This window comes from Amycolatopsis azurea DSM 43854, assembly GCF_001995215.1.
In the GTDB taxonomy this organism is placed as follows: domain Bacteria; phylum Actinomycetota; class Actinomycetes; order Mycobacteriales; family Pseudonocardiaceae; genus Amycolatopsis; species Amycolatopsis azurea.
Genome location: NZ_MUXN01000037.1, coordinates 1 through 55,551, shown reverse-complemented (window position 1 = coordinate 55,551; position 55,551 = coordinate 1). Strand labels below are relative to the sequence as shown.

Here is a 55,551-nt window from a genome sequence, read left to right as displayed (position 1 = left end):
TCCGCGTGTCGGCCTCGGGCAGGGTCACGGCCTGCATGATCGCCTGTTTGACCTCTTCGACGTGGTACGGATTGACCAGGAACGAATCCGTGAGTTCCCCGGCGGCGCCGGCGAATTCGCTCAGCACCAGCGCGCCGGTCAGGTCGTGGCGGCTGGCGACGTACTCCTTGCACACCAGGTTCATGCCGTCCCGGAGCGGAGTCACCACGGCCACGTCGGCGGCGCGGTAGAACGCCGCCAGCTCGCGCTGGTCGATCGAGGAATGCAGGTAGTGCACGGCCGGATGGCCCACCGCGCCGAATTCGCCGTTGAGCCTGCCCACCTCGCGCTCCACCGCGCGGCGCATCAGGCGGTAGTGCTCGACCCGCTCGCGGCTGGGAATGGCGATCTGCACCATCACGGTGTCCCGGGCGTTGAGCCGCCCTTCCCGGAGCAACTCCCCCAGCGCGTGGAGACGGACGTCGATGCCCTTGGTGTAGTCGAGGCGATCCACTCCCAGCAGCACCCGCCGCGGATTCCCGAGCGTGGCGCGGATCTGCTCCGCACGGTCTCGCACTCGCGGATCCCTGGACAGGGTGTCCCAGGTGCCCGCGTCGACGGAGATCGGGAACGAGCCGACCGACACCGACCGGTGGCCGAGGTCGATCGCGCCGCCCAACGGTCCCGCGCCGACCTGTTTCGGCACCTGCGCCGCCCCGGTCAGCGTGCGGCTGAGCCAGAGGAAGTTCTGGGCCCCGCCCGGACGCTGGAAACCGATCAGGTCGGCCCCCAGCAGCCCGCGCACGATCTCGGTCCGCCAGGGCAGACGCATGAACAACTCGACCGGCGGAAACGGGATGTGCAGGAAGAAGCCGATGCGGACGTCGGGGCGCAGTTCGCGCACCATCGCCGGGGCCAGCTGCAGCTGGTAGTCGTGGATCCACACGGTGGCACCGGGCGCGCTGACCTCCGCGGCGGCTTCGGCGAAGCGCCGGTTGACCTCTACGTAGCTGTCCCACCAGCTTCGCCGATAAGCGGGCGGCATCACGACGTCGTGGTACAGCGGCCACAACGTGGAATTGGAGAATCCTTCGTAGAACGAGGCGACAGCGTGTTCGTCGAGTGAGACGGGCGAGAACCGGATCCTGCCGAGGGATTCGGGCGGGGTCACCGTGCCCGAGGTCCCCGGCCAGCCGACCCAGGTGCCACTCCGCTTGCGCAGCAACGGCTCCAGCGCGTTGACCAGACCTCTGGGGCTGCGGCGCCAGACCTCGGCCCCGGTCCCGGTGCGGTGCACGCTCGCCGGCAAACGGTTGGCGACGACCACGAATTCCGAACGATCGGTCATGAACCTCTCCAGGTGAGAGCGACCAAGGAAGCAGAACCGCCGGGAGGGGGACGCCGCTGTCCCCCACCCGGGGAGATCACCCCCTGAAGTCCACGATGGTCTTCAGGTCGGTGGTGCTGCGGTAGTTCTCGAAAATGGACACCAGCCGGTCGTAGTCGTCGAACATGCAGACCGACGACAGCAGGCTCGAACCGTCGACGACACCGCTCATCAGGATCTGCATCGCGGAGTAGATGACGTTGGCGCTGTGGTGCATGGGGAAACTGGACACGTCGAACGGCGCCGACATGATGTTGATGCCCTTGGCGAGCATCAGCCACGTGTCGAACTTCTGCATCTCCTGCGACGCGCCGTAGAGCACGTAGCGACCGCGCGGCTTGAGCTTGCGCATCGCCATCCGGCGCGGGTCACGCTCTTCGTCGACGTTCTTGATGGTGGGCAGCGTGTCGAAGACGTAGTCGAAAGTGCCCTCGTTGACCGCCGCGTTCAGCTCGTCCGGCAGGTACGCGTGGTCGGAGAAGTTCTGCGCGGCGTACTCGTTCCGGTTCGGGTTGAGGTCCACCGACACCACCGAATTGGGGGCGAAGAGCCGCTTGATGATCCGGCCGGCGATGACCCCGATCGGCCCGGTGCCGAGGATCAGCACCTTGTCCCCGATGTGGGGCGGGTTGCTCAGGATGGACCGCAGCGCACCCGTGGTCGGCTCGATGAAAGAGCACTCCAGATCGCTCATCTCGGCCGGGATCTTCACCGCTGCCGCACGGCGGTCGTCGAGGAAGTTCCGGTCGGTCCAGAAGACGTCGCGTTTGACCTGCCCGGAGAAGATCGGCCGGACCGACCGGTACTCGGCCAGCCCCTCGAAGTCCGTCTGTCCCCAGTAGACGACCCGGTCGCCGACCTCCAGGCCGGCGCTGTCGTTGTCGAAGTCCGAGCCGATCTCGACGACCTCGCCGAGGTACTCGTGGCCGAGGACGACGGGGTACTGCGGCGGGAACAGGTGTCCCTCGAACACCGAAATGTCCGTCGAGCAGATCGAGACGCAGCGCGTCTTGAGCAGCAGGCCGTCCTCGGGAGTCGCCGGAACGGGCACCGTCGCCAATTCCGTCTTCCTCGGCGCGGTCAGGTGGAATGCCTTCATGGTGGCCGGAAGCGGAATGCCCGGACGGCCCGTGGTCGTGGACACGGAGGTAGTCATCATCAATCCCCTCAGAAAAGTAAAAGAAAAAACGAGCGAGCGCGGAAAAAGGCACCTCAGCGGCGCATGAGCAATTTCCCGGTCAGCAGGTACTGGCCCACCATCTCGAAATGCGAATGCGACAGCGTGATGTGTTTGACCGCGGAACGCACGTCCCGGAGATTCCGCTCGAGCCTGCTCGTCGTGTACAGCGAGCTCGTGCCCGCGTACTGATGGGCGGTGTCGACGACCTGGCACGCGTTCTCGGCGACCGTCGCCACCGTCAGCCGGATCAGCGAGGTCAGCTCGTCACCGCCGTCCGCGCCGTGTTCGGTCGCCTGCTGGGCCGCGTGCGCCAGGACGAGGCGACTGCTGTGCACGGCCATTTCCATCCTGGCCAGCTTGTCCTGGACCACGTGACTGCCCGCCAGGGTGCCCGATCCGCCCGTCGGCGTCTTGCGGAGCGCGATGTCCTTGAACGTGTGCAACGCGTCCTGGGCGATTCCCAACGCGGTGGACGAGGACGTGAACGGCCCGAAGTCGTAGTAGCTGATCCCGTAGGCGCGGGAACCACGCGGAAGCGGCGGCGCGTGCATCGCGGCTCCGTCCACCGTGTGGTCCTCGCCGACGAAGACGTTGTCGACCAGGTAACTGACACTTCCGGTGCCCCGCAGGCCGAGCGTGTGCCAGTCGTCGACGAACGTGACACTGGAGCGCGGCAGGAACAGCATCCGGATGACCGGACCGGCTTCGCCACGCCGCGGCTCCCCGTCGTCGGTGACGCGGGCCGCGCACACCAGCCAGTCGGCGTGCGCCGAACCGCTGGCGAAAGACCATTTCCCGTTGAGCCGGAAACCGCCTTCGACGGCTTCGGCGGTCCCGGAGGGGTTGACCCCTCCGACGACCAGCTTGTCGCTCTCGGCGAAGAGCTTGCGAGAGGTCTCCTCGGGAAGGTAGTCGGAGAGCCTGCCGATCGCGCCCTGAACGCCGACCTGCCAGGCCACCGACGCGTCGAGACGCGCCAGCGCCTGGATGACGGCCGAGCCGGTGGCGATGCTCACCTGCCCGCCACCGAATTCACGGGAGACCCACATCCTGTGCAGACCTACTTCGCGAACGGCGTCGAGCGTGTCGGCCGAGGTCACCCGGCGATCTTCGTTGTCATTTCTGTACTGCTCGATAATGGGTGCGATCTTGTCGACCTTCGCCGACCATTCCTGAATTTCACCGGTCGGCGGCACGCGGTCCAGCAGGCGCGGCACAGCTTCATCCAATGACAATTTTCCCCCATCCCCAAATGGAAGTCTCGCCCCAAACGAGGCTTCGATAGTCTTAGGTTCCTCGAACTATCGAAGCAATGATTACCTGGGCACCACCAAGCGAGCAAGAGGCATGTTCACATCTGGGAGTGATCTAGACCACAGGGAAGACATATTGGCCCGAACGGCGGTACTGGATCGGCCCAACGACGCAGTGGTCCGACCGTCACAACTTCCCTTTCGGGCGTAATATCGGTCAGCCGATCAGGAATTCGTACCGCGGTGCGGCAAAATTACCCACATCGGCAGTGGCCGACTTGTCCGTCCACAATGGACCTTCCACGGTGATCGTTTTCCTTTTCTGACTCAAAGTCAGCGCACCATCACGTTCGGTGGAGCGTAGAAATGGTCCACTGTGGAAAACCTGCGTTTCCGTCAGGTTAACCGGCCCGGGACACCTTGGCTAACGCCGTTAACCGCGGCGATGGTCCGAAGTGGACAGACGAGGCCGTCGACCCTCGCACCCTGGCCGCATGAGGCACTACGGCGAACGTCGCCTCGTCGAACGACATGACACCGGCGACGTCGAGATCGTCCAGGGCGACGCGTTCGAGTGAATAGAGCCCCTCCGTGGCGAACGGCGGGTTGCTCGACGGCTTTGACACAAAGGTCGGTGAGCCGTTCGGCGTTGTCGTACTCGGCGGACCACTGCCGTCGCGCGGTGAACACCAACGCGACCACACCACCCCACGACTCCGCGGGACCGCCACCGTCGCCCAGCGCGACCTTGGCCGCGTACCGTCATTCGATTTCACACCCCGGAGTCGGCGACCGCTCACACCTCGGCGCGAACACGAAGAAATTGCATGTTCATTGCGGAAGCGGATCACTTTTGACACCGTGCCAACATCGCGAACATCTGCGACGACTTCCCATCGAAGCGCCACCGGATACGAAATCCGAAAAATGAACACCTCGGTACAGCCCTTTATGTATCGCCGCCGCCTCCAGATCCCCGGACTTCGGCGACGAACAAAGCGGGCGACCGGGGAACGAATTCCACCCGGCCGCCCGCCTGGGTCAAGCCTGCCCGCCGAACGTCAGCCCTACTCCGACGGGGGCTGGTAGTTCGGGTTCTCCCACACGAAGTTGATCTTGTTGCCCTCCGGGTCCGCGACGTCCGACAACTTGATGAAAAGGAGGCCTTCACGGACGATCCCGGGACACGACCGGGTCAGCGCAATGCCGTCAGGACGAAGTCGTCGCCGAACTGCCACACCGGGGCCACCTCCGCGAAGCCCGCCTCCCGGAGCAATCGGGTGTGTTCCTGCGGGCTGAGCCTGTTGCCGTAACCGGTCGAGACGCCGCTCAGCTCGTCGGCCGTGAACTCCGCCCGCAGCGCGGGATCGGCCGCGACCGCGGCCCACCAGCCCTTCCAGTCTTCGTTCGCCTCGACTCCGGCCCGGGCGGCACGGCGGCCCTTGACGGCCTCGGCCAGGTCGCGGATGCCCGGCTGCTCGTCGTAGAAGTGGTCGCCGTTGACGAGCGCCCCACCCTCGCGCAGCACGTCCGCGAGGCGACGGTAGACGTCGGCGAGCCGATCCGGCTTCAGCCAGTGCAAGGCGGTCGTCGAGACGGCGGCGTCGATCGTCCGCCACGTCAGCCAGCCGTCTCCGGCGAGATCTGCCTGGACGTACTCGATGTTCGCGTCGTCCGGACGGCTCGCCCTGGCGAGCGCGAGCAGGAACGGGTCGGTGTCGACGCCGACGACCCGCGCGTGCGGCAGGCGCCGGGCGAGCCTGGTGGACAGTGAGCCCGGGCCGCAGCCGAGGTCGAGCACCAGCGGCTCGGCGATATCGCGGCAGACGTGCTCGACGACGTCGATCAGGACGTCGAACCGTTCTTCACGGTCGGCTATGTAGCGTTCCTGCTGGACATCCCATCGTCGCACCCAGCCCGCCGCGAGCTTTTCGTCCACCGCACTCCCCTTTCGTGATCTTGATCCTGTGTAGCACAAGGCGCCCATGGGTTACCGTGTGCGCCACAACGTAAGAAGGTGCCCGTCGGGGGAAGCCGGTGTGAATCCGGCGCTGACCCGCAACCGTGAACGGCCTGACCGAACGTCTTCGCGCCGTGAGCCGGACTGCCCGCCGGGTACTGCCAGCCCCAACTGTCGTGGAGTGCGGAGCGGGGTCCCGTTTCAGCGCGTCCGCGCGCCCGGGACAGTGCTCGATGTCCCGGAGGTTACTGTGACGCGTCATCCGATCGGCCGTCGGCGAGTGCTCGCCTTGGCCGCCCTCGCGCCTTTGGCGGCCTGCGGGGGCGCTCCCGCGGACACGGGCCGGTTGCGAGTCGCGTTCGCCGCGGGCGGTTCGAAGGAGACACTGGATCCCTCTCAGGTGTCGCTCTTCGTCGACCAAGCGCGGGCGAAGGCGCTCTTCGACACGCTGGTCGCCTACGACGCCGACACCTCGTTGCGGCCGCGGCTGGCCGAATCCTGGGATAGCGACGACTCCGGTACGCGCTGGCGTATCCGGCTGCGGCAGGCGGCCTTCCACGACGGTCGCCCGGTCACCGCGGACGATGTCCTGTACAGCTTCCGGCGGGTCGCCGACCCCGCCCTGGCCTCCTCGTCCCGGCAGTACTTCGCGAAAGTGGACTTCACCCGCAGCAAAGCGGTGTCACCTGGCGAACTCGAACTGGTGCTGGGCGCGCCCGACTTCGAATTCCCGTCGGGCTGGGGCGCACCGGGCGCGGAGATCGTGCCCGCCGGGACGACGGCTTTCGGCGCGCCGGTCGGCTCTGGTCCCTTCCGTTTCGTCTCGTTCACGCCCGGCGGCGCCGCGGTGTTCCGCAAGAACGAGTCCTATTGGGACGGTGCGCCGACCATCGACGAGCTCGAATTCGTCCCGGTCAACGACGAAACGGCCCGGGTCAACGCGCTGCTGTCCGGTCAGGTCGACTACGCCCACGACCTCGCGGCCGGCACCGCGGCACGGCTGACGGGCGACGGACGGGTCTCACTGCTCGAAGCCCGGGGAACGACGATGCAGGGGTTGATCCTTCGCCTGACCCAGCCGCCGTTCGCCGATCCGCGGCTGGTGCGCGCCGTACTGTCCGGAGTGGACCGCGAAGCCTTGAACCGCGTCGCGCTGGCCGGCCGCGGTGAGATCGGCAACGACCTGTTCGGCAAGGGGCTTCGCGGTTACGCCACCGGCATTCCCCAACGCCCACGCGACGTGGACCTGGCCCGTTCTCTCGTCCGTGAAGCGGGCGCCGAGGGCCTGAACTTCGCCGTCGAGACCAGTGACGTCGATCCTGGATTCCCCACGGCGGCGACGCTGATTTCCCAGCAGTTGAACGAGATCGGGTTGAAGGTCACGCCGAACACGCGCGCGTCGAGCACCTACTTCGGCGAAACGAAGACCAAGGGTGTCGCCGCGCTCACCCGCACGGCGACCCTGCCGGTGCCGACGTTCCTCAACCAGCGCTTCCGCACCGGCGGTTCGAACAACGTCAACGGCTTCGCCTCGCCGGAGTTCGACGCCCTCATGGACCGTGCCGCGGCCAGTTCGGACGAGGGTGCCCGGCTGGCGCTGTTCGGGGACGCCCAGCGGATCGTGCACGAGTCCGGCGGCCTGCTCGCCTGGGGGTTCAGCACCTGGACGATCGCGGCGTCGAAACGGGTGGCCGGGCTGGTCACCGCGCCGCCGAACACCTTCGACTGGGCGAGGTTCGACCGCGCCCGCCTGTCCTGACGTGCGGGGATACGCCCTGCGCCGGCTGGGATTCGCCGCGGTGCAGGCGATGTTCGTCCTGGTCGCCACGTTCGCCGTGACCTCGCTGCTCCCCGGCGACGCGGCCTCGGTGGTGCTCGGCGAGCAGGCCACCGACGAGCAGGTGGCGACGGTGCGCCACCAGCTCGCCCTCGACCAGCCGCTCCTCGACCGGTTCGGGCGCTGGCTTTCAGGTCTGGCCGGCGGCGACCTCGGCCGCTCGCTCGTCACGGGCGCTCCGGTGACGGACGAGATCACGCGCCGCTTCGCCGCCACCGCGGTCCTCGCCGGGGTGACCTTGCTCGTACTCGTCCCGCTCGCGCTGGGCGTCGGAGTGGTCTGCGGTGTCCGCGAGGGTTCCCGGACCGACCGGGTGCTCACGGCCGTCACGGTGTTCCTGCATTCGATCCCCGAGTTCGTCCTCGGTCTGCTGCTGGTCGCGGGATTCGCCGTCTACACCGGACTGTTGCCCGCCACCGCGGCCGGAACGGACCTGGCCGTACGGCCGGAAGTCCTGGTGCTGCCCGTGATCGTGCTCGTCGCCCGGCAGCTGTGCGACGTGGCCCGGCAGATCCGGGTCGGCGTCGCGGAACAGACCCGGGGACAGGTGGCGGACCATCTGCGCCTGCTCGGCCTGCCCGAACGCACCGTCGTGCTGACACATCTCCTGCCCGCCGCCGCGGCCCCCGCCGTGCAGCAGCTCGCCCGCGTGGTCGAGGGACTGCTGACCGGCACGGTGATCGTCGAGTCCCTCTTCGCGATCACCGGTATGGGCACGGGTTTAGTCGAGGCCGTGCAGAACCGGGACATCCCGCAGGTGCAGGGATACGTACTCGTGTTCGCCGGTGTCGTCGTGCTCGGGAACCTGGCCGCCGATCTGGTCGCGCACCGGCTGACGCCGCGCCGGGAGCTGGTCACGTGGTGAGCCGGACGTTCGGGTGGTTCCTGCTCGCCGTCCCGGTGCTGCTCGCGGTGGCCGGACCGCTGATCGCGGGTCCCGCGGTGTCCGTGGGGGTGCCGTGGCAGCCACCGGACGCCGCCCATCCGCTCGGTACCGACGTCCTCGGCCGTGACGCGCTCACGGTGATCCTCACCGGCGGCCTTCCCATGATCGGCATGACGGGCGCCGCGCTCGGGCTCGCGTACCTGGTCGGCGTACCGCTGGGTCTCTTCGCGGCCGGGCGCGGACGGTGGGCCGATGAAGCCGTCATGCGATCGCTCGACCTCGTGCTGGCGTTCCCGTCGCTGCTGGTGCTCATGGTGCTCGCCGCGACCGGGCACCGCGGGCCCGGCGTGCTCGTCCCCGCCGTCGCCGCCCTCCAGCTGACGGCGATCACCCGCGTCGTCCGGGCCGCGGCGCTGGCGCCCGGCTGCCGCACCGCCGTGGAAGCCCTCACCCTGCAAGGACGACCGTGGTGGCGCATTCAGCTCGGGTACGTGGCCCGGTACGTCACCGGCCCGGTCGCCACCGACGCCGGAACCCGGCTCGGTGTGGTGCTCTACCTGCTGGCGTCGGCGAACTTCCTCGGTCTCGGCCTGCCCGCGGACTCTCCGGACTGGGCCGTGGTCATCGAACGCAACAGCGAGGCCCTCTACACCGCGCCCGCGGTGGTGCTGGTGCCCGCGGCGCTGCTGATGGCGTTGTGCGTCGGCACCAATCTGGTGACCGACCGGCTGCTCGCCGCCCGGTGGGTGAGCCTGTGACGGTCCTGGAGATCAGCGGCCTCTCCGCCCGCGCCGGGGACACCGTCCTGCTCGACGACGTCTCGCTGGCCCTCGAACCCGGCCGGGTGCTCGTCGTGCTCGGCGCGTCCGGGACGGGGAAGACCACGCTGGGCCTGGCCGCGACCGGGCGCGCCCGGCCCGGTATCGCACTGTCCGGCTCGATCCGGCTGGCGGGATCCGCGCTGCTGGGCCGCACCGGCGCCGACCTCAGGCGGATCCGGGCCGGGGTCGTCGGTCACCTGCCGCAGCAGCCGTCGGCGGTGCTGGACCCGGTCCGCCGCTGCGGACCGGTGCTGGCCGAACTCGCCGCGATCCGCCATCGCGGCCGGGCGGCAAGGCTGACGGCGGCTCGCACCGCGCTGACGGAAGCGGGACTCGAGCCGGACTTGTGGCGCCGGTTCCCGCATCAGCTCTCGGGTGGGCAGCAGCAGCGCATGGCGCTCGCCACCACGCTGGTGACCCGGCCGGAGGTGCTCGTCCTCGACGAACCCACGAGTGGTCTGGACCCGGAGAGCAGGGCGGTGCTCACTGCCCGCCTCGTCGAGCTTTCCCTTTCCGGAACGGCGTTGCTGATCCTGACCCACGACCTCGCTCTCGCCCGCGCCATGCCCGGTGACGTCGCCGAACTCCGCGACCGCCGCCTGGTTCCGGGTGAAATCGCGCCCAGGCGAGAGTCCTTTGTGGAATCGCCTGCGTCTTCGCCGTCTTCTCCGGTACTCGTCGTTCGGGGACTCACCGTGCGCGCCGGGCGGACGACGCTCATCGAGGACATCGATCTGGAGCTGGCGGCGGGCAGCCGTACCGCGCTCATCGGCGTCTCGGGTGCGGGCAAGACGACGCTCGCCCGCGCGCTCGCCGGGCTGACCCCGCCGAGCGCCGGCACGATCGAAGTCGACGGAGTCCGCCTTTCCCGGCCGGCCCGCCGTCGCGGGCGCGCGCAGTTGCGGGCGATCCAGTACGTCCACCAAGACAGCCGCGCGTCCTTCGACGAGTTCCGCGGAGTGCTCGACCAGGTCGCCGACAGCGCCTGTCTCCTTCGCGGTTCCAGTCGTCAGGCCGCCCGGCTCGAAGCGTCGGAAGTCCTGCGTTCTCTCGGTGTCGATCCGGCCGACCATCGCCCGGACCGGCTGTCCGGCGGGCAACTGCAACGCTGCGCCGTCGCCCGCGCTCTTCTGGCCCATCCCCGGGTGCTGATCTGCGACGAGGTGACGTCGGCGCTCGACGCGGTCAACCGCGCGCGGCTGCTGGACATCCTCACCGCCGCGATGAACCGGCATGGCACCGCGCTGCTGATGATCAGCCACGACGACGTCTTCGCCGCGGATCGCACCCTCGCTCTCACCGAGGGGCGACTGATTTCTCCCTTAAATCCCTTGTGAAAAGAAATGGCTCGATGTCCACAATGGACGTCGATCGCCTGCGCGAAGCGCGAGCGGACGAGCCCGCCCGCGTCCGATCAGCGGTTCCCGCCGACGCCCGGGCTTCGCCATACTCCGGTGGACACCGCACTCGGGCGCATCGGGAGGGATTCGCGTGGCGCGGGAAAAGTTCTTGCTGTGCAAGCTCTTCTCGGTCTTGCTGCTCGGCGGCACCATCGCCGTGGGCGGCGCGCAGGAGGCGGCGGGAGCGGCGGCGCAGGTCGTCGACCTCGGCGCGATGCACGGCGACAGTGACAGCCGTGTCACCGGGATCAACGCCGACGGTGTCATGGTCGGCGCCTACTACACCCCGGTCGACGGGTCGATCGCCGTACGCTGGAACGCCGACGGCACGGTGGCCCCGCTCACGGCGCCCGGGCACCACATGACCGAGGCCTTGGCGATCAACGCCAAGGGTTTCATCGCCGGTTCGGCCTACGACGACATCTCCGTCCGGCGGCCCGTGCTGTGGCGTAAAGACGGCTCGTTCACCGAACTGAGTTCACCCGAGCGCTACGGGTACTCGGAAGCCACCGCGATCAACTCCGGCGGCGTCGTGGCGGGCACGGTCACGAGCGGCTCCCCCGCGATCCTGCGCGCGGCGCGGTGGGACGCGAGCGGCGTGCTGACGTTGCTTCCCTTGGCACCGGGCGATTCCCGATCGGCCGCCACGGCGATCAACGACGCGGGCGTGATCGTCGGGACCTCCGGGGACCAGGCCGTGCGCTGGGAGCCCGACGGCACGGTCGTCCGGCTGGCCCCGCTTCCCGGCGGCAACCGCAGCGCGGCCGAAGGCGTCAACAACGCCGGAATCGTCGTGGGTGGTTCCGGTGCCCATCCGGTGCGCTGGGACGCGGACGGTACCGCCACCGCCCTGCCCCCTCTTCGCCCCGAGGACCCGGTGGGCGGTGCCAAGGCGATCAACGACTCCGGTGTCATCACCGGCAGCTCCGGCATCGGAGGCGGCCATCACTCCGCGGTGGCGTGGGACGCCCGGGACGTGGTCACCGACCTCGGCGCACTGCCGCGACACGACCAGAGCACGGGTACGGCGATCAACTCTCGCGGCGTCGTGGCGGGTTACTCCGAACAGACCTCCGTACACGGGCGGCACGCCGCGCGGTGGACGGCACCGAACAAGGCCACCGATCTGAGCCGCTCGTTCCCCGGGCACGAGTACGCCGAGGCCTCAGCGATCAACGCGCGCGGACAGGTCATCGGCGAATCGCTCATGCCCGATGCCACACTGCATCCCGTCACCTGGACACGCTCCGGCACGATCACCGACCTCTCCCCGGACAGCAACACCCGGTACGCCAACGCCATCAACGCTCGCGGCGTCATCGTGGGTACCGACACCGCGAAGCATCGCGCGATCCGCTGGGAACCGGACGGGACCATCACGATGCTCAAGGAACCCGAGCACCACAACCATCACTCCCGGGCCGCGGGGATCAACGACAGCGGGGTCATCGTCGGCAGCGCGAGCGCCCTGCGGGGCAGCACACAGCCGACGCGTTGGGACCCGGACGGCACACCGGGTCTCTTACCCCTCCTGCCCGGCGACGCCGGCGGCTCCGCGGCGGCGATCGACAGCCACGGGGTGATCGTCGGAAGTTCCGGCCCCCGCAACGACATCAGCCAGCACGCGGTCCGCTGGGACCTGGACGGGAAAGTGACCGAGCTGCCAGGGCTGCCCGGCGAGAAGAACACCACCGCGGTCGCTCTCAACGAGCGTGGCGAGGTCGTCGGCTACTCCGGGCTCCACCCCGTCCGATGGAGCCCCGACGGCCGGGTCACCGCGCTGTCCCTCCCCGAGGGCGCCCACCACGGCGAGGCGAGCGGGATCAGCGCGACCGGGGTCGTGTCCGGCTGGTCCGAATCCGGCGTCGTGGGGCAGGCGCTGCGCTGGGACCCGGACGGCACCCTGACCGTGCTCCCCGCGCTGCCCGGCGGACGCCGGACCAAGGCCAACGGCACCAACGCCCGCGGCGACATCGTGGGCTCGTCCGAGAACGGCGGCGGCCAGCTGCACGCGGTGCGCTGGCCAGCCACCGGGAGCGCGGAGGCTCAGCCGGTCATCCGGTAGCCGTTTCGGCGAGCAGCGCGGCGAGTTCGGCGGGCATCGTGATCATGCAGTCGTGACCGGTCGGCAACTCCCGCGTCCGCTCACCCGCCGGAACGGGGCGCCGCGTGATGCCCTCCGGTTTCCCCACGACACAGTGGATGTGCGTGCGCGGGATCATGCGCGCGGCCGGGTCGTCCAGCCGGACCGGTTCCTGGAGGCACCCCACGGGCTGGTCCGACAGCATCGAGCGCAACCAGGCGACGTCGTCCGGGTCGGTGACTCCGAACAGACCGAATGGCGGCGGCTGCTCCGGCATCGGCGGAACCCGCCAGCCGTCCACGACGAGGTCGATGAGCTGCTTAGTGACCGGCAGGACGTCGACAGCGCTTTCGCCGTCTTCCGGGACCATCGCGTCGAGGAACACCAGATGCGCGATCCGCCCGGGGACGCGGTTCGAGACTCCCGAAATGACCATGCCGGCATAGCTGTGCCCGACGAGGACGACGTCGTCGAGACGCTCGGCTTCGATCAGGGCGACGATGTCGTCGACATGGGTGCCGAGGCCGATCTCGGGGCTCAGCAGGTGCGCCTTGTCGCCGTGGCCGGTCAGCGAAGGCGCGAACACCCGATGCCCCGCCGACTCCAGTTCCGGGACCACGCGATCCCAGCTCCGCCCGTTGTGCCAGGCGCCGTGTACCAGCAGAAATGTGGCCATGTCCGGCAGTTCCTCCTCGTGCCTCGGTACTCTTCGGTAACCGTGATCATCGTGTCCGCGCGGTGGCCACCCGGGCAATACGGCACTTTCAGGTGCCCCGGTTCTCAGGAGGTAACCGTGCAGGATCCGTGCCAGGCGCGTGAGGTTCTCGGGATCGTCGGGGACAAATGGGCCCTGCTGATCGTGCGCATGCTCAAGGACGGGCCGCGGCGGTTCACCGAGCTCAAACGAGCCGTCGACGGCATCAGCCAGCGCATGCTGACCGTGACGCTGCGGGACCTCGAACGCGACGGGATCCTGACGCGCACTGTCCTCAACGCCATGCCGCCGCACGTCAGCTACGAACTCACCACGATGGGCCGGACCCTGCGTGAGGCCACCGCGCCGCTGCTCGAATGGAGCATCACGCACCTGCCGCGGATCGATGCCGCCCGCGAGGCCTACGACGAACGCTCTATCAACTGATTGAATCAAGTGATAGCCTGCCGCGGTGACCAGCACCGAGCAACGGCTCGTCGCGGCCGCCGAACGCCTTTTCGCCGAACAGGGCGTCGGGGCGGTTTCCCTACGCACCGTGATGCAGGCGGCGGAGACGAATGTGGCGGCGATCCACTATCACTTCGGGTCCAAGGAAGGATTGCTCGACGCGGTCCTGCGCAGCCGCCTCGACCAGGTGACCGGCGAGCGGAACGCGGCGCTGGCGGAACTCTCCGGGGACGAAGTCACCGCGCGCGAACTGGCCGTCGCGTTCGTGCGGCCCGTGGTCACGGTGCTCGGCTCCGGCGGCGAGCACTGGATTCGCCTGGTCGGGCATCTGCTCGCCACCGACGAGAACGGGCTCGGCGTTCTTTCCGGCTCGTTCCTCCAGCGGAACGCGAGGTTCGTCGAACTGCTGGAGCGCAAGTTCCCTGGCGTCCCGAGAAGAACACTCGACTTCCGGTTGACCCAGGCCATGCACGTGACACTGAACGTGCTGGGCGACGTCGAGCGGGTGCGTCGGCTTCTCGGCCCGGATTCCACGCCCCGCGCCTGGCCGCTCGACGACGTCGTCGCCGACCTCGTCGAGGTCGTGACGTCCGTGCTCGCCGGACCATCCGGAGAGCGTCAGTGAGTGGCTTCGCCGGAAAGCGTTGCGAAAGCCACTTTCGCAACCTTGAAGGTTGCGGAAGTGGCTTTCGCAACACCAGTTTCCCGCCAGACCACACCAGACCGCAGGGGGTCGTGAGTGGCGATTCGTGTTCTAACGCGACTTACCACTCACGACCACCTCGACCCGGTGCGTTCCCGCAGCGCCGGACGTCGCGAAAGTGGCTTTCGCGACTCGCGAAGCCGGTAGACGTACGAGAAGCGAGCACGACACGTTTGCTTTGCCCTCAAGAGATCCCACCCAGCCCCAGGAGTTCACGATGGGACGTTTCAGTCTGCCCGAGAAGACCCCCAAAGGCCTGGACTCGCCCGTGACCGCCGCGGCCATGAAGTACATGGCCAAGGCGCAGGTGAAGATCTTCGAACTGACCAACGGCCGCGTCGGCGCCAAATGGCGTGTCGGGGCGGCCTTTCGCAAACCGGCCCCGACCTTGCTGCTGGAACACCGGGGACGGAAGTCCGGCCGCCTGTTCACCACTCCCCTGTTGTTCTTGCGCCATCACGAAGATCTCGTCATCGTGGCCTCCCAGGGCGGGCTGCCCCGGAACCCGCAGTGGTACTTCAATCTGATCGCGCATCCCGAAACTCGCGTCCATCTCAAGGGGCGGCGCGACGTTCCCGTCACGGCACGAGTGGCCACAGCGGAGGAGCGCCGCGATCTCTGGCCGCTGCTGGTCGACCTGTACGCCGATTTCGCGAAGTACCAGGCGTGGACCGAAAGGGAGATCCCGGTCGTGGTGCTCAGCCCGCGGTGACGGCAGCGATCACCCGGCGGTCAGATACTCGTCCTCGGCGGCATAGTTCAGCATCGGGGCGAAGTAGTCATGGTCGAACTCGGGCGGCTGGTCGGCGGCGACCAGCCAGTCCAGTGCGGTGGTCACGGTGCCGCGGTAGTCACCGGCCGGCCGGTACCCCAGTCGCCCGGCCGCGGTCATGTCCAGCCTGATCCCCGGCAGGCGGTCCCACGGATGCAGGCCGAGCCCGGTGGGGGCTCGGTCGTCGAGGAGCACTTCCTCCCACCGATGCCCGAGGTGCCGCGCCACGATCCGCGAGATGTCCAGAGCGCTGGGCGCGTCAGGATCCGCGCTGTTGAGGACTCGCCTGCCCGGGTTGTTCGCGGCGGTCTCGATCAGGGCGGCGACGTTGGCGGCGGCACTCGGATGGTCGACGCCGCTGCCGCCGCGGGACAGGAAGACGACTTCACGCCGGTCGAGCACGCGTTTGACGAACACCCATTCGCAGGGCTTGGCCGCCCCGTCCCCGTGGACCTTGGACGGTCGCAGGACGGTGACCGGGTGTCCGCTGTCCAGCAGGACATGTTCCGCGGCGACCTTGTTGGCGCCGTAGCCGTCGCGCGTCCGGTAGTCGATGTCCTCGCGTGGGGCCATGGTCGGCTGGGATTCGCGGACCGGACCGCCGAAGTCGGGTGCGACGGCCGAGTTCACGTGGTTGCCCGCCCCATCGACGTACACCGCTTTGCTGGAGATCATCACCGCGGACCCCACGTCGCTCAGCAGCGGCAGCAGGTCACGGGCGTGCGCGGCGGTGAAGCACAGGCAGTCGACCACCAGGTCGGCGCCGGCCCCCAGCGCCGCCACGAGTCGATCGGGATCGGCGCGGTCCGCGGCGACGAACCGGCCACCCGCGGCCGCGACGTCCTCGGGCATCCGCGACCGGTCCCGGCCGACGGTGGTCACCTCCCAGCCGATGGCCAGTAACCGGCGGGCGGCGGCCCGGCCGATCAGCCCGGTCCCACCGAAGATCACCGCGCGCGACATCCGACGACGATAACGCCCGTGCGCCGCCGAGCCGTCAGAACGCGCTGCGAACGGTGCCGCCGTCGACGCGGATCGTCGCGCCGCTGATGTATTCGGCGTGCGGGCCGCACAGGTACGCGACCGCGCCGGCGATCTCGTCGGGCCTGCCGTAGCGGGTCCGGTCGTTGGGCACGATCTCGCGCACCGAGTTGTGCTCGATCTCCTCCCAGCTCCCACCCCAGCCACGTTCCGGGGCCAGCGCGGTCAGGAAGTCCTGGACCGCGGGGACGAGGATCGCTCCGGGCGCGACGACGTTGGAGGTCACGCGCGTGCCCGCCAGGTCGCGGGCGAGTGAGACCGCGAGATTGTGCCTGGCGGCCAGTGACGCGTTGTAGTGCGGATGACTGTCGAACGGCTGCGTGCCCAGGCCGCCTCCGATGGTGACGACCCGTCCGTAGTCGCGCTCGCGCATGGCGGGGACGAGCCGTTGGATCATCCGCACACCGGAGACGACGTTGACGTTGTAGGTGTGCAGCCAGATGTCCGAGGTGGCCTCGGCCCAGTCCAGATGCTCGTAGGCACCGGCGTTGTTGACCAGGATGTCGAGGGCGCCACCGTCGAGCGCGCGCTCGGCGACCGCGTCCGCTCCGGCGTCGGTGCCGAGATCACCCACCGCGACGAACACCTTTCCGCCGTTTTCGATGATCGAGTCGGCGATCGCCTGTGCGCGCTGGGCGCTGCGACCGTGGATCACGACCTCGGCACCTTCGGCGGCCAGCAGCCGGGCGGTCGCTTCACCCAGCCCGGAGGTCGAGCCGGTGATGAGCGCTCGACGTCCCGTGAGCTGCAGATCCATGAGATTTCCTTTCGGGTCAGCGCTATGTCTACAGTTGTATACTACGCTCAGTTATGTATCCACCTGTAGACTTGCTCGCATGAGCCGCACCACACCCCGCGCCCGCAACGCCGCCGCGACCCGGCAGGCCATCCTCGAAGCGGCGATCACGGCCTTCACCCGCCACGGATACGACGGTGTCGGGCTCCGCGAGATCGCGGCCGCCGCGGGCGTGACGGCGATCCTGATCAACCGATACTTCGGCTCCAAGGAAGCCTTGTTCACCGAGGTCGTCGACATCTCCTTCGCGCAGCCCACGATGGTCCCGGCGGAACCGGACGACCTCGCTGTCCGGACCGCCCGCGCCCTTGTCGAGCGCACCGCCCCGGAAGCCGACCATCTCGGCCCGTTCGAACTGCTGCTCAAATCGGCGGCCAACCCGAGGGCGGCGGAGATCATGCGGGAAGGCATCCGCAAGCACGTCGGCGCGCGGTTCACCGACGCTCTGCCCGGCGCTCACGCCGAGGAGCGCGCAGAGCTGGGGTTGGCGCTACTGGCGGGCACCTGGCTGATGCGCCGGATCATCGGCACTCCCGCACTGCGTGAGGCCGATCCCGAACAGCTGACGGCTCGGGTCACCCGCGTCCTCTCCACGATTACCGATCCGCCCTCGGAGGAGAGCGAGGCCGCGCGGGCCTAGAGGAGACGCTGGCTCTGCCGCAGCGTGACCCCTGAACGAGCTTTCAGCACCCGCCTTTGCGGGAAGGCTGTGCTCTTTTTCCACTCGGCCGGAATCACTCCCCGGAATCAGATGAAGCAAGCGCGCTGTCCGGGCTCTCGGACAAGCATGCCGGTCGGCGCCGATGACCAGGAATTACCGGGCAAAGGCTGTCCGGGACAGCGGATTCGTCTTGCACGGGAGGCAGCTCGGCGAAAAGCTTCGGCTGTCGGGTCACACCGCCCGGAATCTCGAAGAGGGCGCTTCTGTGACAGAACATTTGCGAGAGGGGAAACAATGCGTTTGTTGTCCAAGGAGTTCGGGATGGCCGCTGCCGGGGTCGCGGCGGCACTGGCACTGGCGACGCCGGCATCGGCGGCGAGTGCCCCGTCGGCCCCCACCGCCGTCGGGCTCGGGGCGTCGAGCGCGGGGATCGCCAGTCCCGCCGAGTACGACTGCCCGCGGATTCACACGACCGGTCAGTACGCCTACACGTGGTGTCGCGTGTACAGGGGCAAAGTGCGGTTGATCGCCGACTGCAACGGCCCGGACAAATACTCCAACTGGATCTACCCGAAGGCGGGCAACCCGACCCAGCGGCTTCAGGCCGGTCCCTGCCCGCTCGGCCTCGGCCCCAATAGCGGGGTTCAGGGAGCTTCCTGATGGCCACCCGCCGAAACGTCCTGCGCGCGGCCATCGCGGCCGCGGTGGCCGCCGCGGGAATCGGATTCGCACCGATCGCCCAGCCGGCGATCGCCAGTGAACCGACGATCACCAAGGTCTACCACGTCACCGTGAAATGCCAGCTCGTCCGGATCGACCCGTACGGCACCGTGGGCTGGGTGTACGGGAGTGGTAGTGGAACCACCCGCAATAGCGCGGTTACGAACGCGAAGAAGAATGCCGACAACAGCGTGCCGTTGGGACATTACAAACGGCATTGCAAGGAGATCTAGGGGCGCCGGAGGGTGAGAGGTGTGGGGATGGGGATCGTTGACAACCCCCATCTCCGCACGATCGGGCCGATACCGCTCCTCACGGCGAGACGGACTGCACCGTCCTCTGCCACGGCGCGGCTTCCTCGATCTGAGCGGCCAGCCCGAGCAGCAGCGGCTCCGCACCGAGGTCGCCGGCGAACTGCACCCCCAGCGGCAGTCCGTCCGAAGTGGACCCGAACGGCACGGACATCGCGGGCATCCCGGTGAGGTTGAAGACCGAGGTGTAGGTCGCGTAGACCGCCGCGTGCCGGTAGATCGTTTCGGGCCGGGAGGTGTCGAGTTCACCGAGCCGCGGTGTCGGCCGCGCCAGCGTCGGGGTCAGCAGCAGGTCGACCTCGCCGAACGTCCGCCCGACCTCCCAGCCGATCCCCTGCGCGCGCCGCAGCGTGCGATTCAGGTCGGCGGCGGAGAGACCCCGATAGTGCTGGTAGAGCACCTGGGTGAGCGGTTCGAGATCGTCGTCGCGCAGGTCCCGGGCCAGCTCCGCCAGGCGGTCTTCGACGGTGACGACGAGGTCGGCTCCCATCACGTCGCCTGCCACGCGGGCGACCTCGGCGGGGTCGTAGCCCGCCGCGACGGGAACGACCGTGTGACCGAGCGACTCGCACAGCGCGGCGGCGCGTTCGGTCGCGGCGACGCACGAGGAGTCCGCGGCGAGCCCGGTGACGAGCCCGATCCTGAGCCGTCGGCGAGATTTCACCTCGTCGAGGAAGCTCGATTCCGGTGCGGGGGCGGAAAACGCGTCCCCGGCGAGCGGGCCCGCGGCGATGTCGAGCAGCAGAGCGCTGTCGCGCACCGTGGTGGTCAGCGCGTGATGGACCGAAACCAGGTTGGCGAACGACGCGGGAGCCGGTGCCGGCGAAACGCGGCCGCGGCTGGGTTTGAGGCCGAAGAGCCCGCACATCGCGGCCGGGATCCGGATCGACCCGCCGCCGTCGCTGCCGTGCGCCACCGGGACCAGTCCGGCGGCCACGGCGGCCGCCGATCCGCCGCTCGATCCCCCGGCCGAATGTGTGGCGCGCCAAGGATTACGGGTGGGGCCGAACAGCGCGGGTTCGGTGCTCGCGTTCTTGCCCAGTTCGGCGCTGTTGGTCATGCCGAGGACGACCATCCCCGCACGGCGGTAGCGGGCGACCAATTCGCTGTCGCCACCGGCGATCCGTTCGGCGAACAGCCTGCTGCCACCGGTCGAGGGCAGTCCGGCGACCGTGGCACCCAGATCCTTGATCAGGACGGGCACCCCGTGCAGCGGTCCGGCGGGCAGGCCGCGGTCGACCTCGGCGAGCGCCTGCTCGAATCGCGTGCTCACGACGGCGTTCACCGCCGGGTCGAGCTTTTCGATCCGGTCGATCGCGGCTTCGATGACCTCCCGGGCACTGGCAGTGCCGCTTCGGATCGCCTCGGCGGTACCGATCGCGTCGAGTTCGCTCACCGGAACCTCACCTCTCCTCCCGTCAGGACCGGCCGGTCGCCGACCGATGCTTCGAATCCCACCGCCGTCTCGCCGGGACGGACCCCGACCTCCACCACGTCACCCGGGAACACCGGCCCCGCGAACCGGCTTGAAAGAGTCCGCAGGTCAGAGGGATGGGCGCCCGCCTCGTCCGCGATCGGGAACAGCACAGCGGCCAAGGTGCAGAGTCCGTGCAGGAACGGCCGGGGCTGACCGGCCGCCCGCGCGGCCGCCGGGTCGACGTGCATGTGGTGACGATCGCCCAGCAGGCGGTACAGCGCGGCCTGGTTCTCGCCGGTCGGCACCTTCGTGGTTAAGGGCGCCGGCGCGGCCGGGCGCGACGGCGCGGACGGACCGCGTTCCCCGCCGAATCCAGAGCCTGTACGTCATCGGCGCGCTCTGCCCGTACTGCATGGTCGTCTGGGCGGTCACCATCGCCGTCTTCTGGTACACGACCCTGCACAACCTCCACAAAGGACGGACGGTGCTCCGCTACCACAGCGTGGTGCTCGTGCTCTGGTACGCCGTCATCGCCGCCGCGGTCCTGCAAGCCTTCTGGAGCTACTGGAAGACACTCGTCTGAAGGCGGCTCCGGTCGAGACCACGCAACCCGGCCGCGCACACGAGGCCGATCACCGTCAGGGCGAGCCAAGGGACCTCCGGCCAGCCCGCCCGGCGCGCGAGGTCGAACACGGTGCCGGTGAACAGATTCCCGAGGAGGATGCCCACCCCGACAATCGTGTTGTAGAAGCCGTAATGCGTGGCGACCAGGCGGTCGCCCGACAGCCGGACGACGGTGTCCATTTCGAACGGGAAGACGGCCACCGTGCCGACGGCCAGCAACGCGGCCGAGACGAGCAGCCCGGCGCCGGCCACGACCGGTCCGGCCCGGGCGACCGTCAGCGGCGCGACGAACGCCGCCGCCATGAACACCATCCCCACCGCCAGGCAGGTACCGGACGACCACCGGTCCTTGAACCAGGCGGTGATCTTGAGCTGCCCGGCGATCGCGAGGCCGCCCGAGATCACGAAGAGCCCGGCGATGAGCACGGTGGCCGAAGCCTCCGAGCCGGTGATCCGGCGGGCCTCCATCGGCAGGGCGAGGTAGGTCTGGAAGGACAGCACGTACGAGCCGATCATGACCAGCGCGAAGAGCAGGAAGGGACGGTTGGCCGTCACGACCCGCCAGTCCGACCGGATCGACGAGCGTTCCTTTCCGCTTTCGTGCGCGGGCAGCGCGCGCACCTGGACCACGGTCAGGACACCGAAGACCGCGGCCGCCACCAGGCAGGTCAGCCGGAAGTCGACGGCCGTCAGCGCCAGCCCGACCACCGGTCCGGCGAGGATCCCGCCCTGGTAGAACACGTTGAACACCGAGAACGCCTCCAGCCGCCGCTCCCCCGCGTCCGCCGCCAGATAGGCGCGGACGGCCGGGTTGAACAGGGCCCCGGCGAATCCGGTCGCGGCGGAGGCGGCGATCAGCGACGGCAGTGAGGACGTCACGCTCAACAACGCGAAGCCCGCCGTCCGCAGCACGCATCCCGCGACGATGAGCGGCTTGTAGCCGAACCGGTCGGCGAGCGTGCCGCCGAGGAGGAACATGCCCTGCTGCGAGAAGTTGCGGATGCCCAGCACCAGGCCGACGGCCCAGCCCGCCAGTCCCAGCGGGCCCGAGAGGTAGCCCGCCAGGTACGGCATCAGCATGTAGAAGCCGACGTTGATGGTGAACTGGTTGACCATCAGCACTTTGCTCGGCCGGTCGAAGGACCGGAACCGCTCGAAGAACCCCGTCACAGCGCGGGATCCACGACGGTGCGGCAGCGGGTCCAGCGTTCCACCACACGTTCGCCGGGATGCCCGATGACGTCCGGTTCCCGCGGCGGGACGACGTCGAGCAAGCCGTGTCCCGCGCAGTATTCGTCGTTGTAGACGGTGTCGAAGTAGCGCTGCGGGCCGTCCGGGAAGATCGCGGCGATCCGCACGTCCGGATCGTGCGTGCGGGCCAGCCAGGCGGCGACGAGGGCGACCGCGCCGACACTCCAGCCGCCGGTCGCGTATTGGGCGGCGGCGAGACGGCGGCAGGTCCACACGGCCTCGGCCGGGGCGACCCAGTGGACCTCCTCGAAGGCGTCGTAGTCGACGTTGCGGGGATGGATGCTCGAACCGAGCCCGCGCATCAGCCGCGAGGTGGCGGGCTGCCCGAAGATCGTCGACCCGACGGTGTCCACCCCGATCAGGCGCAGATGTGGGAAATAGCGCCGTAGCGCGCGGAAGGTCCCGGCCGAATGCCCGCCGGTGCCGACCGAGCACACCAGGACGTCGATCCGGCCCAGTTGCGCGGCCAGTTCGTCGGCCAGGCCCGCGTACGCCGCCACGTTGTCCGGGTTGTGGTACTGGTCGGGACACCAGGCGCCGGGCTTCTCTTCGAGCACCCGCCGGACCCGGTCGCGGCGTGCCTGCTGCCAGCCACCCGCCGGATGCGGCTCGGTGACGAGGTCGACCCGGGTGCCGTGCGCGGTGAGCATCCGCCGCACGATCGGTTCCATGCCCGGATCGGTGACCAGGGTGACCGGATGGCCGTGCACGATCCCGGCCAGCGCCAGCCCGAGCCCGAGGGTCCCGCTGGTCGACTCGACGATCGTCGCGCCGTCGGCGAGATCGCCGCGAGCCTTGGCCTCACCCACCATGTGCAACGCGGGACGGTCCTTCATGCCGCCGGGGTTGAAGCCCTCCAGCTTGGCCCAGAACCCCTTGCCGGAACCGGTGAGGCGCTCGTCGATCCACAGCACGGGCGTGTTGCCGACGGCCAGCGCCGGGTTCACGCAGCGCGCGGCGGTGCTGAGGAGGCGGGACGGGGCGAGTTGTTCATGACGCAGGACAGCCTTCATCGAGGATTCGTCTTTCTGTGCTGTGCGGACATGACCGGGAGGACGCAGGGTCGGTCACGTCCGCGAGACGCACAGCTCGGCGAGTATCCGCGGACCACTTCGCTCGAAGGCGGGCGAACGCGGGCTTTCTTCGGTGACGGCCGAGAAGACCCGGCCTGGCATGAGCGGCGGCAAGGAGTCCGGAGTGGACGGCGAGTGGTCGCTCCGCGCCGCGACCGCGGAGAGCGGCCGGGAATGCAGGTGCCCCTCGTTCGGCGGGCACGACGAGTCAGGGGAAGCCGCCGTGACGGCGGCTGACTCGCCATGATCGTCGAGGCAGTCGTAGGCCTGCGTTCCCGCCACGACCACCAGCAGCAAAGCCAGCAGGAGTCGACGAAGAGTAGCCGGAGAGACACTCACGGTTCCCACCGTAGCAAAGATCGACTCGATCTCCCATGAGACCTAGTACTAAGTGACTTAGTAGGCCTTCACCGCGCGCTCACAGCCGCCCCCGTACTACTAAGCGCGATAGTTGAACTTGTGCGACAGGAGATTCGGCACCCGTGACCCCACACCGGCGCTCGCTGCGGCACCCCCTCGCCGCCACCGCCGCCCTCATGGTCCTCGGCCTCGGCACGCTCCCCGCGAGCGCGCAACCGGCCCCACCGGACGGCCAGGATCCGATGCGGCGCTACCAGGAACTCGGCGCCCAGGCGGCGAAGGCCGACGAAGACCTGCAGGAATCGCAAGACCGGCTGAAGACCCGCGAGACCGAACGCGACCAGGCCACGGCCGCCCTCGGCCGCGCCGACGGCGACCTCACGCAGGCGCGGTCGGCCATCGATCGCTTCCGGCCGCAGGTCGAGGCGATCGCGCGGTCCGCGATGAGCGGCGAGCGGCTCGGCAACGCCGTCCTCCTGCTCGACAGCGGAAGCAGGCAGGAGTTCCTCGACCGTTCGTCGGCGCTGGAGATACTGGCCGGGGAGAAGGCCAAGTCGCTGAACGGCCTGCGTGACGCGCTCGGGAAGGCGCAGACCGCCCGTGCCACCGCCGCGAACGCGCGAGAGACGGCCCAACTCGCCGCCAACGACGCCACCTTGGCACTGGACCAGGTCCGCACCCGCAAGAAGGACCTCGACACCCAGATCGCCAAGGTCCGCGAAGCACTCGGCGACCTTCCCTCGTCGGACAAGGCGAAACTCGGCAAGGTCCAGGACAGGGGCTCCTACCTCGGCCCGCCCGGTGCCGCGAACGACGCGCTACAGGCGGCGTTGTCCAAGCGGGGCTCGCAGTACGAATGGGGTGCCACCGGGCCGAGCGAATTCGACTGCTCCGGCCTGACGTCGTGGGCGTACAAGCAGGCGGGCGTCTCGCTCCCCCGGACCAGCCGCCAGCAGTACACCGTCGGCAAGCCCGTCCCGCTCGACCAGCTCGTCCCCGGCGATCTCGTCTTCTACGACGACGGCACCGGGAATCCCGGCGCGATCCACCACGTCGGCATGTACGTGGGGCCGGGCAAGATGGTCGACGCGCCGACCGAGGGTCAGCTGGTCGACGTCCGGTCGGTCAAGGGCGACGGACATCTGATGGGTGCCCGGCGCATCGTCGGCTGAGCAGTATCCTTCCGAGCGGAGGTGTCATGCAACGGCTGGGCGAGCTCGAAGCGTCGGTGATGGACGTGCTCTGGAATTCGGCGGAACCCTTGCGGGTGCGCCAGGTTCTCGAGGCGATCAACCAGCACCGCGATCTCGCCTACACCACGGTGATGACGGTGCTGGACAATCTGCACCGCAAGGAATGGGTCGTCCGCGAGATGGAGAATCGCGCGTACCGCTATCGCGCCGCGACGACCCGCGAAGAGGCCACCGCGCAAAGCCTGCGCGAACTCCTCGACGCCTCCGACGACCGGGAATCGGTACTGCTGCATTTCGCGCGCTCGGTCACCGAAGAGGAATCGGACATCCTGCGGAAGGCGCTGCGGCGGAAGCCCGGCAAGCGATGATCCTGGCGGCGGTGCTCCTGTTCGGGGTCGTGGTGATCGGCTGGTTCTCGCCCCGGCTGCTCGGCAGGCTCACCGCGGGCGGGATCAGCCCCGGCACGGCGCTCGCCTGGTGGTTCCTGACCGCGCTCGGCGTCCTCGGCGGCATCTTGGGCGCCGTTCTGCTCCTCGTGCTGCCGGACCACGGTCCCGCCACGGCCATCACGCGGGTCCTCCACGACTGCTGGGCCGCGGTCGGCCACAGTGACATTCCCGCCCTCGACCCGGTCGCCGGCACGTTCGCGGCCGCCGCCCTCCTGATCGCGGCGGCTCGGCTGGCCGTGGCGTCGGCACGGCGCCGGAAGCGCAGCACCCGGCTGCACCGGCGTCATCTCGACGTGCTCCGGCTGTCCGGCGCCCGGTCGGAGCCGACGCTGTGGCTGCCCGACGACCGTCCGATCGCCTACAGCCTCGGCGGGCGGGACGGCCTGATCGTCGCCAGCGAAGGGCTGGCCGCGCGGCTCTCGCGCCGCGAACTGAACGCCGTGCTCGCCCACGAACAGGCTCATCTGCGCGGCAGGCATCACCTTCTGACCGCCTCGGCCGACGTTCTGGGCCGCACACTGCGGTTCGTTCCGCTCATGCGCGAACTTCCCAGCGCGATCCGGCTGCTCGTCGAACTGGCCGCGGACCGCGCCGCCGCCACCCGGCACGGACCCGAGACCGTGCGCTCGGCCCTGCTCTCCATCCATTCGGCGGACGGGCCCCGCCGCGCGCTCGGCATGGCCGGCGGCGACACCGAGATCCGGCTGCGCGTGCTGGCCTCGCACACCGCCGGGCCGTCCCGCTTCCCGGCCTGGGCGAAGGCCGTCGCGGGCGGAACCGTCGCGCTACTGGCGCCGCCCGCTTTCACCGTCGGGCTGCTTTTCGCGACCGGACTCGTTTCCTGCTGGTGAGACCTGTTCGTCATCGATGCGGACAAACGGGTTCAGCCGCACACAATCAGGTGATGAACGCGAAACGCGCCTTTCCCGAATGCCACACCGCCGTCGCGGATTGTCGTGGATCCGACAACACATCGGGGACGGTAAATCGGGCATTCTCCACTCACAAGAGTGATCACCACCCGATAAAGCCCCGCCCCTTGCGCCGGAAAGGGGAATCGCGAGCGCTACTCAAATGGCGGCATTCGAGCGGGGCCGCGCTGTCGTAACGTCGATTCCCGATCCACACCCCGCAACGAATTTCGCGATACCTGGAGGTTTTCGTGTCACGACGTCCTCTGCGCACCCTCACCGTCCTGATCGGAGCCGCGGCAGCCGTCACCGCTTTCGCGGCCCCGGCTTCGGCGGGGACCTCGGTACTGAGTGAAGCGGCAGGTCCGGCCACTTTGGCCGCCGTGCAGCAAGAACTCGGCACTTCCCTCGGCGCCGCGTTCGCCGGGTCCTGGCTGGACACGACCGGCAGGCTCGTCGTCGGCACCACGGACGCGAGCCATGCGGCCAGGATCCGCGCGGCGGGCGCCGTCCCGAAGGTGCTGCGGCACAGTACGGCCGAACTGAAGGCGATCCAGTCCACATTGGACAACAGAACCGCGGGCCTGCCCGGCTCCGTCGCCGGCTGGTACGTCGACGTCGCGGCCAACGACGTCGTCGTCAGCGTGGTGGGCGGTGACGCCGCGGGCCGGGCGTGGGCGGAAGCCGCCGGTGTCCCGGTCCGGGTCGAGCAGGTGAAGAGCGCTCCCCGTCCGTTGTGGAGCGTGATCGGCGGGCAGGGCCTCTACTTCAGCGGCGGCGCCTGTTCGGTCGGGTTCAACGCCTTCGACGACGATGACCATTACGTGATCACCGCGGGCCACTGCACCGAACTCGGCGGCACCGTGCGGGGTGTCGACGGCACGATCGGCAGGGTCGAGCGGTCGTCCTTCCCCGGCAACGACTACGGCACGGTCAAGGTGACCCACTCCGACGTCTCGACGCCGCCCCGGGTCGACCGCTACGAGGACGGCACCGACGTGCGGATCGAAGGCGCGGACGTCGTCGGTGTCGGCGGGCGGATCTGCCGGTCCGGGATCACCACCCATTGGCAGTGCGGGCGGGTCGAAGCGCTGGACCAGACGGTGAACTACGGCAACGGGAACGTCGTCCGGGGACTGACCCAGACCGACGCGTGCGCCGAACCGGGCGACTCCGGCGGCTCGTTCGTCAGCCGTCCTTCGTCGGGTTCCGGCACGAAACTGGTGCAGGCGCAAGGCATGACCTCGGGTGGTTCCGGTGACTGCCGCTCGGGCGGCACGACCTTCTTCCAGCCCGTCAAGGAGGTGCTCAACCGCTACGACCTGACGCTGGAAAAGGACTGATCACCCCGCCGGGAGGGGCGGCCGATCCCTCGGCCGCCCCCTGATCCGCCCGGCGAGTTCGCCCGCCTCGTTGACCAGCGCCTCGATCTCCGCCCACCGGCGGCGCACCCGCTCCTGATCGGCGAGCAGCGTGCCGGAAACCATCCCCAGGAACAAGTTCGCGTCCGTTCCGACCTCCGCGAGCCGCAGGTAGGGCACGCGGTCGTCCTCGGTCCCCGCCCCGTGCTCCGCCGCCCATTCGCGGGCCCGCATCCCGGCGTCGTGACACGCGTCGACGAGGAGCGTCCGGATCTCTTCCGTCCGATTGCCCGGGCTCGCGGGAGGTTTCCCCATCAACGGGAAGATGTTCCAGGCCACCGAGAGCAGGCAGTCGGCCACGTCGTCCATCGACTCCACGTTCACCGCGCGGAGTGTTCCGGTCCAAGCCCGCTGCCAGGCGTAATGACTCGCGCGATCGGCAGGATCGACCCGATCGGGTGGCCGTGTCAGAAGCGGCGCAGTGCGAACGTCCGCACGGACGTGTCACCGGCGAGCAGCGCGTCGAGGTGTCCGGTCAGCGCCACGACCCCGACGGGATCCGGTCGCGGGCCAAGTCCGTGAAGGCCTCCCTGCCTACCCTCAAGGTAGCGAAGGAGGCCTTCACTACCCTCAAGATCGCCGCACTCGTCCCAGATGCACCAGCAGTCGCAGCGGCACCGCAGCCTTTGGTCGCCGGAGGTACATGATGGCTCCCTTCCTTGCGCCTGGCACAAGGAAGGGGGCCATCATGTACTCGGGAAGGTGTGAAGGTCGAGATTCCTCGGCTGAGCCGAGGCAAGGGGTCCTTCACGGACCGGCACCACCCTGCACATCGACGGTGACGGCGGGTTCGTCCGAGTCACCGATTGCCCGCGCGTCGACCACCCGCACTCCGGCGAGGAGCCCGGAAAGTCCTTGATGGCCCAGAGGCCGGATAGCGAGGATGCCGCTGACGAAGAACAACAGGTTCGCCAGCGGCTCGAACCCGCCGTTCACCGCGGAAGCCAGGGTGAGCAGGGTGAAGTAGCCGCCGGAACCCGCCAGGAATCGCACGATCATCCGCCACAGCGCGGGTTTCCCGCCGTCCGGTCCGGCGGGACGCAGCAGTACGACCCGCTGGCCGAAGCTGGCACCGTTACCCGCGAGCGGGATGACGAACAGCAACAGCACCGCGGGCAGCAGCGTGGCGATCAGCGCGGTGACCACGGTGTTCGGTTCGCCCGCCAGCAAAGTCGTCACGATCCCGACGGTCGTGCCGAGCAGGACGACCGAGACGACGTCCACGGCCATCCCGAGCAGACGGCGGCGCGCGGTGACCGGCCGCGGCGTTCCCGGCGGCGCGGACGGCTCGTTCCCCGGCAGCAGCCGAAGCAAGGGAGCGAGCCCGAAGCCGACGGCGGCGCCGAGCGTGTTCATCAGCAGGTCGTCGACGTCGGCCAGCCGGTACGGGCATTCGAACAGGAACCAGACCCCGGTCAGCTGAGTGCACTCGATGAACAGCGAGACCGCGAACCCGATGGCGACGGTGGTGAGGAACCCCCGCCGGAAGAGGTGCCGCACGAACATGCCCAGCGGCACGAAGAGGGCGACGTTGAACACCGCCTGCTGGACGGCCGGATTGCGCAGGAACGCCCGGAGGCCGGCGCCGGTCTGTTCGCGGTGGATGTCGGCGACGAACTGGAACGGCCGGAGTTGCAGGTGACTGGACGCGTGCTCGGCGCACCACGACGCCGTCGTCTCCGGGATGGGGAGCAACGTGTACGTCCACAAGGACATGGCGTAGATCAGGAAACCGAAGACCAGCAGAACCCGCCAGAACCCGAGTTCGCCGCGACGCCGGTAGCTCGCGGCGACGTACGGGACGGCCAGGAGGCCCGCGAGCACGAAACCCGCGAACACCGCGATGACCGCGGAGATGGTCGGATCAGTCACTCGCGGAAGCTAACAACGCTCGCTCCGGAGCACCCGTTACGCCACCTGGCCGGGTGACGTCGGCGGAAGCGAGGGCCCGCTGATGCGCGAGCGCCGCGATGGCGAAGGTCAGATGGACGACGACCCAGTTGCGGTCCTCGCGGTGAACCCGTTGCAGAAGATCGAGTGTGGCGTCGCCCGGCGTGCGGCCCTGACAGCAGGCGTCGATGTACGCCTGGGTCAGGTCGTCGACATTCCTCCGGAACTCCGCGAAGGCGTCGGCGGGTTGGGCCTTGATGCAGCAATCCACGGTCACGTCACTCAGCGTTTCATAACGCGACACAAAGTTACGACTTGGCGGGTTCGGAATCACTCACGTGAGGTAGCTCTGCGGGTTTCTCTGTGCTCTGCGTCACGCCGAAGCAAGTCCGGCGGGCATCCGGCGTGCCCGTTCGGCCGCTTTGGCCGCCTTGGCCCGGCGGGTGACCGGGAAGCGCTGATCGAGTTCGACCAGCAGCGGGGTCACCGCCATCAGCGCCAGCAGCGCGAGCCCGGCGTAAGCGCCCAAAGTCTCGATGATCGTCATGTCCGTCTCCTCGATCCCCGTGCCGCCTGTTCCGGCGGCCTGGAACCAGGATCGCCCGCCGGCCGGGGCCGGCGGATCGGTCAACCGGCGGAGACGCCTCGACCGGTCGGCCTTTTCGGCACCGGCCGTTCGGCCGACCCGGGACGGCGATGCAGCAGATCGAACCGCGACCACATGGCCTCGGCCGCTTCGATGGACTCACCGGTGCGGACAGGGTCGACGGCGGCGAGCTGCGCGACGATGGCCTGCACCAGGCTCATGCCCGCGGTCAGCGACGGGAAGAAGGTGACGCCTTCGGCAGGCACCATCAGCACCTGTTCGACCGCACCCGCCAGCGCGGGACTCGCGGCGTCGGTGATCGCGAACGCGCGGGCTCCCCTGGCTTTGGCTTCGTTCGCCGCGAGCACGGTGCTTTCGTACAGCCGCCAGAAACTGATCGCGATGAGCACGTCTTCGGAGGTGAGTTTCGCCGTGGCGTTGGCGAGTTCGGCGTCTCCGGCGGTGATCGCGTGGACGTCGTAACCGGCGAGCCGGGCGTTGTGCGCGAAGGCGATCCCGACGGCGGCGTAACTGCCGTCGGCGATGACGAGCGTGCGGCGCGCGGCGGCGACGGCCTCCGCGACGTTGCGGATCTCCTCCTCGGCGACCCGACGGTTGAGCAGAGCCAGGCTGTCGAGGTCGCGGCGCAGCGACGCCGATCCGGGCGAGTCGACGTCCCGGTGTTCCTCGGCCACCTGCGGCGCACTCAGCGACGACATGTACCGCGCCCGCAACTCCTGTTGCAGGGCAGGCCATCCGGCGAAACCCAGCGCCTGCGCGGTGCGGGTGACCGTGGCGACGTTGACCCCGGCGAGCTGGGCGAGTTCGGCCGTCGAGCCGAACGACGCCCGGCGCGGTTGCGAGACCAGCACTTCGAGCACGGCGGCCGACTTCGGCCGCAGGCCGCGTTCCGGCGTCCGATCCCGGAGCCACGCCTCGAATCCGTCGTCGATTCCCGTCTCTGTCACGCACGCCCTCCCTCGACCGCGTCACGGTAACGCATCGTGCCCATCGGACCACTTGCAACAACCATTGCAGTTTCGACGAAACGCAGTATACGTTGTCCGCACTCCTCGTCGCCCGAACCACGGAAGGCGTTCCCCATGACGCTTCTGGCACGACTGGACCGGCTCCCGCTGAGCCGTCCCCATTACAAACTCCTGCTCATCGGCGGGCTCGGTTACACCTTCGACGGCATGGACTCCGCCGTGGTCGCCTTCCTCCTGCCGAGCGCGAAAGCCGCCTGGGGCCTCGACAACGGGCAGCTCGGGCTGATCGGTTCGGCGACGCCGTTCGGCTTCCTCTTCGGCGCGATCGCCGCCGGTCTGCTGGGCGACCGCATCGGCCGCAAAAAGGTCATGATGTACGCGCTGGCCTTCTACGCGGTGTTCTCGGTCCTCGCCGCCTTCTCCCCCAACTACGAGATCTTCCTGGGCGCCCGGGTGCTGGCCGGTGCGGGCGCGGGCGCCGAAAGCGCGATCATCGCCCCGTTCCTGTCGGAGTTCGTCCCCGCCAAACGGCGCGGCTGGTTCGTCGGCGCGCTCGCCGGGTTCTTCTCGTTCGGGTTCGTCATGGCCGCGCTGATCGGCCGGTTCATCGTCCCGACGGTGCCGGAAGGCTGGCGGGTCGCGCAGCTGATCACCGCGCTGCCGATCGTCATGCTGCTGTGGTGGCGCCGCTCGCTGCCCGAATCACCCCGGTTCCTGGTCGCGAACGGGCGTCACGCCGAGGCCGAGAAGATCGTCGCGAAACTGGAGCGGGACGTCGAAAAGGCGACAGGACAGGAACTCCCGGCCGTCGCTCAAGCCGACGCCCAGCCCGCCACGGAAACCCCCAAGGTCAACCTCTTCAGCGCGCTGAAGTTCCTGTGGAGCCCGGCGATGGCGCGGCGTACCGCGGTGATCTGGACCGTGTGGTTCGTGATCACGTTCTCCTACTACGGTTTCTTCTCCTGGATCCCGACGCTGCTCGTCGAACGCGGGATCACGGTGACCAAGAGCTTCGAGTTCTCGATCATCATCTACCTGGCGCAGATCCCCGGGTACTTCTCCGCGGCGTGGCTTTCGGAACGGCTCGACCGCAAGCACACCATCGCGCTGTACCTCGCGGGTTCGGCGGTGAGCGCGTTCTGGTTGAGCCAGATGGACGCGCCGTGGTCGATCACTCTCGCCGGGGCGGTGCTGTCGTTCTTCCTCAACGGCACCTACGCCGGTGTGTACTCCTACACCCCCGAGGTGTTCCCGACCTGGATCCGCGCCAGCGGGACCGGGCTGTCCAGCGCGTTCGGCCGCGTCGGCAGCATCCTGGCGCCGACGATCATCGGCCTTTCGGCGGCGAGCCTCGGTTTCGCCGGCGTCTTCGGCCTGACCACCGCCGTCCTGGCGGCCGGGGTGGTGTGCGTGGTCGTGTTCGGCCTCTCCACCGCCGGCCGTTCCCTGGAAGAACTGACCGAACACGGCAAGCCCGTGGAGACCGCGAAGGAGATGACGAAGTGACCGTGTCACTGTCCGCTGTGGAGGACAAGACCCGGGCCACCATCGGCGTACGGCTGTTCACCGTGCTGGCCTGGGTGCCCGAACGGCGAGCGCTGCGCCGGGTGCACAGCAGCCACCCGGCGGACTACCCGGTCGGTGGCGAGAAGACCGTCGAGGTGGCGGCGGGCTGGCTGGAGCGATGCATCACCGGGCAGGAGCCCTACTTCGGCCCGGACAGCGCGGCCGTACGGGCGATCTTCGCCGACCACGAGCTCATCGACAGGCTCGGCTGCGGCGCGGTGATCAACGTGCCGGTGGTGGACGACGGCCGCACACTCGGCGTGCTCAACATCCTCGACGCCGAAGGCAGCTACGACGACGATTCCGTCACAGCGGCCCGATCTCTGGCACCGTTGGCGGTCCCGGCCCTGCGCGAACTCCTGGAGGAAACCCGATGACCGGATCACTGTTGCTGCGCAACGCCCGTCTGCTCGACCCGGTCACGGGCGAGTACACCGAAGGAGACCTCCGGTGCGCAGACGGCCGGATCGTCGAGATCGGTTCCGGTCTCAGCGCCGGTGATGTGCGGACCGAAGACCTGCGCGGCGCGTTCGTACTGCCCGGTCTCGTCGACGCTCACGTGCACGTGACCGCGTCGACAGCGGATCTGGGCTCGCTTCCCGCGTCGTCGCCCTCCTACGTGGCGGCGCACAGCGCCCGCACCATGAGCCGGATGCTGGACCGGGGCTTCACCACGGTCCGGGACGCCTCCGGCGCCGATTTCGGGCTCGCCGACGCCCAGGCCGAGGGCCTGTTCCGGGGCCCGCGCCTGCTGTTCTGCGGGCGCGCGCTGAGCCAGACCGGCGGGCACGGCGACAGCCGGACCCGCGGTGCCAACGTCAGCGAGGACCACCCGTGCTGCGCGGGTCTCAGCCGGGTCGCCGACGGTGTCGACGCGGTCCGCGCGGCGGCGCGCGACGAACTGCGCAAGGGCGCGCACCACATCAAGGTGATGGCCTCGGGCGGTGTCGCCTCCCCCACCGACCGGATCGACTCGACGCAGTACTCCGCCGACGAACTGCGCGCGATCGTCGAGGAGGCGGAGTCTGCCAACCGCTACGTCGCCGCGCACGCCTACACCGCCCGCGCGGTGAACCGGGCGCTGGAGCTGGGCGTGCGGTCGATCGAGCACGGCAACCTGATCGACGACCTCAGTGTCGAACTGTTCCTCCGGCACGACGCGTACCTCGTGCCCACCCTCGTCACGTACTGGGCACTGAAGGAGGAAGGACGCGAGCACGGGCTGCCGGAATCCAGCTGGCGCAAGGTCGACGACGTCCTCGGAGCCGGTCTGGCCGCCCTGGAAAGGGCCGCCAAGGGCGGGGTGAAGCTGGTCTACGGCACCGACCTGCTCGGCGGGATGCACCGGCATCAGAACCACGAGTTCCGGCTGCGCGCCGAGGTCCAGTCCCCGCTGGAGGTGATCCGCTCCGCGACGTCGACGGCGGCGGACCTGCTGAACCTGACCGGCGAGATCGGCACCTTGGCCCCCGGCGCGCACGCGGACCTGCTCGTCGTGGACCGGGATCCGCTGGAGGACATCGGCGTCCTGGCCGAGCCCGAGAAGTTCCGGCACGTCATCCAGTCCGGGACGGTGGTCTCCGCCTGACAGGGGGCTGAAGGGGACTTTCCCCGCATGTCACGCGGTGAAGGGCGCTTTCCCCACGTCTTATGCGGGGAAAGCGCCCTTCAGCCCCTACAGGACGAACCCCGCGGGGAAGGGGTCGTCCGGGTCCAGCAGGTAGGTGGCGTTGCCGGTGATCCACGCGCGCCCGGAGAACTCCGGGACCACGGCGGGGACACCGCCGACGGTGGTCTCGGCGACCAGTTCGCCGGTGAACGTGGTGCCGATGAACGAGCTGTTCTCGAACGGCGTGCGCAACGGCAGCTCGCCCCGGGCGTGCAGCTGAGCCATCCGGGCCGAGGTGCCGGTGCCGCACGGTGACCGGTCGAACCAGCCCGGGTGGATCGCCATCGCGTTCCGCGACGCGCGGGCGTCCGAACCCGGCGCGAGGAACTGGACGTGCTTGCAGCCGCCGATCAGCGGGTCGGCCGGATGTTCCGGCGGGCGCTGGTCGTTGATCGCCGCCATGATGTCCAGCCCCGCGGCGAGGATCCGGTCTTTCTCCGCCCGCTCGAACGGGATGTCCACTTGGGACAGTTCGAGGATGGCGTAGAAATTCCCGCCATAGGCCAGGTCGTACCGCACCTCGCCGAGACCCGGCACCTCGACGACGGCGTCGCGCTCGGCGAGGAACGACGCGACGTTGCGGAGCTTGACGCGTTCCGCACGGCCGTCCCGGACGTCGACCTCGGCGTGCACGAGCCCGGCCGGGGTGTCCAGGCGCACCACGGTCTTCGGTTCGGTCACCTCGACCATGCCGGTCTCCACCAGCACGGTCGCGACGCCGATCGTGCCGTGGCCGCACATCGGCAGACAGCCGGACACCTCGATGTACACCACGCCCCAGTCGGCGTCCGGCCGCGTCGGCGGCTGGAGGATCGCGCCGCTCATCGCGGAATGGCCGCGCGGCTCGTTCATCAGGAACCGCCGCAGGTGGTCCAGGTTCTCCATGAAGTACCGGCGGCGTTCGGCCATCGTGTCGCCCGGGATGACGCCGACGCCACCGGTCACCACCCGGGTCGGCATGCCCTCGGTGTGCGAGTCGACGGCGGTGATCGACCGGATCGACCGCACCTACGCCACCCCCAGCGAGGCGAGCGCGCGGCCCATGTCGGCGGTGACCTGCTCGTGGTGTTCGCCGGTCAGCGGCCCCCGGGGCGGGCGGCACGGCCCGCCGTAGCGGCCGACGAGGTCCATCCCGAGCTTGATCGCCTGGACGAACTCGGTGCGCGAGTCCCAGCGGAACGCGGCCACCAGCGGTTCGTAGAGCGCCCTGGCTTCGTCGAGTTTCCCGGCCCTCGCCAGGTCGAACAGGCGCACCGACTCGGCCGGGAACACGTTGGGGAACCCGGCGAACCAGCCCGTCGCGCCCATCAACAGGCTTTCCAGCACGACATCGTCGGCGCCGCTGATCACGTCGAGACCCGGTGCCTGTTCGCGGATCTCCAGCACCCGCCGGACGTCACCGGAGAACTCCTTGACCGCGACCACGTTGTCGATCCGCCCGATTTCGGCCAGCAGGGCCGGGGTGAGATCGACCTTGGTGTCGATGGGGTTGTTGTAGACCATCACCGGCAGGCCGACCGACGCCACCGCCTCGAAATGCGCGAGCACCTCGCCATGGTTCGCGCGGTACATCGTGGGCGGCAGGCAGAGCACGCCGTCCGCGCCGTCCTCGGCCGCGACCTCGGCCCAGTGCCTGGCCTGATGCGATCCGGGGCCGTGCACCCCGACGACGACGATCCCGTCCTCGCCGACGGTCTCGATCGCGGTGCGGGCGACGCGGCGGCGTTCCTCGTCGGTCAGCGAGGAGTACTCGCCGAGGGAACCGTTCGGGCCGACGCCCCGGCAACCGTTGTCGATCAGCCAGCGGCAGTGCGCCGCGTAGGCGTCGTAGTCCACGGCCAGCCCGGCGGGCGCCGCGTCGTCCGCCCGGTACGGGAGGGCGGTCGCGACGACCACGCCACCGAGATCGCGGGTGCTCATTCAGGTTCTCCTTCGGTTCGGGCGGCGAGTTCGCCGAGCCGGATCGGCTGGACGACGGGGCGGTGGTGCCGTTCGGCGCCACCGCAGAGTTCGGACACGGTCGGACCGCACATCCGGCCCTGGCACGGGCCGAGCCCGGCCCGGGTGCCGAGTTTCAGGGCGTGCGAGCCGGGACGGACGGCGTCCCCGGCGGCCCGGGTCAGCTCGCCGTACGTGGTTTCCTCGCAACGGCAGACGATCGTGTCTTCGCGCAACCAGCCTCGCCAGGCCGATCCGATCGGGTGAGCCGTGGCGAGGCGTTCCGCGAAGGTGCGAGCGCGGTCGCGGGCACGGATCAACGCGGGTGCTGGCTCTCCCCCGGCGGCGGCGCATCCCGCCACCGCGCCCTCGGCCGCGGCGGTGATCGCGCCGCCGATACCCGTGATCTCGCCCGCAGCGAAGACACCGTCCACTGTGGTCCGTTGCGTGCCGTCGACCCGTACGAAGCCACCGTCCAGGACACAGCCCGCGGCGACGGCGAGTTCCGGCTGCGGGACGAACCCGTGTCCGACGCACACCGCGTCGACCTCGTACGTCCGCTCGGTGCCGGGGACGACCGACCAGTCCGCGCGGACCTTCGCGGTCACGACCTCCCGCACGCGGTCCGTGCCGCGTGCTTCGATCACGGTCCGGCCCAGCCGGTACGGAACGCGATGGCGGGCCAGCGTCGCCGCGTACCGCGCGAGTTCGCCCGCCTTGCCGGCGTGGGCGGCCAGACGCCACGGGCGGGCCGACCATCCTTTTCGGACGGTCGCGGCCGGGTTCGCTTCCAGGACCGCGACCACTTCGGCCCCGACAGCCAGCAACGATTCCGCGACCGGCAACAGGAACGGCCCGGCCCCGGCGACGAGGACCCGTTGGCCGATCGCGACCCGCTCGCCCTTCGCCAGCGCCTGCGCCGCGCCCGCGGTGTACACGCCGGGCAGTTCCCAGCCGGGGAACGGCAGGGTGCGGTCGTGCGCGCCGGTCGCCAGGACCAGCGCGTCCGGAACCAGGGTCAGCCGTCGCCGTCCACTGCCGTCGGCCTGGCCTCGCAGCACATGCAGGCGGTTCTCCACCCGGTCGAACGCCCAGACGGTGGATCCGGGCCACCACCGGCACCGGGGATGCGCGAGGAGGCGGCGGTGCCGGTCGAACTCCGGTTGTCGCGCCGAGTCGGCCGCCAGCGACCTGCGGTGGTACTGGCCGCCGGGCGTTTCCGCCTGGTCCAGCACCGTGACCCGGGCACCGGCCCGCAACGCGTGTTCGACGGCCGCGAGCCCGGCGGGCCCGGCGCCGACGACCACCACATGGCGGCTCACGTGTGCTCCTCCCGGGTCTGGGTGCGGATCTCGTCGCCGTCGGTGGCCGGACGCCGGCACGCGCGGACGTCGGGCACGTCGTTGACCGTGAGCAGGCAGTCGAAACACGCGCCGATTCCGCAGAACACGCCTCGTGGCGCACCGGAACGCGTGGTACGCCAGGAGATCCGGCCCGCCGCGAGCAGCACTCCCGCGACGCTCTGGCCCGCGATCCCGGTCAGCGCTTCGCCGTCGACGGTGATCCGGATCCGCTGGTCACTCATGCGGCCACCACCGCCGGGCGGTCGACGGTGAACTCTTCGACCGGCATCGCGGGCTCCGTGCCGGTGAGCAACTCGCGCAGCAACAGCGCGGTGCCGACGCTCAGTCCGATACCGGCGCCTTCGTGCCCGGTGGCGTGCCAGAGGTTTTCCAGCCGTGGATCCGCGCCGAGTACCGGGAGGTGATCGTCGACGTACGGCCGGAATCCGCCGTACGCCCGCATCACCGCGACGTCGGCGAGCGCCGGGAACAGCCGCAGCGCCTTGACCGCGATGGCGCTCAGCACCTCCGGGCGGATCGCGTCGTCGAAGTCCACCCGGCGGCGTGACGAGCCGATCAGCACAGTGCCGCCCCAGGTCGACTCGACGACCGCGGAGGTCTGGAGCTCACCCGAATCGGCGCCGACCGCGCCGACGTAATCGGCGTCGTAGACCTTGTGCCGGACGACGCCGGGCATCGGCGTGGTCACCAGCACCTCACCCCGGCGGGGGCGGACGGCGATCGGGGCACCGAGCAGCGCCGACACCCGACCGGCCCACGGGCCCGCGGCGTTCACGACGACGTCCGCTTCGATGACCTCGCCGGGCACGCGGACACCGATGATCCGTCCCTTGTGGACGGACGCGCCGACGACCTCGGTGTCCGATCGCAGCCGGGCACCGTGGCGCAACGCGGAACCCAGCAGGGCCAGCGCCGCGCCCGCGGGCTGGACCTGGGCGTCCTCGGGGTAGTGGAACGCGGCGGTCACCTCGCGGGTCAGCGCGGGTTCCGCTTCGGCGAGTTCCTTGAGTGACAACGGTTCCGCGCGAACTCCGCGTTGCGAAGCGGCGAACGCGGTGAGGGCGCGAGCACCATCGTCCGTGGTGGCGACGACGATGCCGCCCTTGGGGTCGTACTCGATCGCCGAAGCGGCGCGCGCGTCCTCGTCGGCGATCTCGGCGACGATCCGCGGCCACAGCCCGATCGACAGCTTCGCGAGTTCGAGTTCGGCGCCAGGTCCCTTGTCGGAGACGAGGATGTTGCCCTCGCCGTGCGAAGTGGTTCCCCCGGCGGGACGGCCACGATCCACGACCACGACGTCGAAGCCCGCCCGGCTCAGCTCACGGGCACACGCGGCGCCGACGATGCCGGCGCCGAGGACGACCACGCGCGTTCGGTTCATCAACCCTCCCGCGTTCGGTAAAGCGAACGATCGGAGAGTAGGTTCCCCTCCGGAGAGGTGTCAATACCTCGAGCGCGCTCAGCCCTTCAGGACCGGATGCGGCTTGCCGTCGAGCCGTTCGTCGGCGCGGTACTGCAGGAGCAGGACGGAGTGCACCGGCCCGTCCGAAGCGGTGTAGCAATGCGGCTCGCGAGCGTCGAAGGCGACGTAATCCCCCGGGCCGACCTCGACGGTCTTGCCCGCCACCTCGACCTTCAGCGAGCCGGACTGCACGACGGTGTGCTCGATCCCGACGTGCCCCTGCGAACGCTGCGGCGCGTCACCGCGCACCACCTGGTCGTACACCTCGAACACGCCGTCACCGGTCTCGATCCGCCGCAGCGGCCTGAGGTCGACGCCTTCGCCGCTGAGCACCTCGACGTCGGCGCCGCGGACCACGGTGAGCGCACCGCCCGCCCGGTGGTCGAGCAGATCGGAGATCGCCACCTCCAGCACCCTGGACAGGCTGAACACGGTCTCGATGGTCGGATTGCCACCACCGGACTCCAGCTGCGACAGCGTCGCCTTGCCGATGCCGGACCGCCGGGACAGCTCGGAGAGCGAGATCCCCCGCGCCGCCCTGGCCGCGCGCAGATTGACCGCCAGCATGTCCCGGATCGAGGGCGTCTCGTCCTCCACCGCTGCTCCTGTCGTTCGTCAAACCGTACGACCGGACGGGCGAACGTTCGCTTTGCCGATCGAGTTCGCGGTCATCATGACACGCGTCCTCGCGGGGAGGGCATAGCCGCGGCCGATGGGCCGACGCGATGGTGGGCGGCTCCGGCCGCGATGAAACTCGTTCACCAACCGGTGTGTCACCGTCGACACAGGGTCACGGGCGCACCGTCGTTCCCTCCAGCGAGGAGATTCCCGTGCAGCTGATCCGCAGATCCGCGGGCCGACGGCTTCGAGCGTTCGGCGCGGTGCTCGTCACCACTCTCGGGCTGACCGCGTTCGCGGCCGGCACACCGGCCACGGCGGCCGCGAACGCCTGTCTCACCGGCACACTCGCCTTCGACCACCTCGACGCGGAGGCCGGGACCGCCAAACCGGTACGCACGCAGGTGGCCCGGAACGCGAACTGGGAACTGTGGGGGCGCACCGGTTCCGGTGCGGCGAGCAGGCTCGCCGCGGGGATCACCGGCGCGTCCGACGGCCGGTTCACCGCCTGCCACACCGCTTCCCTGGCCGAGGCCTATGTCCGGTTCCGGTCGAGCAGCACCTCGATGTGGCGGGTCGTCAAGGCCGCGAACAACACCACCGACTACGCCTTCGACTCGGCCCGCCGCACGAACGTGTCCGGCACCCAGGACCTCGGCACGGTGAAGGTGCCGTCCACACTCCAGCGGGCCTGGAAAGTGGTGGACACGCTCAACGTCCTCTACTGGAAGCGCGCCAACCCCGCTTCGTCCTGCTGGACCGCCCGTCAGTCCGACGGCCGCTGCGATCAGATCACGTTCGTCTGGGATCCGAAGGTCGCCGACGGCGGCTATTGGGACTACCCGAACACGAACTACGTCTTCCTCGGCGCGACGATGCCGGACTCGAAGCATCTCGTGCTCCACGAAGCCGGGCACTGGCTGCAATGGCAACTGTACGGGCGCGATTTCCCCGTGGTCGACGACTGCAACCCGCACTACATCGAGAAGCACAGCTCGGAATCGTGCGCGTGGACCGAAGGATTCGCCGACGCCGTCGCCGCCTATGCCCTCGGCGACTACCGCTACGTCTACGACAACGGTAGTTCCTACAGCTTCCGGAACGACGCGTCGACCCCCGGTTGGGACGCCGGGGACACCGTGCAGGGCCGGGTCGGCTCGTCCCTGCTGGACCTGTGGGCGGCGGACGGGCCGGACGGCGGGAACTGGAACCGCACGATCGCGCTGATGACCCGCGACTTCAGCCAGGACTTCCGCGAGTACTTCACCGAAGACCGGCCCGCCGCCGGGCTGTCCACCACCGGGGCGGCCCAGCGGATCCTCACCGGGCACACCATTTCGTACTGACGGGGCCACCGGAGGGCCGGACTCGGGCCGGCCCTCCGGTGCTTCACCCCCTGGCCGCCCGGACCCAGGCGGTGATCTCGTCGGCGGTCGAGGGGAAACCGCCGGAAAGCAGCTCGTGCCCGGATCCCGTGACCACGACGTTGTCCTCGATGCGGACGCCGAGGCCGCGCAGTTCCGGCGGCACCGTGCGATCACCGGCGTGGAAGTACAGACCGGGCTCCACCGCCAGCGCCATGCCCTCGGCGAGCGTGCCCTCGCGGTAGGCCCCGGGACTCGCGGAGGCGCAGTCGTGGACGTCCAGCCCGAGGAAATGGCCGGTCCCGCAGACGATGTACCGCCGGTGCTGCTGCCCGTCCGGCGACAGCGCCTCGTCCACCGACACCGGGAGAAGACCCCAATCGTGCAACCCCGCCGCGAGCACGCCCAGCGCCGTCGTCTGGAAGGCGGCGAAGTCCCGACCCGGGCGAACCTCCGCCAGAGCCGCGAGATGCGCCTTGTACACCAGGTCGTAGACGTCGCGCTGGGCCGTCGTGAACTCCCCGCCGACCGGGAAGGTACGGGTGATGTCCGCCGTGTACAAGGAATCCAGCTCGACGCCCGCGTCGAGCAGCAGGAGGCTGTCCTCGGTCACCTGCCCGTCGCAGCGCGTCCAGTGCAGGATCGGCGCGTGCGGCCCGGCCGCGACGATGGAGGCGTAACCGGGGCCGGTGCCCTCGGTGCGGGCACGCCGGTCGAACGTGCCCTGCAACCACCGTTCCCCGCCGCCGCGGACCGCCTCCGGCAACGCGGCCAGCACGTCGGCGAACCCGAGCGCGGTGGCGTCGACGGCATCGCGCAACTGGCCGATCTCCCAGTCGTCCTTGATCCGGCGCAGGTCCGCCAGCACCGTCCGGAGCCGGTCGCTGTGGCCGAAGCCGTACGCGTCGAGCGCGGGATCGACACCGGCGCCGACCAGGAAGCTCGGGTTCCGCCCGCGCAAGCCGTGCGGGAGGTCCTCCAGCGGGCGGCATTCGATGCCGAGCGCGTCCCCGTACGCGGCGGGCCCGGCGGCGGTGCCGACCCACAGCGGGCTGGTGTCGGCGTCGCCCACGAAGTCGGGCTCGTCCGGCTCGGCCGGGCGCGGGACGTACAGCGTGGCGTGATGGCTGTCCCCCGCCGGGGTCAGCACCAGGATCGCGCCTTCGCGCTGGCAGCCGGTGAGCCAGACGAAGTCGCTGTCGGCGCGGAAGCCGTGGTAGGTGTCGTTGGACCGCACGACGGCCCGGCCCGCCGCGAGCGCGATCCGCTGACCGGGCAGTTCCGCCGACAGCCTGCCGCGATGAGCGGCGGCGGCCTCGGCGGAACCCGCCGGTACGTCGACGGTGGTGTCGGCGGGCTCCCAGCCGTCGCTGATCCAGTTCCGGAACCCCTTGGCGGCCAGCAGCGCGCGCAGATCCGGCCGGGTTCGGTCGCCGGTCATCGGCTCCCCCTTCAGGTAGACACGGTCGTGGTCGCACCTTCACACCGCGAACGGCCGGGACGTAATGACCGGCGGCGATAGACTCCGCCTATGGCCCTGGAGATCCGGCACCTGCGGGCGATCTGCGCCATCGCCGAGGCGGGCAGCCTGTCGCAGGCGGCCGCCGCGCTGGGCATGTCGCAGCCGTCGCTGACCTCTCTGCTCCAGCGGCTCGAACGGCAGATCGGCGCGCCGTTGTTCGTGCGAAGCCACACCGGAGTGACGCCGACCCCGTTCGGCGAGCAGACGCTGCGCCGCGCGCTGACCCTGCTCGTGGAGTTCGACCGGTTCGAAAGCGATCTCCTCGGCGCGCTGGGCGACGGCCCGGTCCGGCTCGGATCGTCTCAAATGGACTGTCTGCCCACCTTCGTCGAGCAGCTGGACGACGCGCTGCCGGGGCTGGACGTGACCGTCCACCTGGAACCGTCGAGCGCGGTGCTGGCGCAGGCGCTGGCCCGCGCGACCCTCGACATCGCCGTCATCGCCATGTCCGACGACCAGGAAGTGCCGCTGGCGAAGCATTTGGGGCACCGGGTGCTGTTCTCTTGGGTGCCCGTCTTCATCGGTCTTCCGGCCAGGCACCGGCTCGCCGACGCCTTCGAGGTCGACCTCGCCGATCTCGCGGACGAAGCGTGGATAGGACCGCCTGGCCCCGAAGACGGCTCGCTGACGTCGCTGCGCGCGGCGACGCATCGCGCCGGGTTCACCCCGCGGATCCGCTTCGAATGCCCCAACGGCGGCGGGCGGACCCTGATCGCCGCCGGGCAGGCGGTCCAGCTCGTGGAGCCCACCGCGCCCGAACTGCCGGGCATGGTCGTCCGGCCGCTCAAGGACGACCCCATGCGGATGCGGCTGGTGCTGGCGTGGCGCAAGGAACGGCTGACGTGGGATCAGGCGGAGAACGTGTACCGCGCGATGATGACGTCGTACACACGGCACGCGATGGCGTCGACCCCGTTCCGGACCTGGTGGGAGCGGCGGCGGAGTTCGCGGTCCGGGGACGGGCTGGTGGACTTCTTCCGGGTGGCCGGTTCGTGAGCTGCCGCCGGTCGGTGCGGAGCCGGTCAGAGGTCCGTGAAGGCCTCCTTGAGGGACCCAGAGTCCCTCAAGGAGGCCTTCACGGACCCCGCGATGCTCGGCGGGCCGAAGCACCGAGTCGGGGTGGTCTGGTGGGAGCTGGCGCAGTTGGTGTTGCGAAAGCCACTTTCGCAACCTTCAACGTTGTGAACGTGGCTTTCACAACGTTGCCCGGCGAGACCGACCCGCCCGATGGGCAAACTCACGACCACCGCGGTCGAACCAGGACCACCGCCAGGAAACCACCGGTTTCGAACAGCCTGTAACCCGATCCCGCCCAGCGGCGATTGACCTCCCGTACCGGGCGAACGGAGACGGGAGATGATGACGCAACGGCTGTGGCTGGGACTGGCGGTCGTCTACACGACCACCGCCGTGATCCAGCTCTACCTTCTCGCCAGTACCGGCGCCGTCTGGGCCGGGACGCTCACCGCGATCGGCTTCCTGGCGGCACTTTTGTGCGTCCTCGCCGCGTGGAAGGCCTCGAAACGAGAACGGGACGACACCAGGAAGGCGGACCCGCACCAGCCCTAACCAGCGGGATACGGGGCGCCCCAAGGCTCCTCGTCGAGACCGACGCCGTTGGCGACGTAGGCGATCGTCCGGTACCAGCCCGCGAGCACGAGGAACTCCAGCAGCTGCGAAACCGGATAGTGCTCGGCCAGCGCCGCCCACGCGTCGGCGGAAACCGTTGCCGTGTCGTGGAGTTCGTCGACGGCGGCGATCAGGGCACGGTGTCGTCGGGACCACGCAGGGTGCCCGGAGCCGCCGGTCACGGTCGCCTCGACCTGCTCCGGGGTCAGCCCGACGGCCGATGCGAAAACCGCGGCGTGGACACCCCATTCGTACCGGCATCCGCATCGTGCGGTCACCCGCGCGATGACGATTTCGCGGTCCAGCGCGGGTAATTCCCCGTGCGCGAGCAGACCCGCGCCGAGGACGCGCATCCGCGACGCCAGCCCCGGGTGGCGTTGCAGCAACCGGAAGAGCGCCAGTGGGTCCTGCGCCACACCCGGTGGCATCCATTTGCGGAGTGCTTCTTCGACATCCGCCTCGTAGGGCGGAGTGAGCGGCGCGACACGGGCCATGACCACCTCAAGTGATTCGATTTTCGAACCACTATGCTGCTTCTGAAATCGAAGCGCAAGGGGATGAGATGCCCGACGATCCGATCCCGCGTCCCGGACGGCCGGTCCGCGGCTCCGAAACCGGCCGTCCGCTCATGGCCGCGCTCGATCTGCTCGGGCGCCGGTGGACGCTGCGGGTGATCTGGGAACTACGCCAGGACGAGGTCGGCTTCCGGGAACTCAGGCGGCGCTGCGAGCGCATGTCGTCGAGCGTGCTCTCGACCCGGCTCGGCGAGCTCACCGAAGCCCGCATCGTGGAAACCGGCGAGGAGGGATACCGTCTGACACCGCTGGGCCGACAGCTCCTCGACGCGTTGCACCCGCTGGAAAACTGGGGTCTCGCCTGGGAAAAGGCCCTGCGCGAGTGACCATGCGCGTGGATGAATCCTCCTACGCGGTATTGCCAGGTCAGGTGAGCAGCGTACGGTGAGCAGTACGTGAGGTTGAGTCCACCAGCCCGCGCGAACGACCCGCATGTCCGCGGCCCCGCCGCTTTCACAGGGCGACTTACCAGGGCGACGCGGCGGCGAGTTGACTTGCGCAGCCGTTGTGCAGGCTTACCCGTTGTCCGTCTCGTCCCCGGCTATCCGGGAGACCAGCATCATGACCGACCGCATTCCGTTCCCGCGGGGCAGCCGCGACGGCCCCGCCCTCCGCACCGTCATCCATCCCACCGTTCCGTGGCAGCGTCCGACGGCGGAAAACCTGCTGCGGGTCCAGAAGACCCGATGGAGTGAAGATCTGCTCGTCGTCTCCGCGACCGGCGAGATCGACCTCGCCACCGCGGGCCGGCTCGAGCACGCCCTCCTGCGCGACCTTCCCGCCGCCACGGTGCTCGACCTCACCGAGGTCAGCTTCCTCGGCGTCGCCGGATTGCGGGTCATCGAATCCGCCGCCGCCCGCGCCCACGTCGAACGCCGCACGACCGGCGTCGTCGCCGACACCCGTCCGGTCCTGCGGCTGTTGCACCTGTTCGGCGTCGAGTCCCGCATCCCCGTGTACCGCTACCTCGACAGCGCGATCCGCGAAGTCCCAAAGGCCCTGCCGGCGCCGAATCCCTGATCCGGAGCTCAGGATCCGGCGAGCGGCAGAAGCGTGGAAAGGCCCGTCTTCAGCGCCAATCGCCGGATCGTCGGCGACGGCAGGAAGCTCAGATCGACTCCCTGGGTGGCGCACCGGTCGTTGATCCTGACCAGGGTCGCCAATCCTGTGGAGTCGCAGAACTCCACGCCTTCGAGGTCGACCACGACCTTGCCGGGCACGGGTTCCAGCACTTCCTCGAAGGTCTCCTTGAGTTCTTCGGACGTCGTCAGGTCGATTTCGCCCGCCACCGCGATGACCACCTCGGCGCCATCGGGCCTGGCGACGGTCACCGAGAACGGAACTTCCCGGGTGTCGCCATCTCCGCTCGTCACCGTCATCCACCCCTCACGATTCGGTACCCCGAAGACTCTCGAAGATATCGGATGGCGGCGCCCGACCGCGCGGCACACGCGTCCCGATTCCGGCGGTGCCTTAGCCTGGACGACGGATCCGGCGGTCGTGGACCGCGGCGGACGACGAGGAGAGCCCCGTGATGCCGATCGACGAGCCGGTGCGTGACAGCGGTGAAAGCACCGGCGGGCTGGTCCTCGAGGTCGCCGCCGTCCCCGCCCAGGCGGCCAGGTTGCGGGATCTCCTGGCGAACTGGGCACTCGAGCACGGTCTCCCCCGGGAACTGGCCGAGGATCTCAAGCTCACCGCCTACGAAGCGATGACGAACGTCGTCAAGCACGCGTACCCCGACGGCACCGACGACAACGTCATGACCATCACCGCCACCCGCGAGGACGGCCACATCAAGATCACCGTCGCCGACGAAGGACGCTGGCGCGATGGCCGACGGCCGGACGGTGGGCGTGGTCTGCCGATCATCCGCGCTTTCGCGCCGGAAGCCTCGGTGACGAGCACGCCCACCGGCACCATCGTCCGGCTCGCCTGGCCCTGCCCTCCGGCCTGACCCGCGCTCAGCTCGCCGTCGGGTCGGCGAGGATTCCGTTGACCCAGCTACCGGGACGCGTGGCGGCGTCCTGACGGAGCACCGGCAGGCCGGACGGCCAGTCCACGCTCAACGCCTCGGTCTCGCCCGGCGGGATGGTCACCAGCTTCGACGGCGTCCAGGACGTGGAGCCTCCGCTGCCGACCGAGCCCTCCGTCGAGGAGAGCACGGTGACGGTCGCGGTCGCCGTCGAACCCGGCGGGACCTCGTTGACGCGCACGCCGTTGTCCACGCGCGGCAGGTGGTAGACGGGCCCGTTCGGGTCGTCCGGCCCGGCCAGGTCGACGCCGGGCACTCCGTGCAGACCGCAGGTCTTCGACGAGATGTTCTTGAAGGTCAACGGAACGTCGTACTGACCCGTCGCCTCTTCGAGCTGCTTCGGCTCACCCAAGGAGACCGCGAGATCCCCCGTACCGCACCGCGTCGTGGCGGCTTCGGCCGTGCTTGCCGCCGTGAGCGCGAGCGCGCCGGTCAGCACCGCGACACCCAGGGAAACACGCTTGATCTGCTTGCCGGACATGGTTTCCTCCTTCGCTCGGCGGGATTCAGGCGGTGGCGGCGGAGACCGCGGTGACCTGGACGGTGGCGCCCTTCAGCGGCTCACCGGCGGGCCAGTTCGCGACGACGGGAACACCGCCCGGCCCGGTCGGCAGGTCGAAGGTGATCGTCGTCGGTGTGTGCGGGTTCGGCGCCTCGGCGGAGGCCTGCACGATGCGCGACACGGCCGGGTGCCCCTCGCGCAGGTTCACCGGCGCCGCGTTCGCCGCGGTGGCGTCAGGAACGACGGCGACGTCGTCGATCAGCTGTCCGTCGTCGACGAACGACAAAGCGGTCGGCGCGCCCTGGAGCTTGCAGTTCGTGGTCGGCGACGCCGCGGTGTAGGTGAGGACGTACGCCTCATGGTCCGTCGAGTGCGACGGATCCGGCGTCACGGTCACCTCGACGTCGGAGGCGCCGCAGAGTTTGTCGCTCGGCATCGCTCCGGCGACACCGCCCGCGACCAGCAGCCCACCGGTCACCAGTCCCCCGACGGTGATCGCCGCGGCCGCTCGCTTCACCTGGACGTTCATGACATCTCCTCCCACTCGGTGATCGATTCACGTTGATCGAACTCACTGGGAAAGATGCCCACCCCTGCCGGGAAGATGCGTGAAGATGATGTTGATCCCCCGAAAGCAACCCCGTGGAGTGACGGACGTCTTTAGAAACGTCGCACCGCGTGCGCGGCCCAGCGGCCGTTGATGCGATGGACCTCGACGTCCCGTTCGTAACAGGCGGAAAGCCCCTCGTCGGTGAGGACGTCGTCGATCGGTCCCGCGCCGGTGACCTTGCCGCGGCGCACCATCAGGGCGTGCGTGGCCGTCGCCGGGATCTCCTCCAGATGATGCGTCACGGTGACCGTGGCCAGTTCCGGCTGGGCCAGCGTCAGGTTCTCCAGCGCCATCAGGAGGTCCTCGCGGCCGGGCAGGTCGAGACCGGCGAACGGCTCGTCCAGCAGGAGCAGCAGCGGGTCGGCCATGAGCGCCCTGGCGAGCCGGACCCGGGCGCGTTCGCCCTGCGAGCACACGCGCACCGGCCGGTCGCGCAGTTCGGTGCAGCCGACCAGTTCGAGCAGTTTCGACGCCCTGTCCCGGATCGCGTCGTCGTAGCGGTCCCACAGCGGGAGGACGCTGCCGCTGTACCCGGTCAGCACGACGGTGTGCGCGTCGTGGTTCTCCGCGTCGGGCAGCCGCTGGTTGGCCCCGACGAAACCGATGTGCGTCCGGACGTCGCGCAGGTCGACGGCGCCCATGCGGTGACCGAGCACGACGGCCGTGCCCGCGCTGGGGAACCGCTGGGTCGAGGCCACCGAGAGGATCGTCGACTTCCCGGCGCCGTTGCGGCCGAGGACGACCCAGCGCTGGCCGTAGTCCACCCGCCAGTCCACGTCCGACACCAGCGGCACCCGGCCGACGTGCACCTCGACCCCGGACAGCTCCACCGCCGGTCCGTCGAGGTTCGGCTGGACGAAGACAGGCTTGTTCATGCGGTTCATGATCGCAGGACGCGCGAACTGTCCAGGCCCGGGGTCCGATCATCGGATGATGTCGTAGACCAGCTTCTGGACACCGTTGCCGTAGGCCTCGCTCTCCACGAGCTTCAGGCTCTGCTTGTCCTTGTCGGTGTCGCTGAACAGCTTCTTGCCCGCGCCGAGCAGGACCGGGAAGACCAGCAGGTGGTAGCGGTCGATCAGGCCGGCGTCGGCGAGGTTCCGGTTCAGTTCCGCGCTGCCGTGCACGATGATCGGCCCGCCTTCGGTCTCCTTGAGCTTCGCGACGTCGTCCAGCGACCGCAGGATCGTGGTCTCGCCCCAGTTGTCGACGAGGTCCTCGTCCCGCAGCGTGGTCGAAACGACGTACTTCGGCATCGCGTTGTACCCGGCGAATTCGACGGTCATGTCGGGCCACACCGGCGAAAACGCCTGGTAGCTGACCCGGCCCAGCATCATCGCCGTGGCCTCGCCCTGCTCGCGGCTCTTGAGCTCGTAGGCGGCTTCGTCGAACTCGATGCCGTTGAAGGTCCAGCCCGAGTTGCGGTAGCCCGGCTCTCCGCCGGGCCCTTCGACGACGCCGTCGAGCGAGACGAACGCGGTGGCGATCAGGGTGCGCATCTGGTTTCTCCTTGGTGGTTCCGAACTGCTTTCGACACTGCGTCGAGCGGGAACCGATGGATTCGACACCGCGCCGGAGAAAGTTTCAGCTTTCCGCGTCGCGCACCAGCAGGGCGATCTGGACGCGGTTCTCGACGCCGAGTTTCGACAGCATGCTGCTGGTGTGGGCCTTCACCGTCGCGACGGTGATGTCCAGCCTCCGCGCGACGTCGGTGTTCGACAGTCCCTCGGCGATGGCGCCCGCGGTCTCGCGTTCGCGATCGGTCAGCGTGGCCAGCAGTTCGACCGCCGTGTCCCTCGACGCCCGGCGCGCGTCGGAGGAACGCGGACCGGTCGCCGCGGCGATCAGCCTGGCCGTGGCGGCGGGCGACAGCGCGGGTTCGCCGGTCGAGACGGTCCGGATCGCCGCCAGGATCCGCGGCGGCGGGGTGTCCTTGAGGAGGAACCCGAGCGCGCCGACGCGCAGCGCCCCCAGCACCATCTCGTCCGAGTCGAACGTGGTGAGCACCAGGACCCGCGGCGCTTCCGGCAGCCGGAGGATCTCCTCGGTCGCGCTCAGGCCGTCGCGACCGGGCATCCGGACGTCCATCAGGACGACGTCGGGCCGCTGCTCCCCCACCACGGTGACCGCGGCGTCGCCGTCGGCGGCCTCACCGACCACGACGAGGTCCGGTTCGCCGTCGACGATGAGCCGCAACGCCATCCGCACCAGATGCTCGTCGTCGACGAGCACGACCCGTACCCGCTCGTTGTCCACTCACTCGCTCCCTTCGCGGACCTGCCACGGCAACCGCGCGGCGAGGACGAATCCGCCGCCGGGTTCCGGACGGTGGTCCAGTTCGCCGCCCGCCAGTTCCACTCGCTCCGACAGCCCGAGCAGCCCGAATCCCGACGCGGGCGGTCCCGCGCTCTTCCGCGCCGCGCCGGTGTCCCGGATCGTCGCCCGCAAGCCGTCTCCCGCCTTCCCCTCGACGGTGACCGCCACCTGGGCTCCCGGCGCGTGTTTGCCCGCGTTGGTCAGCCCTTCCTGCACGATCCGGTAGACCGTCCTCGCGATCGCGACGGGCGGATCGCCCTCCGTCGTGGTCGTCAGGGTGACGTCGAGCCCGAGTGCCCGCGCGTCCGCGACGAGCGCCGGCAGGTCGGCGAGCGAGGGTTGCGGTGGTTCCAGTTCGTCCGGGCTCGCGCGCAACACCCCGAGGACGTCGCGAAGCTCCTCCAGCGCCTGATGGGAGCCGTCGGCGATCCCGCGGGCCAGCTCCGCGACCTGGTCGGCGGGAAGGTCCGGGCGATGCCCCAGCACCCCGGCCTGCATGGCGACCAGCGAGACCCGGTGCGCGAGGACGTCGTGCATCTCGCGGGCGATCCGGTGCCGCTCCACGATCCGCGCCTCGGCCGCGCGGGCGGCCTGCTCCCGCTCCGCGCTTTCGACCTGCTGCCGCAGGGAACGCACCTCCTCGCGGCGCGCGCCGATCGCCGCGCCGATGGCCACCGTGATGCCCATCAGCAGGGTGGGGAGGCTGATCACCAGCCAGAGCGGTCCCGGCGTCTCGCGATGCGGGTAGAGGTCGTTGCCCAGCACCGCCGTGACCACGGACAACACCGCCGCGACCGCCGTTTCGACCGGTCGTCGCCGGGCGGCCAGCGAACAGAGCGCCAGCAAGGACGCGCCACCGGACAGGACCGAAGCCGTCGAGGTGAGGATGATCGCGAGCGTGACCGTGACCGGGAAGCGACGGCGCCACAGCAGGCCGATCAGACAGAGGAGCGCCAGCGCCGGGTCACCGGTGATCATCCATTCGACCCTCGGTCCCGACGCGCCCACCGGCAGCTGCGACGCCGTGACGATCCAGAGCACCACGCCCAGCGCGGCCGCGGCGAGCAGGCGCCAGGCCTCGCCCCACGGACGGAGGGGCGGCTGGGCGCCGGCGTCGGTGATCACGGGCCCATCATGGTCGCCCCGCGGTGAGCGGCGCAGCCGGGCACAGGACGATCCCGGCCCCGACCTCGGTCGCGGCCGGGCTCGACTTTGGTCGAACACGGCGCGCGACGCGATGCCGATGTGCCCGCGGCGCGCGCGGAAGATCCTGGACCCCTCACAGGGGAAACAGGAGGTAGAAGCATGGGCAAGGGCGGCTATCTGGGGGTCCAGATCTTCGGGATGGTGGCCGTCGCCATCTTCGGACAGGCGGCCATCCGCAGTCTCTTCGACCATTCCGCGACCCAGTTATGGGGGGCTTTCGACTGGGTACCCGGTGCGTGGAGCGGCAGGCTGATCGTGTTCCTGCTGCTCGCCGCGGTGGGAGTCGTGCTGGCGGGCTGGGCGCACGACCGCGGGAAGCGAGTGTCCCGCTAGGAGTCCACCGGTCCGCTAGGATCCCCAGCCGGGCGATCTCCGTCTACATCGGACGGAGATCGCGGATCCGGGCGATCGCGGGGAGAGTGCATGGCGGACGGAGTTGGCTCGCTTTCGGGGTGGTCGGCGGATCCCACCGAAGTGACCAGCTACGTGGGCCGCGACGCCGAGACCGGCGAGGCGCGGCGCCTGTTGGCGGCGTCTTCGCTGGTCACGCTCACCGGACCGGGTGGCGTGGGCAAGACAAGGCTGGCGTGGCGGGTCGCGGCGGCCCATCGGGAGGCCACCGCCGACGAGGTCGTGTTCGTGTCGCTGGCCGAACTGCGGGAACCCGCGCTGCTGGTGCCGACCGTCGCCAACGTCCTCGGGTTCGGCGACCGCTCGGCGAAACCGGCCATCGAGGTCGTCGTCGAAGCGCTCCAGGCGAGCCGGTTGCTGCTGGTGCTGGACAACTGTGAGCATCTGGTCGACAGCTGTGCCTGGTTCGCCGACACCGTGGTCAGGGCCTGTCCTCAGGTGACCGTGCTGGCCACGAGCAGGCAGTCCCTCGGCGTGGCGGGCGAACGGGTCCTGCCGGTGCCGCCGCTGGCGATCCCGGAGCAGGGCGACTCCTTCGAACGTGCGGTGAACGACGAATCCGTGCGGCTGTTCGTGGACCGCGCGACCGCGGTCGCGCCGTCGTTCCGGCTCACCGAGGAGGACACCGAGCCGCTGATCCGGCTGTGCCGCAGGCTCGACGGGCTGCCGCTGGCCATCGAGCTGGCCGCCGTCCGCGCGCGGGCGTTGTCCCTGCGCCAGCTGGCCGACCGGCTCGACAAGCAGTTCTCCGTGCTCACGAAGGACCGGCGCGGACGGCCAGAGCGGCACGAGACCATGCGGGCGCTGATCGACTGGAGCCACGACCTGTGCACCGGGCCCGAACGCCTGTTGTGGGCGCGCGCGTCGGTGTTCTCCGGCAGCTTCGACCTCGACGCCGCCGAACAGGTCTGTTCCGGCGGCGAGCTGCCCCGCGAACGGGTCCTCGAAGTCGTCGACGGGCTGCTCGACAAGTCCATCCTGCTGCGCGAGGAGTATCCGGGCGGCGTCCGGTACCGGATGCTGGAGTCGGTGCGCGAGTACGGCGTCGACCGGCTCCGCGAGCTGGGCGGGACCGCGGACCTGCGGAAACGGCATCGGGACTGGTTCGCCGAACTCGCCGGCCGGTACGCCGGCGAATGGCTGGAGACCGATCAGCTCGGCTGGATCGGCCGGTTGCGGCGGGAGCACGCGAACCTGCGCGTCGCCCTCGACCACTGCACCGGTACTCCCGAGGACGCGGTCATCGGGCTGCGGATGCTGCGCGACGTCAAGGAGTTCTGGATCGTCCGCGGGCTGAACACCGAAGGCCGGATATGGGTCCGGCGGCTCGACGAGGCCGCGGCACCCGGCGTCCCGGAGCGGGCACACGGGTTGTGGCTGTCCGGTTTCCTGGCGCTGGTGCAGGGAGACATGCCCGCCTATCGGTGCATGCTCGACAAAGCGGCCGCCGAAGCCGAGGCGAGCGGCGACGAACTCGCCGCCGCTTACGTGCTGCACGTCCGCGCCTACGCCGCGCTGATCGGCGACGACATGCCCGAGGCGTCGCGCCTGTTCGGCACGGCCATCGACCTGTTCCGCGCGCACGGCGACGAGGGCGCGGACCTCTGGGCGAGCTACAACCACGGGCTGGCCGTCTGGCTGGACGGCGACATCGACCGCGGCCGGGCGGTGCTCGCCGAAGCCGTCGAACGCTGTGAGCGTCGAGGAGAGGTCTTCTGGCGGGGCTGGGCGCTGTGGTCGCGCGCCGCCGCCGAGTACCTGCAAGGTGATCTCGCCGTGGCGAGCCGGTGCTGCGAGCAGGTCTTGCGCCTGCACGAGCGGGTCGACGACCGCGTGGTCGTCGGGTTCACGCTCACCGTCCTGGCGGGCTGCGCGGCCCGCACCGGACGGCCCAACCGGGCCGCGATCCTGCAGGGCGCCGCGATGAACGTCTGGCGCACGGTGGGTGCCTGGCCGACGCGGTACGAGGCGTTCACCGAACCGCTCCAGACCGACACCGACACGGTGACCGCCGCGCTGGGCTGGGAGGTCGCGATCAAGGAGTTCACCGACGGCGCCGCGATGCCCGTCGGCGCCGCCATCGCGTACGCCCTGGAGGAGCGCTCCCCCGGACCGCGGAAACAGGTCGCGCAGGTGCTCACCAAACGCGAGACCGAGATCGCGCACGTGGTCGCCGAGGGCCTGACGAACCAGGAGATCGCCGACCGGCTCGGCATCGCCCGCCGCACGGTGGACACCCACATCGACCACATCCTGACCAAACTCGGGTATTCGAATCGCGTCCAGGTCGCCACCTGGGTCACCCGATCCGCGGATCCCGCCTGAGGCTCACGCCGCCCTGATCGGGGTGGCGGGCCGCGCCTGCTCGGGAGCGAGCAGGTCCGCGCGCAGAGCGATCCGCAGGTCCAGCCGCGCCTGCGGATCGTCGAGCCGCGACCCGAACAGAACCCGGAGACGGCGCAGGCGGTTGCGGACCGTCTGCGGGTGGACGCCCAGGTTGTTCGCGATCTCGGGTGCCCCGCCGCGAGCGGAGAGCATCGCGTCGAGGGTCTCGGCGAGTTTGGTGCGCTCGTTCGACGGCAGATCCGCGATCGGCGCCAGGCTGCGGGTGACGAGCGCGGTGGTGAGCACCTCGTCGGCGAACAGCCAGTGCGTGGTCAGGTGGTCCGACCAGTGCACGAGGGGGCCGTCCTCGATCACCTCGCGCCGGACCAGTTCCAGCGTCCGGCGGGCCCACCGCAGCGACTCCGCGGCGTCGGCGGGCGCCACCGCCGGCCCGACCGCCGCCCGTGCGCCCGCCAGGACGCCGCTGATCTCGACGTCGTCGGGCACGAGGAGGTGCGGGTACTCGCCGCCGAGGTCCGCCAGCACCTCCGGGCCGAACGAGGCGCGCACCGCGCCGGGCTCGGCGGCGACGGCGACCACCCGCGCGGGCGGCACCCAGCCCGCCTGGCCCGCCAGCTTCATCCACTTCGCGGGCGGACGGCCGCTCAAGATCTCCCGCAGCAGATCCCGGCGCACCTCGGCCGTCGACGGCGTGTGCGCGGCACGGTAGGCGGCGGTGGACAGCCGGATCAGCACGTCGGCGCAGCGGAGCAGGGCCTCCACCCCGGTGTCCATCAGGGCCGATCCGGCCCCGGTCTGCCGGGACAGCGAGGCCAGCGCGGGCAGGGCACCGCGGCCGGCCGAGTGGTAGGCCCGGGAAAGCCTGGCCAGTTCCTTGCCCGCGGCGTACTCGGCGACGCCGACCTGCCGGAAGGCGTCCGCGCCGACGGCGATCCCCGGCGCGGAGTTCATCCCCTCGTGCTCCAGCACCAGCGCGACGAACTCGGTGGCCCGTGCGTCGAACAACGGCGCGTGCTCGGGCAACGAGTGCCGGATGCCGTCGACTACCACCCGGGCGATCACGAGGGCGGCGGAGCGACCCGGGGCCGAGGCCGCCGAGGGCGCCGGGGCGGGACGGGCTGGGGCGTGCGACACGGTCATCGTCGACCTCCGGAGCAGCGGGAACGTCGGGGCGCCGAGTCTGCTACTCCTCGGTAGCGGGGCACATCGGGTGAATTACGTACTCGCGCCTCTCCCGCCTACGCATCACCCGTTCGTGGCGGTGGCTGGAGCGGTCGCCGGAGTCCGTGAAGGCCTCCTTGA

General features: G+C 69.8%; 60 protein-coding genes and 1 riboswitch (1 of these 61 only partly in view). Of the genes, 27 read left to right on the top strand and 33 right to left on the bottom strand.

The window, feature by feature from the left end:
* From B0293_RS41375 to B0293_RS41360, 4 genes are all read right to left on the bottom strand, one after another.
* Window positions 1–1,327: the 5' portion of an alpha,alpha-trehalose-phosphate synthase (UDP-forming) gene (locus tag B0293_RS41375; protein ID WP_005153975.1), read on the bottom strand. It extends 107 nt beyond the left edge of the window; the window shows 1,327 of its 1,434 coding nt (coding positions 1–1,327); it begins with the start codon at window positions 1,325–1,327; the stop codon falls past the left edge of the window.
* Window positions 1,328–1,403: 76 nt separating this feature from the next.
* Entirely contained in the window at window positions 1,404–2,510 is a 1,107-nt protein-coding gene (locus tag B0293_RS41370; RefSeq protein ID WP_005153974.1) for a zinc-dependent alcohol dehydrogenase, read from the bottom strand.
* 68 nt (window positions 2,511–2,578) lie between these two features.
* Window positions 2,579–3,742, bottom strand: a complete 1,164-nt coding sequence (locus tag B0293_RS41365; RefSeq protein WP_280619557.1) for an acyl-CoA dehydrogenase family protein — start codon at window positions 3,740–3,742, stop codon at window positions 2,579–2,581.
* Window positions 3,743–4,994: 1,252 nt separating this feature from the next.
* Window positions 4,995–5,738 (bottom strand): class I SAM-dependent methyltransferase, encoded by a 744-nt coding sequence (locus B0293_RS41360; protein WP_005153964.1) that lies wholly within the window; start codon window positions 5,736–5,738, stop codon window positions 4,995–4,997.
* A gap of 21 nt (window positions 5,739–5,759) precedes the next feature.
* Window positions 5,760–5,929: riboswitch (cobalamin riboswitch) on the top strand.
* Window positions 5,930–6,009: 80 nt separating this feature from the next.
* Here B0293_RS41360 and B0293_RS41355 point away from each other — a divergent pair.
* From B0293_RS41355 to B0293_RS41335, 5 genes are all read left to right on the top strand, one after another.
* The gene (locus B0293_RS41355) at window positions 6,010–7,518 is read left to right on the top strand and encodes an ABC transporter substrate-binding protein (RefSeq protein WP_077241514.1); all 1,509 of its coding nucleotides are present in this window, start codon (window positions 6,010–6,012) and stop codon (window positions 7,516–7,518) included.
* Window position 7,519: 1 nt separating this feature from the next.
* Window positions 7,520–8,461, top strand: coding sequence for an ABC transporter permease (locus B0293_RS41350; protein ID WP_039916419.1), 942 nt, complete (start codon window positions 7,520–7,522; stop codon window positions 8,459–8,461).
* Window positions 8,455–9,240, top strand: coding sequence for an ABC transporter permease (locus tag B0293_RS41345; protein ID WP_005153957.1), 786 nt, complete (start codon window positions 8,455–8,457; stop codon window positions 9,238–9,240). Before B0293_RS41350 ends, B0293_RS41345 begins: the two co-directional genes overlap by 7 nt.
* A complete protein-coding gene (locus B0293_RS41340; RefSeq protein ID WP_005153955.1) occupies window positions 9,237–10,640 on the top strand; it encodes an ABC transporter ATP-binding protein in 1,404 nt (467 codons plus the stop codon). The genes B0293_RS41345 and B0293_RS41340 overlap by 4 nt, the downstream gene beginning before the upstream one ends.
* Window positions 10,641–10,794: 154 nt before the next feature.
* A complete protein-coding gene (locus tag B0293_RS41335) occupies window positions 10,795–12,768 on the top strand; it encodes a hypothetical protein (RefSeq protein ID WP_005153954.1) in 1,974 nt (657 codons plus the stop codon).
* Here B0293_RS41335 and B0293_RS41330 read toward each other — a convergent pair.
* A complete protein-coding gene (locus B0293_RS41330; RefSeq protein WP_039916417.1) occupies window positions 12,758–13,462 on the bottom strand; it encodes an alpha/beta fold hydrolase in 705 nt (234 codons plus the stop codon). The two genes, B0293_RS41335 and B0293_RS41330, sit on opposite strands and share 11 nt — an antisense overlap.
* A gap of 117 nt (window positions 13,463–13,579) precedes the next feature.
* Between B0293_RS41330 and B0293_RS41325 the strand changes: the two genes are divergently transcribed.
* The 3 genes from B0293_RS41325 (at window position 13,580) to B0293_RS41315 (ending at window position 15,363) form a co-directional block, all read left to right on the top strand.
* Window positions 13,580–13,927 carry a winged helix-turn-helix transcriptional regulator gene (locus B0293_RS41325; protein ID WP_039916415.1) on the top strand — a complete coding sequence of 116 codons (348 nt, stop codon included), beginning with the start codon at window positions 13,580–13,582 and terminating at the stop codon, window positions 13,925–13,927.
* A gap of 25 nt (window positions 13,928–13,952) precedes the next feature.
* Window positions 13,953–14,573, top strand: a complete 621-nt coding sequence (locus tag B0293_RS41320; protein WP_005153952.1) for a TetR/AcrR family transcriptional regulator — start codon at window positions 13,953–13,955, stop codon at window positions 14,571–14,573.
* A gap of 295 nt (window positions 14,574–14,868) precedes the next feature.
* Window positions 14,869–15,363 (top strand): nitroreductase family deazaflavin-dependent oxidoreductase, encoded by a 495-nt coding sequence (locus B0293_RS41315; protein ID WP_005153951.1) that lies wholly within the window; start codon window positions 14,869–14,871, stop codon window positions 15,361–15,363.
* Between the two features lie 9 nt (window positions 15,364–15,372).
* Here the strand turns inward: B0293_RS41315 and B0293_RS41310 are convergent, their stop codons facing one another.
* Window positions 15,373–16,386, bottom strand: a complete 1,014-nt coding sequence (locus B0293_RS41310) for an NAD-dependent epimerase/dehydratase family protein (RefSeq protein WP_039916413.1) — start codon at window positions 16,384–16,386, stop codon at window positions 15,373–15,375.
* Window positions 16,387–16,420: 34 nt separating this feature from the next.
* Complete coding sequence (locus B0293_RS41305) at window positions 16,421–17,221, bottom strand: SDR family NAD(P)-dependent oxidoreductase (RefSeq protein ID WP_005153945.1); 801 nt, start codon at window positions 17,219–17,221, stop codon at window positions 16,421–16,423.
* A 79-nt stretch (window positions 17,222–17,300) separates the two neighbouring features.
* Here B0293_RS41305 and B0293_RS41300 point away from each other — a divergent pair, with 79 nt between their 5' ends.
* The 3 genes from B0293_RS41300 (at window position 17,301) to B0293_RS41290 (ending at window position 18,874) form a co-directional block, all read left to right on the top strand.
* Window positions 17,301–17,900: a TetR/AcrR family transcriptional regulator gene (locus B0293_RS41300; RefSeq protein WP_005153944.1), complete on the top strand. Its 600-nt coding sequence runs from the start codon at window positions 17,301–17,303 to the stop codon at window positions 17,898–17,900.
* 315 nt (window positions 17,901–18,215) lie between these two features.
* Window positions 18,216–18,581 carry a hypothetical protein gene (locus tag B0293_RS41295; protein WP_039916410.1) on the top strand — a complete coding sequence of 122 codons (366 nt, stop codon included), beginning with the start codon at window positions 18,216–18,218 and terminating at the stop codon, window positions 18,579–18,581.
* On the top strand, window positions 18,581–18,874 hold the full coding sequence (locus tag B0293_RS41290; RefSeq protein WP_005153933.1) for a twin-arginine translocation signal domain-containing protein: 294 nt from the start codon (window positions 18,581–18,583) through the stop codon (window positions 18,872–18,874). Before B0293_RS41295 ends, B0293_RS41290 begins: the two co-directional genes overlap by 1 nt.
* 79 nt (window positions 18,875–18,953) lie before the next feature.
* Here the strand turns inward: B0293_RS41290 and B0293_RS41285 are convergent, their stop codons facing one another.
* Both B0293_RS41285 and B0293_RS41280 read right to left on the bottom strand, forming a co-directional pair.
* The gene (locus tag B0293_RS41285; RefSeq protein WP_005153931.1) at window positions 18,954–20,348 is read right to left on the bottom strand and encodes an amidase; all 1,395 of its coding nucleotides are present in this window, start codon (window positions 20,346–20,348) and stop codon (window positions 18,954–18,956) included.
* Entirely contained in the window at window positions 20,345–20,674 is a 330-nt protein-coding gene (locus B0293_RS41280) for a MaoC/PaaZ C-terminal domain-containing protein (protein WP_005153928.1), read from the bottom strand. The genes B0293_RS41285 and B0293_RS41280 overlap by 4 nt, the downstream gene beginning before the upstream one ends.
* A gap of 65 nt (window positions 20,675–20,739) precedes the next feature.
* On the opposite strand from B0293_RS41280, the gene B0293_RS41275 reads away from it, so the two are divergent.
* Window positions 20,740–20,952, top strand: coding sequence for a vitamin K epoxide reductase family protein (locus tag B0293_RS41275; RefSeq protein ID WP_407640122.1), 213 nt, complete (start codon window positions 20,740–20,742; stop codon window positions 20,950–20,952).
* Here the strand turns inward: B0293_RS41275 and B0293_RS41270 are convergent.
* From B0293_RS41270 to B0293_RS41260, 3 genes are read right to left on the bottom strand one after another with little or no spacing between them, the layout of a single operon-like run.
* Entirely contained in the window at window positions 20,931–22,163 is a 1,233-nt protein-coding gene (locus B0293_RS41270) for an MDR family MFS transporter (protein ID WP_005153926.1), read from the bottom strand. The two genes, B0293_RS41275 and B0293_RS41270, sit on opposite strands and share 22 nt — an antisense overlap.
* Window positions 22,160–23,257 (bottom strand): PLP-dependent cysteine synthase family protein, encoded by a 1,098-nt coding sequence (locus B0293_RS41265; RefSeq protein WP_005153924.1) that lies wholly within the window; start codon window positions 23,255–23,257, stop codon window positions 22,160–22,162. The genes B0293_RS41270 and B0293_RS41265 overlap by 4 nt, the downstream gene beginning before the upstream one ends.
* A gap of 54 nt (window positions 23,258–23,311) precedes the next feature.
* Window positions 23,312–23,656 (bottom strand): hypothetical protein, encoded by a 345-nt coding sequence (locus B0293_RS41260; protein WP_245191885.1) that lies wholly within the window; start codon window positions 23,654–23,656, stop codon window positions 23,312–23,314.
* 143 nt (window positions 23,657–23,799) lie between these two features.
* Here B0293_RS41260 and B0293_RS41255 point away from each other — a divergent pair, with 143 nt between their 5' ends.
* The 4 genes from B0293_RS41255 (at window position 23,800) to B0293_RS41240 (ending at window position 27,573) form a co-directional block, all read left to right on the top strand.
* Window positions 23,800–24,849: a C40 family peptidase gene (locus tag B0293_RS41255; protein WP_005153922.1), complete on the top strand. Its 1,050-nt coding sequence runs from the start codon at window positions 23,800–23,802 to the stop codon at window positions 24,847–24,849.
* Window positions 24,850–24,875: 26 nt separating this feature from the next.
* Window positions 24,876–25,238 carry a BlaI/MecI/CopY family transcriptional regulator gene (locus B0293_RS41250; RefSeq protein ID WP_005153921.1) on the top strand — a complete coding sequence of 121 codons (363 nt, stop codon included), beginning with the start codon at window positions 24,876–24,878 and terminating at the stop codon, window positions 25,236–25,238.
* Entirely contained in the window at window positions 25,235–26,170 is a 936-nt protein-coding gene (locus B0293_RS41245; RefSeq protein ID WP_005153920.1) for a M56 family metallopeptidase, read from the top strand. Before B0293_RS41250 ends, B0293_RS41245 begins: the two co-directional genes overlap by 4 nt.
* A 311-nt stretch (window positions 26,171–26,481) precedes the next feature.
* On the top strand, window positions 26,482–27,573 hold the full coding sequence (locus B0293_RS41240; protein ID WP_005153919.1) for a S1 family peptidase: 1,092 nt from the start codon (window positions 26,482–26,484) through the stop codon (window positions 27,571–27,573).
* On the opposite strand, the gene B0293_RS41235 is transcribed toward B0293_RS41240, so the two are convergent.
* From B0293_RS41235 to B0293_RS41215, 5 genes are all read right to left on the bottom strand, one after another.
* The gene (locus tag B0293_RS41235) at window positions 27,574–27,975 is read right to left on the bottom strand and encodes a hypothetical protein (protein WP_005153918.1); all 402 of its coding nucleotides are present in this window, start codon (window positions 27,973–27,975) and stop codon (window positions 27,574–27,576) included.
* Window positions 27,976–28,398: 423 nt separating this feature from the next.
* Entirely contained in the window at window positions 28,399–29,523 is a 1,125-nt protein-coding gene (locus tag B0293_RS41230; RefSeq protein WP_005153910.1) for a VanZ family protein, read from the bottom strand.
* Window positions 29,516–29,818 carry a hypothetical protein gene (locus tag B0293_RS41225; protein ID WP_005153907.1) on the bottom strand — a complete coding sequence of 101 codons (303 nt, stop codon included), beginning with the start codon at window positions 29,816–29,818 and terminating at the stop codon, window positions 29,516–29,518. The genes B0293_RS41230 and B0293_RS41225 overlap by 8 nt, the downstream gene beginning before the upstream one ends.
* A gap of 96 nt (window positions 29,819–29,914) precedes the next feature.
* Window positions 29,915–30,088, bottom strand: coding sequence for a hypothetical protein (locus tag B0293_RS43620; RefSeq protein WP_005153904.1), 174 nt, complete (start codon window positions 30,086–30,088; stop codon window positions 29,915–29,917).
* A gap of 80 nt (window positions 30,089–30,168) precedes the next feature.
* A complete protein-coding gene (locus tag B0293_RS41215; protein ID WP_005153903.1) occupies window positions 30,169–31,095 on the bottom strand; it encodes a MurR/RpiR family transcriptional regulator in 927 nt (308 codons plus the stop codon).
* Window positions 31,096–31,230: 135 nt separating this feature from the next.
* On the opposite strand from B0293_RS41215, the gene B0293_RS41210 reads away from it, so the two are divergent.
* From B0293_RS41210 to B0293_RS41200, 3 genes are read left to right on the top strand one after another with little or no spacing between them, the layout of a single operon-like run.
* The gene (locus B0293_RS41210; protein WP_005153902.1) at window positions 31,231–32,622 is read left to right on the top strand and encodes an MFS transporter; all 1,392 of its coding nucleotides are present in this window, start codon (window positions 31,231–31,233) and stop codon (window positions 32,620–32,622) included.
* On the top strand, window positions 32,619–33,059 hold the full coding sequence (locus B0293_RS41205) for a GAF domain-containing protein (RefSeq protein ID WP_005153901.1): 441 nt from the start codon (window positions 32,619–32,621) through the stop codon (window positions 33,057–33,059). Before B0293_RS41210 ends, B0293_RS41205 begins: the two co-directional genes overlap by 4 nt.
* On the top strand, window positions 33,056–34,270 hold the full coding sequence (locus B0293_RS41200; protein ID WP_005153900.1) for a metal-dependent hydrolase family protein: 1,215 nt from the start codon (window positions 33,056–33,058) through the stop codon (window positions 34,268–34,270). Before B0293_RS41205 ends, B0293_RS41200 begins: the two co-directional genes overlap by 4 nt.
* An 87-nt stretch (window positions 34,271–34,357) precedes the next feature.
* On the opposite strand, the gene B0293_RS41195 is transcribed toward B0293_RS41200, so the two are convergent.
* The 6 genes from B0293_RS41195 to B0293_RS41170 all read right to left on the bottom strand — a co-directional run bounded on the left by B0293_RS41195 (window position 34,358) and on the right by B0293_RS41170 (window position 39,712).
* A complete protein-coding gene (locus tag B0293_RS41195) occupies window positions 34,358–35,359 on the bottom strand; it encodes a proline racemase family protein (protein ID WP_005153899.1) in 1,002 nt (333 codons plus the stop codon).
* On the bottom strand, window positions 35,360–36,271 hold the full coding sequence (locus B0293_RS41190) for a dihydrodipicolinate synthase family protein (RefSeq protein WP_005153898.1): 912 nt from the start codon (window positions 36,269–36,271) through the stop codon (window positions 35,360–35,362).
* Window positions 36,268–37,611, bottom strand: a complete 1,344-nt coding sequence (locus B0293_RS41185) for an FAD/NAD(P)-dependent oxidoreductase (protein ID WP_005153895.1) — start codon at window positions 37,609–37,611, stop codon at window positions 36,268–36,270. The genes B0293_RS41190 and B0293_RS41185 overlap by 4 nt, the downstream gene beginning before the upstream one ends.
* Entirely contained in the window at window positions 37,608–37,874 is a 267-nt protein-coding gene (locus B0293_RS41180) for a (2Fe-2S)-binding protein (RefSeq protein ID WP_005153891.1), read from the bottom strand. The genes B0293_RS41185 and B0293_RS41180 overlap by 4 nt, the downstream gene beginning before the upstream one ends.
* Window positions 37,871–39,034 carry an NAD(P)/FAD-dependent oxidoreductase gene (locus B0293_RS41175; protein WP_039916403.1) on the bottom strand — a complete coding sequence of 388 codons (1,164 nt, stop codon included), beginning with the start codon at window positions 39,032–39,034 and terminating at the stop codon, window positions 37,871–37,873. Before B0293_RS41175 ends, B0293_RS41180 begins: the two co-directional genes overlap by 4 nt.
* Before the next feature lie 78 nt (window positions 39,035–39,112).
* Window positions 39,113–39,712, bottom strand: a complete 600-nt coding sequence (locus B0293_RS41170; RefSeq protein ID WP_005153886.1) for a helix-turn-helix domain-containing protein — start codon at window positions 39,710–39,712, stop codon at window positions 39,113–39,115.
* A 233-nt stretch (window positions 39,713–39,945) separates the two neighbouring features.
* On the opposite strand from B0293_RS41170, the gene B0293_RS41165 reads away from it, so the two are divergent.
* A complete protein-coding gene (locus tag B0293_RS41165; protein ID WP_005153884.1) occupies window positions 39,946–41,079 on the top strand; it encodes a hypothetical protein in 1,134 nt (377 codons plus the stop codon).
* Between the two features lie 43 nt (window positions 41,080–41,122).
* Here the strand turns inward: B0293_RS41165 and B0293_RS41160 are convergent, their stop codons facing one another.
* Window positions 41,123–42,538 carry an aminopeptidase P family protein gene (locus B0293_RS41160; RefSeq protein WP_005153882.1) on the bottom strand — a complete coding sequence of 472 codons (1,416 nt, stop codon included), beginning with the start codon at window positions 42,536–42,538 and terminating at the stop codon, window positions 41,123–41,125.
* Window positions 42,539–42,628: 90 nt separating this feature from the next.
* Between B0293_RS41160 and B0293_RS41155 the strand changes: the two genes are divergently transcribed.
* Together B0293_RS41155 and B0293_RS41150 are read left to right on the top strand one after the other, a co-directional pair.
* Window positions 42,629–43,615, top strand: coding sequence for a LysR family transcriptional regulator (locus B0293_RS41155; protein WP_005153881.1), 987 nt, complete (start codon window positions 42,629–42,631; stop codon window positions 43,613–43,615).
* A 360-nt stretch (window positions 43,616–43,975) separates the two neighbouring features.
* Window positions 43,976–44,188: a hypothetical protein gene (locus B0293_RS41150; protein ID WP_005153878.1), complete on the top strand. Its 213-nt coding sequence runs from the start codon at window positions 43,976–43,978 to the stop codon at window positions 44,186–44,188.
* Here the strand turns inward: B0293_RS41150 and B0293_RS41145 are convergent.
* Window positions 44,185–44,742 carry a carboxymuconolactone decarboxylase family protein gene (locus B0293_RS41145; RefSeq protein ID WP_039916441.1) on the bottom strand — a complete coding sequence of 186 codons (558 nt, stop codon included), beginning with the start codon at window positions 44,740–44,742 and terminating at the stop codon, window positions 44,185–44,187. The two genes, B0293_RS41150 and B0293_RS41145, sit on opposite strands and share 4 nt — an antisense overlap.
* Before the next feature lie 68 nt (window positions 44,743–44,810).
* Here B0293_RS41145 and B0293_RS41140 point away from each other — a divergent pair, with 68 nt between their 5' ends.
* The gene (locus tag B0293_RS41140) at window positions 44,811–45,149 is read left to right on the top strand and encodes a winged helix-turn-helix transcriptional regulator (RefSeq protein WP_005153866.1); all 339 of its coding nucleotides are present in this window, start codon (window positions 44,811–44,813) and stop codon (window positions 45,147–45,149) included.
* Between the two features lie 235 nt (window positions 45,150–45,384).
* A complete protein-coding gene (locus B0293_RS41135) occupies window positions 45,385–45,843 on the top strand; it encodes an STAS domain-containing protein (RefSeq protein WP_005153864.1) in 459 nt (152 codons plus the stop codon).
* Window positions 45,844–45,851: 8 nt separating this feature from the next.
* Here the strand turns inward: B0293_RS41135 and B0293_RS41130 are convergent, their stop codons facing one another.
* Complete coding sequence (locus tag B0293_RS41130; protein WP_039916400.1) at window positions 45,852–46,202, bottom strand: STAS domain-containing protein; 351 nt, start codon at window positions 46,200–46,202, stop codon at window positions 45,852–45,854.
* Window positions 46,203–46,357: 155 nt separating this feature from the next.
* Here B0293_RS41130 and B0293_RS41125 point away from each other — a divergent pair, with 155 nt between their 5' ends.
* Window positions 46,358–46,780, top strand: a complete 423-nt coding sequence (locus B0293_RS41125; protein WP_039916397.1) for an ATP-binding protein — start codon at window positions 46,358–46,360, stop codon at window positions 46,778–46,780.
* Between the two features lie 7 nt (window positions 46,781–46,787).
* Here B0293_RS41125 and B0293_RS41120 read toward each other — a convergent pair whose 3' ends face one another.
* The 6 genes from B0293_RS41120 to B0293_RS41095 form a co-directional block, all read right to left on the bottom strand.
* The gene (locus B0293_RS41120; RefSeq protein ID WP_005153858.1) at window positions 46,788–47,339 is read right to left on the bottom strand and encodes a DUF4232 domain-containing protein; all 552 of its coding nucleotides are present in this window, start codon (window positions 47,337–47,339) and stop codon (window positions 46,788–46,790) included.
* A 25-nt stretch (window positions 47,340–47,364) separates the two neighbouring features.
* Complete coding sequence (locus B0293_RS41115) at window positions 47,365–47,889, bottom strand: DUF4232 domain-containing protein (RefSeq protein ID WP_005153857.1); 525 nt, start codon at window positions 47,887–47,889, stop codon at window positions 47,365–47,367.
* 131 nt (window positions 47,890–48,020) lie between these two features.
* Window positions 48,021–48,845, bottom strand: coding sequence for an ABC transporter ATP-binding protein (locus B0293_RS41110; RefSeq protein WP_005153855.1), 825 nt, complete (start codon window positions 48,843–48,845; stop codon window positions 48,021–48,023).
* A 48-nt stretch (window positions 48,846–48,893) separates the two neighbouring features.
* On the bottom strand, window positions 48,894–49,469 hold the full coding sequence (locus tag B0293_RS41105; protein WP_005153852.1) for a dihydrofolate reductase family protein: 576 nt from the start codon (window positions 49,467–49,469) through the stop codon (window positions 48,894–48,896).
* A gap of 85 nt (window positions 49,470–49,554) precedes the next feature.
* Window positions 49,555–50,226 (bottom strand): response regulator, encoded by a 672-nt coding sequence (locus B0293_RS41100; protein WP_005153849.1) that lies wholly within the window; start codon window positions 50,224–50,226, stop codon window positions 49,555–49,557.
* Complete coding sequence (locus B0293_RS41095) at window positions 50,227–51,411, bottom strand: sensor histidine kinase (RefSeq protein WP_005153845.1); 1,185 nt, start codon at window positions 51,409–51,411, stop codon at window positions 50,227–50,229.
* Between the two features lie 180 nt (window positions 51,412–51,591).
* Between B0293_RS41095 and B0293_RS41090 the strand changes: the two genes are divergently transcribed.
* Window positions 51,592–51,825, top strand: a complete 234-nt coding sequence (locus B0293_RS41090; protein WP_005153843.1) for a hypothetical protein — start codon at window positions 51,592–51,594, stop codon at window positions 51,823–51,825.
* Between the two features lie 90 nt (window positions 51,826–51,915).
* Complete coding sequence (locus B0293_RS41085; protein ID WP_005153842.1) at window positions 51,916–54,228, top strand: LuxR C-terminal-related transcriptional regulator; 2,313 nt, start codon at window positions 51,916–51,918, stop codon at window positions 54,226–54,228.
* 3 nt (window positions 54,229–54,231) lie between these two features.
* Here B0293_RS41085 and B0293_RS41080 read toward each other — a convergent pair whose 3' ends face one another.
* A complete protein-coding gene (locus B0293_RS41080) occupies window positions 54,232–55,389 on the bottom strand; it encodes a helix-turn-helix domain-containing protein (RefSeq protein WP_077241513.1) in 1,158 nt (385 codons plus the stop codon).
* Between the last annotated feature and the right edge of the window lie 162 nt (window positions 55,390–55,551).

Bases quoted from the DNA above. Each gene is read 5' to 3' on its own strand.
- B0293_RS41330 (WP_039916417.1), bottom strand. From the start codon at position 13,462: ATGGCCACATTTCTGCTGGTACACGGCGCCTGGCACAACGGGCGGAGC.
- B0293_RS41315 (WP_005153951.1), top strand. From the start codon at position 14,869: ATGGGACGTTTCAGTCTGCCCGAGAAGACCCCCAAAGGCCTGGACTCG.
- B0293_RS41310 (WP_039916413.1), bottom strand. From the start codon at position 16,386: ATGTCGCGCGCGGTGATCTTCGGTGGGACCGGGCTGATCGGCCGGGCC.
- B0293_RS41305 (WP_005153945.1), bottom strand. From the start codon at position 17,221: ATGGATCTGCAGCTCACGGGACGTCGAGCGCTCATCACCGGCTCGACC.
- B0293_RS41300 (WP_005153944.1), top strand. From the start codon at position 17,301: ATGAGCCGCACCACACCCCGCGCCCGCAACGCCGCCGCGACCCGGCAG.
- B0293_RS41295 (WP_039916410.1), top strand. From the start codon at position 18,216: ATGCGTTTGTTGTCCAAGGAGTTCGGGATGGCCGCTGCCGGGGTCGCG.
- B0293_RS41290 (WP_005153933.1), top strand. From the start codon at position 18,581: ATGGCCACCCGCCGAAACGTCCTGCGCGCGGCCATCGCGGCCGCGGTG.
- B0293_RS41265 (WP_005153924.1), bottom strand. From the start codon at position 23,257: ATGAAGGCTGTCCTGCGTCATGAACAACTCGCCCCGTCCCGCCTCCTC.
- B0293_RS41250 (WP_005153921.1), top strand. From the start codon at position 24,876: ATGCAACGGCTGGGCGAGCTCGAAGCGTCGGTGATGGACGTGCTCTGG.
- B0293_RS41245 (WP_005153920.1), top strand. From the start codon at position 25,235: ATGATCCTGGCGGCGGTGCTCCTGTTCGGGGTCGTGGTGATCGGCTGG.
- B0293_RS43620 (WP_005153904.1), bottom strand. From the start codon at position 30,088: ATGACGATCATCGAGACTTTGGGCGCTTACGCCGGGCTCGCGCTGCTG.
- B0293_RS41210 (WP_005153902.1), top strand. From the start codon at position 31,231: ATGACGCTTCTGGCACGACTGGACCGGCTCCCGCTGAGCCGTCCCCAT.
- B0293_RS41200 (WP_005153900.1), top strand. From the start codon at position 33,056: ATGACCGGATCACTGTTGCTGCGCAACGCCCGTCTGCTCGACCCGGTC.
- B0293_RS41190 (WP_005153898.1), bottom strand. From the start codon at position 36,271: ATGAGCACCCGCGATCTCGGTGGCGTGGTCGTCGCGACCGCCCTCCCG.
- B0293_RS41180 (WP_005153891.1), bottom strand. From the start codon at position 37,874: ATGAGTGACCAGCGGATCCGGATCACCGTCGACGGCGAAGCGCTGACC.
- B0293_RS41175 (WP_039916403.1), bottom strand. From the start codon at position 39,034: ATGAACCGAACGCGCGTGGTCGTCCTCGGCGCCGGCATCGTCGGCGCC.
- B0293_RS41160 (WP_005153882.1), bottom strand. From the start codon at position 42,538: ATGACCGGCGACCGAACCCGGCCGGATCTGCGCGCGCTGCTGGCCGCC.
- B0293_RS41155 (WP_005153881.1), top strand. From the start codon at position 42,629: ATGGCCCTGGAGATCCGGCACCTGCGGGCGATCTGCGCCATCGCCGAG.
- B0293_RS41150 (WP_005153878.1), top strand. From the start codon at position 43,976: ATGATGACGCAACGGCTGTGGCTGGGACTGGCGGTCGTCTACACGACC.
- B0293_RS41145 (WP_039916441.1), bottom strand. From the start codon at position 44,742: ATGGCCCGTGTCGCGCCGCTCACTCCGCCCTACGAGGCGGATGTCGAA.
- B0293_RS41140 (WP_005153866.1), top strand. From the start codon at position 44,811: ATGCCCGACGATCCGATCCCGCGTCCCGGACGGCCGGTCCGCGGCTCC.
- B0293_RS41135 (WP_005153864.1), top strand. From the start codon at position 45,385: ATGACCGACCGCATTCCGTTCCCGCGGGGCAGCCGCGACGGCCCCGCC.
- B0293_RS41130 (WP_039916400.1), bottom strand. From the start codon at position 46,202: ATGACGGTGACGAGCGGAGATGGCGACACCCGGGAAGTTCCGTTCTCG.
- B0293_RS41125 (WP_039916397.1), top strand. From the start codon at position 46,358: ATGCCGATCGACGAGCCGGTGCGTGACAGCGGTGAAAGCACCGGCGGG.
- B0293_RS41120 (WP_005153858.1), bottom strand. From the start codon at position 47,339: ATGTCCGGCAAGCAGATCAAGCGTGTTTCCCTGGGTGTCGCGGTGCTG.
- B0293_RS41115 (WP_005153857.1), bottom strand. From the start codon at position 47,889: ATGAACGTCCAGGTGAAGCGAGCGGCCGCGGCGATCACCGTCGGGGGA.
- B0293_RS41110 (WP_005153855.1), bottom strand. From the start codon at position 48,845: ATGAACAAGCCTGTCTTCGTCCAGCCGAACCTCGACGGACCGGCGGTG.
- B0293_RS41105 (WP_005153852.1), bottom strand. From the start codon at position 49,469: ATGCGCACCCTGATCGCCACCGCGTTCGTCTCGCTCGACGGCGTCGTC.
- B0293_RS41090 (WP_005153843.1), top strand. From the start codon at position 51,592: ATGGGCAAGGGCGGCTATCTGGGGGTCCAGATCTTCGGGATGGTGGCC.
- B0293_RS41085 (WP_005153842.1), top strand. From the start codon at position 51,916: ATGGCGGACGGAGTTGGCTCGCTTTCGGGGTGGTCGGCGGATCCCACC.
- B0293_RS41080 (WP_077241513.1), bottom strand. From the start codon at position 55,389: ATGACCGTGTCGCACGCCCCAGCCCGTCCCGCCCCGGCGCCCTCGGCG.